This window comes from Fischerella sp. (assembly GCF_013388695.1).
Classification (GTDB): domain Bacteria; phylum Cyanobacteriota; class Cyanobacteriia; order Cyanobacteriales; family Nostocaceae; genus PCC9605.
In genome coordinates, this window is sequence record NZ_JACAEU010000113.1 from 1 (window position 1) to 45,663 (window position 45,663).

General features: G+C 42.2%; 35 protein-coding genes and 3 pseudogenes. 20 read left to right on the forward strand and 18 right to left on the reverse strand.

Annotated features, from left to right (window positions below):
- The first annotated feature begins 417 nt into the window (after nt 1–417).
- Complete coding sequence (locus tag HXY43_RS15130; protein ID WP_026736401.1) at nt 418–951, forward strand: DUF4330 domain-containing protein; 534 nt, start codon at nt 418–420, stop codon at nt 949–951.
- 242 nt (nt 952–1,193) lie between these two features.
- Here the strand turns inward: HXY43_RS15130 and HXY43_RS15135 are convergent, their stop codons facing one another.
- Nucleotides 1,194–2,114, reverse strand: a complete 921-nt coding sequence (locus HXY43_RS15135) for an alpha/beta hydrolase (protein WP_290884261.1) — start codon at nt 2,112–2,114, stop codon at nt 1,194–1,196.
- Nucleotides 2,115–2,668: 554 nt separating this feature from the next.
- Between HXY43_RS15135 and HXY43_RS15140 the strand changes: the two genes are divergently transcribed.
- Complete coding sequence (locus tag HXY43_RS15140; protein WP_290884263.1) at nt 2,669–3,256, forward strand: hypothetical protein; 588 nt, start codon at nt 2,669–2,671, stop codon at nt 3,254–3,256.
- 150 nt (nt 3,257–3,406) lie between these two features.
- Nucleotides 3,407–4,174, forward strand: a complete 768-nt coding sequence (locus tag HXY43_RS15145; protein ID WP_290884206.1) for an armadillo-type fold-containing protein — start codon at nt 3,407–3,409, stop codon at nt 4,172–4,174.
- A 61-nt stretch (nt 4,175–4,235) separates the two neighbouring features.
- On the opposite strand, the gene ftsE is transcribed toward HXY43_RS15145, so the two are convergent.
- The 3 genes from ftsE to HXY43_RS15160 all read right to left on the reverse strand — a co-directional run bounded on the left by ftsE (nt 4,236) and on the right by HXY43_RS15160 (nt 6,397).
- The gene (ftsE, locus tag HXY43_RS15150; RefSeq protein WP_290884208.1) at nt 4,236–4,997 is read right to left on the reverse strand and encodes a cell division ATP-binding protein FtsE; all 762 of its coding nucleotides are present in this window, start codon (nt 4,995–4,997) and stop codon (nt 4,236–4,238) included.
- Nucleotides 4,998–5,109: 112 nt separating this feature from the next.
- On the reverse strand, nt 5,110–5,877 hold the full coding sequence (locus tag HXY43_RS15155) for a WecB/TagA/CpsF family glycosyltransferase (protein ID WP_026736406.1): 768 nt from the start codon (nt 5,875–5,877) through the stop codon (nt 5,110–5,112).
- Between the two features lie 259 nt (nt 5,878–6,136).
- Nucleotides 6,137–6,397, reverse strand: a complete 261-nt coding sequence (locus tag HXY43_RS15160) for a hypothetical protein (protein WP_290884210.1) — start codon at nt 6,395–6,397, stop codon at nt 6,137–6,139.
- 111 nt (nt 6,398–6,508) lie between these two features.
- Here HXY43_RS15160 and HXY43_RS15165 point away from each other — a divergent pair, with 111 nt between their 5' ends.
- The 6 genes from HXY43_RS15165 (at nt 6,509) to HXY43_RS15190 (ending at nt 15,008) form a co-directional block, all read left to right on the forward strand.
- Nucleotides 6,509–7,237: a response regulator transcription factor gene (locus HXY43_RS15165; protein WP_290884212.1), complete on the forward strand. Its 729-nt coding sequence runs from the start codon at nt 6,509–6,511 to the stop codon at nt 7,235–7,237.
- Between the two features lie 183 nt (nt 7,238–7,420).
- Entirely contained in the window at nt 7,421–9,082 is a 1,662-nt protein-coding gene (locus HXY43_RS15170) for a SpoIIE family protein phosphatase (RefSeq protein WP_290884216.1), read from the forward strand.
- A gap of 3 nt (nt 9,083–9,085) precedes the next feature.
- On the forward strand, nt 9,086–9,508 hold the full coding sequence (locus HXY43_RS15175) for an anti-sigma regulatory factor (RefSeq protein WP_026736409.1): 423 nt from the start codon (nt 9,086–9,088) through the stop codon (nt 9,506–9,508).
- 399 nt (nt 9,509–9,907) lie between these two features.
- Nucleotides 9,908–11,815, forward strand: a complete 1,908-nt coding sequence (gene dxs, locus HXY43_RS15180) for a 1-deoxy-D-xylulose-5-phosphate synthase (RefSeq protein WP_026736419.1) — start codon at nt 9,908–9,910, stop codon at nt 11,813–11,815.
- A gap of 147 nt (nt 11,816–11,962) precedes the next feature.
- Nucleotides 11,963–13,024: an S-methyl-5-thioribose-1-phosphate isomerase gene (mtnA, locus tag HXY43_RS15185; RefSeq protein WP_290884219.1), complete on the forward strand. Its 1,062-nt coding sequence runs from the start codon at nt 11,963–11,965 to the stop codon at nt 13,022–13,024.
- 136 nt (nt 13,025–13,160) lie between these two features.
- Nucleotides 13,161–15,008, forward strand: a complete 1,848-nt coding sequence (locus tag HXY43_RS15190) for a serine/threonine protein kinase (RefSeq protein WP_290884265.1) — start codon at nt 13,161–13,163, stop codon at nt 15,006–15,008.
- Between the two features lie 261 nt (nt 15,009–15,269).
- Here HXY43_RS15190 and HXY43_RS15195 read toward each other — a convergent pair whose 3' ends face one another.
- From HXY43_RS15195 to HXY43_RS15210, 4 genes are all read right to left on the reverse strand, one after another.
- The gene (locus HXY43_RS15195) at nt 15,270–16,115 is read right to left on the reverse strand and encodes a DUF928 domain-containing protein (protein ID WP_290884221.1); all 846 of its coding nucleotides are present in this window, start codon (nt 16,113–16,115) and stop codon (nt 15,270–15,272) included.
- 76 nt (nt 16,116–16,191) lie between these two features.
- On the reverse strand, nt 16,192–18,576 hold the full coding sequence (locus tag HXY43_RS15200) for a CHASE2 domain-containing protein (RefSeq protein WP_290884223.1): 2,385 nt from the start codon (nt 18,574–18,576) through the stop codon (nt 16,192–16,194).
- A gap of 83 nt (nt 18,577–18,659) precedes the next feature.
- Entirely contained in the window at nt 18,660–19,880 is a 1,221-nt protein-coding gene (locus HXY43_RS15205) for a DUF1822 family protein (RefSeq protein WP_290884225.1), read from the reverse strand.
- The gene (locus HXY43_RS15210; RefSeq protein WP_290884227.1) at nt 19,870–21,060 is read right to left on the reverse strand and encodes a sigma-70 family RNA polymerase sigma factor; all 1,191 of its coding nucleotides are present in this window, start codon (nt 21,058–21,060) and stop codon (nt 19,870–19,872) included. The genes HXY43_RS15205 and HXY43_RS15210 overlap by 11 nt, the downstream gene beginning before the upstream one ends.
- 478 nt (nt 21,061–21,538) lie before the next feature.
- Here HXY43_RS15210 and HXY43_RS15215 point away from each other — a divergent pair, with 478 nt between their 5' ends.
- Complete coding sequence (locus tag HXY43_RS15215) at nt 21,539–25,528, forward strand: filamentous hemagglutinin N-terminal domain-containing protein (protein WP_290884229.1); 3,990 nt, start codon at nt 21,539–21,541, stop codon at nt 25,526–25,528.
- A gap of 133 nt (nt 25,529–25,661) precedes the next feature.
- Here the strand turns inward: HXY43_RS15215 and argS are convergent, their stop codons facing one another.
- Entirely contained in the window at nt 25,662–27,419 is a 1,758-nt protein-coding gene (argS, locus tag HXY43_RS15220) for an arginine--tRNA ligase (RefSeq protein WP_290884231.1), read from the reverse strand.
- A gap of 515 nt (nt 27,420–27,934) precedes the next feature.
- Nucleotides 27,935–29,374 carry a cysteine--tRNA ligase gene (gene cysS / locus HXY43_RS15225; RefSeq protein ID WP_290884233.1) on the reverse strand — a complete coding sequence of 480 codons (1,440 nt, stop codon included), beginning with the start codon at nt 29,372–29,374 and terminating at the stop codon, nt 27,935–27,937.
- Between the two features lie 132 nt (nt 29,375–29,506).
- On the opposite strand from cysS, the gene HXY43_RS15230 reads away from it, so the two are divergent.
- The 4 genes from HXY43_RS15230 (at nt 29,507) to HXY43_RS15245 (ending at nt 32,470) form a co-directional block, all read left to right on the forward strand.
- Complete coding sequence (locus HXY43_RS15230; protein WP_290884235.1) at nt 29,507–30,628, forward strand: GTP-binding protein; 1,122 nt, start codon at nt 29,507–29,509, stop codon at nt 30,626–30,628.
- Nucleotides 30,629–30,690: 62 nt separating this feature from the next.
- Nucleotides 30,691–31,143, forward strand: coding sequence for a D-aminoacyl-tRNA deacylase (gene dtd / locus HXY43_RS15235; protein WP_026736430.1), 453 nt, complete (start codon nt 30,691–30,693; stop codon nt 31,141–31,143).
- 104 nt (nt 31,144–31,247) lie between these two features.
- A complete protein-coding gene (gene psb28, locus HXY43_RS15240; RefSeq protein ID WP_026736431.1) occupies nt 31,248–31,583 on the forward strand; it encodes a photosystem II reaction center protein Psb28 in 336 nt (111 codons plus the stop codon).
- A 377-nt stretch (nt 31,584–31,960) separates the two neighbouring features.
- Nucleotides 31,961–32,470 (forward strand): molybdenum cofactor biosynthesis protein B, encoded by a 510-nt coding sequence (locus HXY43_RS15245; protein WP_290884239.1) that lies wholly within the window; start codon nt 31,961–31,963, stop codon nt 32,468–32,470.
- An 81-nt stretch (nt 32,471–32,551) separates the two neighbouring features.
- On the opposite strand, the gene ilvC is transcribed toward HXY43_RS15245, so the two are convergent.
- Together ilvC and HXY43_RS15255 are read right to left on the reverse strand one after the other, a co-directional pair.
- Nucleotides 32,552–33,547, reverse strand: a complete 996-nt coding sequence (gene ilvC / locus HXY43_RS15250; RefSeq protein WP_026736433.1) for a ketol-acid reductoisomerase — start codon at nt 33,545–33,547, stop codon at nt 32,552–32,554.
- A 123-nt stretch (nt 33,548–33,670) separates the two neighbouring features.
- Nucleotides 33,671–34,270: pseudogene (locus HXY43_RS15255) on the reverse strand (aldo/keto reductase); the annotation flags it as partial.
- A 715-nt stretch (nt 34,271–34,985) separates the two neighbouring features.
- On the opposite strand from HXY43_RS15255, the gene HXY43_RS15260 reads away from it, so the two are divergent.
- The 6 genes and pseudogenes from HXY43_RS15260 to HXY43_RS15285 all read left to right on the forward strand — a co-directional run bounded on the left by HXY43_RS15260 (nt 34,986) and on the right by HXY43_RS15285 (nt 40,890).
- A complete protein-coding gene (locus tag HXY43_RS15260; RefSeq protein WP_290884241.1) occupies nt 34,986–36,083 on the forward strand; it encodes an IS701 family transposase in 1,098 nt (365 codons plus the stop codon).
- A gap of 174 nt (nt 36,084–36,257) precedes the next feature.
- Complete coding sequence (locus HXY43_RS15265) at nt 36,258–36,662, forward strand: DUF4359 domain-containing protein (protein ID WP_290884243.1); 405 nt, start codon at nt 36,258–36,260, stop codon at nt 36,660–36,662.
- 564 nt (nt 36,663–37,226) lie between these two features.
- Nucleotides 37,227–38,759 (forward strand): SagB/ThcOx family dehydrogenase, encoded by a 1,533-nt coding sequence (locus HXY43_RS15270; RefSeq protein WP_290884245.1) that lies wholly within the window; start codon nt 37,227–37,229, stop codon nt 38,757–38,759.
- Nucleotides 38,760–38,854: 95 nt separating this feature from the next.
- Nucleotides 38,855–39,070, forward strand: a pseudogene (locus HXY43_RS15275) (hypothetical protein); the annotation flags it as partial.
- A 508-nt stretch (nt 39,071–39,578) separates the two neighbouring features.
- A complete protein-coding gene (locus tag HXY43_RS15280) occupies nt 39,579–39,926 on the forward strand; it encodes a hypothetical protein (RefSeq protein WP_290884247.1) in 348 nt (115 codons plus the stop codon).
- Between the two features lie 139 nt (nt 39,927–40,065).
- Nucleotides 40,066–40,890, forward strand: coding sequence for a hypothetical protein (locus HXY43_RS15285; protein WP_290884249.1), 825 nt, complete (start codon nt 40,066–40,068; stop codon nt 40,888–40,890).
- Between the two features lie 119 nt (nt 40,891–41,009).
- Here the strand turns inward: HXY43_RS15285 and HXY43_RS15290 are convergent, their stop codons facing one another.
- The 6 genes and pseudogenes from HXY43_RS15290 to HXY43_RS15315 all read right to left on the reverse strand — a co-directional run.
- The gene (locus tag HXY43_RS15290; protein ID WP_290884251.1) at nt 41,010–41,339 is read right to left on the reverse strand and encodes a hypothetical protein; all 330 of its coding nucleotides are present in this window, start codon (nt 41,337–41,339) and stop codon (nt 41,010–41,012) included.
- Between the two features lie 224 nt (nt 41,340–41,563).
- Nucleotides 41,564–42,964 carry a ferredoxin:protochlorophyllide reductase (ATP-dependent) subunit N gene (locus HXY43_RS15295; RefSeq protein WP_290884253.1) on the reverse strand — a complete coding sequence of 467 codons (1,401 nt, stop codon included), beginning with the start codon at nt 42,962–42,964 and terminating at the stop codon, nt 41,564–41,566.
- 105 nt (nt 42,965–43,069) lie between these two features.
- The gene (locus tag HXY43_RS15300) at nt 43,070–43,873 is read right to left on the reverse strand and encodes a DUF5331 domain-containing protein (protein WP_290884255.1); all 804 of its coding nucleotides are present in this window, start codon (nt 43,871–43,873) and stop codon (nt 43,070–43,072) included.
- A gap of 25 nt (nt 43,874–43,898) precedes the next feature.
- Nucleotides 43,899–44,765 carry a ferredoxin:protochlorophyllide reductase (ATP-dependent) iron-sulfur ATP-binding protein gene (gene bchL / locus HXY43_RS15305; protein ID WP_290884257.1) on the reverse strand — a complete coding sequence of 289 codons (867 nt, stop codon included), beginning with the start codon at nt 44,763–44,765 and terminating at the stop codon, nt 43,899–43,901.
- Between the two features lie 395 nt (nt 44,766–45,160).
- Nucleotides 45,161–45,334 carry a hypothetical protein gene (locus tag HXY43_RS15310; RefSeq protein WP_290884259.1) on the reverse strand — a complete coding sequence of 58 codons (174 nt, stop codon included), beginning with the start codon at nt 45,332–45,334 and terminating at the stop codon, nt 45,161–45,163.
- Nucleotides 45,335–45,578: 244 nt separating this feature from the next.
- Nucleotides 45,579–45,663: pseudogene (locus tag HXY43_RS15315) on the reverse strand (IS5/IS1182 family transposase); the annotation flags it as partial.

Here is a 45,663-nt window from a genome sequence, read left to right on the forward strand (position 1 = left end):
CGCACTGCTATGGATAACAATTATATGGTTCAGGTTCTCAATTGTTTTTTCATTAGCAACACTTTAGATTCTTCTGATTCCTTGTGTCAAGCCTGATTGAGATGCTCTTACCCTGAGTTGCATTAGAAATCGTTAACGCAAATTTTAGCGATTTTACATAACTATAAGGCTGTTTTAACCGATTTTTTTTTCGCAACGGCAACTAAAAACAGCGATCGTGATAAACTGTCGCATGATCAAACAAAGGAAAAAGGAGGAAGACAGGAGGCAGCTATGCTGTAGACGCCCGTAAGGGTGGCTTCTCACAGGATAGAAAAATATTGCTGTTTCGAGTTACGACAAAGTAAAAAAAACAATCTTTCACTAGACCGTGCTGTTAAAATTACTTACTCAGTTTTGATTTAGGAAAACTTAGTTATGGCTATTGTAGATTCCAAAGGTCGCTTATTCGGTAAATTCAACATTCTTGATATCGGTGCTTTACTGGTAATACTGCTAGTTATATTTGGCATCTTTTTCTTTCCTGGCACGACTGGTTCTGTAGCTCAAGTTGGAACTAAAACAGTACCTATTGAAGTAGATTTAGTCGTGCGGGGATTGAACGTACGTGACCCTGAAATTTTATATAGTCAAGGATTACAAAAAGGTGGTAAAACTAACGTGATTATCCGCAATCAACCCTACGGCCAAATTGCAATTAAATCCGTTAAAAAACTACCTAGAACTACACTTGTTCCTCAACCTGATGGTACGGTTAAAGAATTACCAGATCCAAAATCAAACAGTTTTAGTACTGATATGTTATTGACTTTAGAAGGCAAAGCACAGGTCACTAACAATGGGCCAGTTCTAGGTAACAGTAAAGTTAAAATTGGCATGCCATTTGAATTAGAAGGCTTTAATTATAACTTCAATGCCAGCGTAATTGATATACGGTTAAAAGACAAGTAATAGTGTTGTTTTTGGCGTTTTAAATAGTTTCCAGACAAGGGGGACAAAACAAGTCAAAAGTCAAAAGTAAAGATTATAATTTTGATTTTTGACTTGGTACTTTTGACATCCCAAAGGGTGTCTTCTCCCTCTCCCTTGTCTTACCTGAGCATCGTTACCAGGTTCAACCTGGTAACAAAAATTAGAGCCTTTGGCTCTTACTGAGAAAGGTGAAAGATATCAGTTAAAACTAACTTTTATTATTAGTAAGTAACTGCTGTTGGCGATTCACTTAGCAATGGTAAAAATTTTCGGATCAAACCAATTGTCACTGCTGGTAATTCCAACTGTGGTGTCAATCCCACATCTTCTAATTCTTGAAAAAATCTAATCGCTTGTGGATTCAACTGAGCAAGACGACGACCAATTTCTGGACTGGTAAATTGTGATTTTTGTCCCCAAATAATCGCAGTGGGAGTTGTTAGTTGTTGAATGTACAGTGACAAATCAAAACTTAAATCACCACGTACAAAAGATAGGGCTGCATATTCGGCATTGGGCTGCTTGGCAGATTCTAAGTAAGCTTGGACAATTTCCTCGTACACCCGATTAGGCTGGGCAAATTGTCGTTGATCTAAAAAGCTGCGAATACCCCCTTCGGTAGCAACTCCAGCACTGTAAAGTATCCGGTCGAGAACGGGAATACTGATCAGCTGAGCAATAAAAGTGCGGGAATAATCTTGTCCAAAGTCGGCAAGTCCGGCAGATGTCGTGAGAATCAAAGACTTGAATAATTCTGGATGAGCGATCGCCACTCGAATAGTAAACGCCGCTGTCAAAGAAGAGGCAATTACTCTCACCGGCCCATCACAAGTTTGTTGCAAAAACTCGCGGATCGTCGTCAAATAATCCTCTATTTTGTAATTTCGTGCCGGATGTTCCGATCTACCCCAACCAATCAAGTCCGGTGCCAAAATTCGATATTCGGCGGCAAATGCTGGGTAAACTTTCGACCACTCATATGCGGAAGATCCACCACCAAACCCGTGCAGGAACACTAAAGTTTCCAAGTCCCGGCTAGCAGTCATTTCTTCCTGCCAAGGTGAGCCAACAGCAGTATAATAAGCCATTCTACCTAGTGAGGTAGTCACAGAGCGTTGTTCAAATCCTAGTGGCTGAAACATAAGTTTTTTTGTCAAGAGTCAATGGTCAATAGTCATTGGTCATTGGTCATTAGTTAGTGGTTAGTGGTTAGTAGTTAGTGGTTATTCTCCCACTCTCCCCATCTCCCACTCTCCCACTCTCCCACTCTCCCCATCTCCCTACCTGCCTCCAAAGACAGATTCAAAACAATTTTGCGTAATCGGTGCTTCTGGTGAAGTAGATGTAAAAGTACTGCCTAGCTTGTAAAGATTCAGTGATTTTTTTTCTAGTTTTCCAGATATTGTTGCTTACAAATACTATGATTCCAATGTTTCTATTAGTAGCTACTATTACCGAGGGGTAAGACCCTCAATCTTTATTTATGTTACTCTATCAGAAATAATACTGATAGTATTGAGCATCAATAAAGCTCCTAAACCTAATCAAAAATAGTTATTAACATTAGTTCTGCTGAATGCTGCTCACCGATCGACTAGCTTTTAAACCTAGTATCTAATGCAGCTCTACGGAAGAAATCACTCTCCCTATAATTAGCGATCTGATTATTTCATAGAAAATGCTTAAGCGGGGTGTCATGGGAAAACAGGCTTGTCTTCAATCAAATCAAAGACCAAAGTTTGAAGACCGTCAATTTACGCTGGGTCACTTTGATATCCAAAATCAAACTATAGATTCCACCTTCCAGAGTCAAATGCAGGCAGCTGCTGGTAGCTCCGAAAAGGTTGCTATACCTAACTGTATTTATTTAAATTTGGAAAATTTAAAATGCTTTGAAGTAGTAAAGCGCCAGTATGAACAATGGGACGTAATTTTTGATAATTGTATTGCAATACAACCTTCAAACCCGGCATTTCCTACCCACTCTGGCCAGGTAGTGTTGATGGCAGCGCCAAAAAGCGGATATTTAGAAGTTACTTTCCTGCGTCCAGTTCAATTTGTGAGTGCTTTTATCACAAGTTCACAGCGGTTAGTGCTTTCTGCATATAACCGCGATCGCCAACTACTAGCGCAAACAGTGCTATCAGGAGCCAATCTTGCCAATTCTGATTCTGCCGTACCTCCCAATACCTTACTATCTGTAAAAGCGAGTGACATCCATAGGGTCACTTTCTGCGCTTTTGATGGTCAATTCACTATTGATGGCTTTAGTTTCTGTTTTTAGCTTAAAACTGTAAAAACTCGGTGATAAAATCGGTGTCACAACCTCTACTTCATTTATGGTGGTAGAGGTTATTACTTATTCATCACACCCTTAATCAGGGCGTAGCATTTATTACATTAAACTGTTTCACACATAAAGTAGGTAAATACCGTGGCACAGGCTTCGTCTTCTTGGCAGCAATTAGTTAACCAGATCCTCAACTGGCTGCCTCCAGAGTTCAAGTCAGGAGTCACAAAAAAGAGAGTTCTCGAACGTTTCCGAGAACCAGGAAGCGTTCTTGGATTCCTGACAATAGTGGTTGCCATGCTGTTGTGGAACTGGCAACTGCTATTAGCTAGCAGTGTAGGTGTTGGGGTCATGATATTAGTTTATTCAATGCAAGCATGGAACTGGCGTTTACGCTGGTCTGAAATCCGAAAATTTTTAAACAGTCCCAACCGGCGCTTAGCTTTAGCAGTCACTAGTGGCGGCATTGCTTGCGTTAGCACGTATATGACATTTGCTATCTGGTTAGATTCCAACAGTCATTGGCTTGCTGCTGGTTTGACTCTGCTAGGTTTAGGGACGTTATTGACATTTATTTTACTGGTATGGCAAATAGTCAACTTTTATGGAAGTCGAGAGGAAAACCAGTTAGATGAGTTGCTCGTTAATTTAACAGCAACAGATCCCCTCAAACGTTTAATTGCCGTTCGGCAAATTACCAAATTAATTATCCGTAATCGAGTAGATGCTTGTGAGCAGCAAAGTGTTAACGATTGCTTGCGCCTTCTTCTTCGCCAAGAAGAGGAAGGCGCAATAAGAGAGGCTGTTTTTCAAAGTTTGCAAGCTTTGGAACGAGCGCAAGTGCTTTTACCTAGTGCCACAGCAATTAGAATACCAGCCTCAGCGAAGGTAAAAAATCGGGTTAGTTGTTAGTTATTAGTTGGTGGTTGTTTGTTGGTTGTTGTTTCAACTAACAAACAACAAACAACAAGGATTAAGCACTAATTTCATACAATCTTCCATTGCGGACTTGCACTACACGATGGTTGCATCGTCGCACTAACTGCTCATCGTGAGTAGTAACAATTACTGTCGCACCAAAAGAATTTAACTTCTGAAGAATCTGCATTACTTGCCAGGAATTATCTGGATCGAGATTTCCGGTTGGTTCATCAGCTAAAAGCAGTGGTGGGGTTGCAACGATCGCCCGTGCAATACTCACCCGTTGTTGTTCTCCTCCAGAAAGTTGTTCGGGAAAGCAGTTAGCTTTGGCAAACAAACCTACTAACTTCAAAGTTGGTTCCAAACGTCGTTGAATTTCCTTGCGGGTATATCCTTGCGCTTGCAGCACAACTGTTACATTTTCTGCCACTGTTCGTTGGGGAATCAGTTTGTAGTCTTGAAATACAATACCAATGCGCCGTCGGAATAAAGACAAGCGATCGCCCCGTAAAGTTGCTACATTACATCCATCAACTATCACTTCTCCCTGGGTTGGTAACTCTTGGCCATACAACAGTTTCAAAAGCGTAGATTTACCAGAACCACTTGGCCCTGTGATAAACAGAAATTCTCCCTGTTTGATCTCAAGATTTACATCCAACAGGGCGTTATGTCCGTTGAGATATGTTTTTGCTGCTGAGTGCAATTGCACCATCAGTGTACTAACATTCTCCGGTTGAGTATCACTGTCTTGAAGATGAATAGATTTGTCAGTTTCGTCAGTCGCTGCTTTCGGTGATAATACTGCTGGCATTGCTGTTTCTTCACACCCACAATTAAACATGTATAAAATTAAGATTCCCAGGTAATACCCAGGAATCTCAGATCCACGCTTAAAAATTTTGTGATAACGAACCACCAACAAATCACGGTACTTGCTGAGTGATCGCTTCTTTAACGGTCATACCATAAACTAAGGATTTGAGAGCAAACTTGGGTAAAGCCAACATTCGCCGCCAACGCCAAGGTTCTTTGTATAGCCGATATAGCCATTCCAAATGGTTGTTTCCCAACCAAGCTGGAGCCCTACTTTTCGTCCCTGACCAGATATCAAAACTACCACCAACGCCGATCCAAATTGCTTGGGGACACAAATGGCGATTTTGAGCAATCCATAATTCTTGACGCGGTACACCCAAGCCAACAAAAATTACTTGTGGTTGCAGCTGGGCAAGAGTTTGTCGCAATTGTTCTTCTTCTGCTTGGGAATGGAAGCCAGAATGAGTACCTGCTATGAACAAATTTGGGCTTTGAGAAAGCCAAAATTCTCCCGCTTTGGCAGCCACTCCAGGCGCTCCACCATAGAAAAATACTTTTGCGCCCGTTTGTTTTTGTCCAAGTTCTCGTAGCAGTGTTTCTGCAAGTTCAATTCCCGGAGTGCGTTGCACTTTTTGCCGCCGCAGCCACCGCAAAAACAGAACTACTCCCGCTCCATCTGGAATCACTAACTCAGCATTTTTAATAGCCTGAGCTAGGGATTTATTCTGCTCTGCCTGCATGGTCATTTCTGCATTGAGCGTCACTACATGCCCTCCGATGCCCTCTCGCAAGCATTCTAGCAACCAGCCTGGATAATCAGTCATTACATGAACTGGCAGCCCCAGCACGGAAAATACTTTCGGCGGTTTAAGCATAACCTGTTTTTAAGTAGCCTCACACCAAAGTCTATCGTAACGATAGTTTAACAAATTTTTTTTCAAACAGGAATTTTTTATAATGTATTAAAAATTACATTTGATGTTTTTTTTATAAAAACAGACAATCTGTTTATATGAATAGATTTAAAACCTTATCACCACACGTGTACTTATCACAAGCATAGTTTAATTAGATACTTATAATTAAGCTAAAAACTGAGAATATACGTGAGAGTTCCAGTAGAAGTAAAAAGTGTCATGTATAAAAACTTATAGATAAAGCGACTTCTAAGTTTTTATCACGCATTGAATTATCAGCTCTGCTCACGACCAGGATAATTGCTATTACAGCTTTATGCAACTTTGAACTTTTGATTTCTGAAGCTGATACGCCTGGTGCATTTACACCTGTTTGTGGCTTTTCAGAGCTAAGATTAACTAGCCATGAGTCAGAATAGAAAGAGTTCCTAGTTCCTGCTTCTGAAATATTTTTTTTAGTTGCAACGCCAAATGCCAATTAGCTTAGTACAGATGAGTACAGACTATATATATCTTTAAACTACATCTCCCGAGACTTTTTAGTAAACTCAATTTTACAGTTATAGAGTGTAATGGGTAGAAATCGACCATGAGTAAAATTCGTGTGGCATTAATAGAAGATCACGATCTCACCCGTGTAGGTATCAAGACAGCACTTCAGCAAAAGGAAGAAATAGAAGTGGTGGGAGAAGCAGCTAATGCTGCTGACGGCATGAAATTGTTAAAAACAATACAAACGGATATTGCGATTATAGATATTGGCCTACCAGATAAAGATGGCATTGAACTAACACGAGAGGTAAAGTCTATTACTAGCGGAGATGAATCAGCAACCAAGGTATTAATATTGACCCTGCGAGATAACAAAGAAGCAGTGTTAGCAGCTTTTGCAGCCGGGGCAGACTCCTACTGCATGAAAGATATTAAGTTTGATAATTTGCTGGAAGCCGTACGCGTTACCTACAATGGCAATGCTTGGATAGATCCGGCGATCGCCCGCATTGTCTTACAACAAGCGCAACAAAATCCCCATAAGCCAGAAATAACACTGAAGGATACTAAACCCTCTGTGCCAATTTCAGAAAAGGCTGAAGTAGAGAATGAAGAAGAAATGATCGATCCTTACACCCTTACAGAAAGGGAATTAGAAGTATTGCAGTTAATTGTTGAAGGTTGTAGCAATGCTGTGATTGCAGACAGACTTTACATCACGGTCGGGACAGTCAAAACTCACGTTCGTAATATTTTGAACAAACTCTGTGCAGACGACCGTACCCAAGCAGCGGTTCGGGCTTTACGTTCTGGATTAGTCGGTTAGATTGGATTTGAGGGTTTTGAACTTCATCAAGCGATTATAAGTAAATTTACTAAGTTCTAAAAAATATGTGTTAAAAATGAGTGGACTCTCTTAAATCACGTTTTTTTATTGTTCAACTGACGATTAGGTGTAATAAAAGTTATACTATCTCGCCATTCAAGTATCTGGAAAGTGAAGTCAAATATGACTGAGACAGATGTAGAAAAACTTAAATTAATGGTGGTAGATGATGAGCCGGAGAATTTAGAATTACTCTACCGCACTTTTAGGCGAGATTTTCAAGTATATAAAGCAAATCACGCCTTAAGTGCACTTGACATTTTAGACAAAGAAGGTGAGATGGCTGTGATCATCTCTGATCAAAGAATGCCAGAGATGAATGGCACTGAATTTCTCAGTCTAACGGTGGAGCGCTTTCCCGATACGATTCGCATTTTGTTGACTGGTTTTACTGATGTTGAAGATTTGGTGGATGCAATTAACTCCGGTCAGGTCTTTAAATACATCACCAAACCCTGGAAACCCGATCGGTTAAAGGCGATCGTCGAGCAAGCAGCAGATACATATCAGGTCGTCAAAAAACGTACTCAGGAGTTGCGTCGCGCCCTGCGACGGGAATCTTTATTTAATGCGGTGACAACAGCAATTCGCGAGTCTCTTGACTACTCCAGTATGTTGCAAAAAATTGTTGCCACAATTGGCCAAACTTTTGAAACCAGTTATTGCTTGCTCAGACCAGTAGAAGGCAATCAGTTGACAGCAGATGAGTTCTCCTACTTAGATCCCAAAACTTCTTTCTCTAGTTGCTCGTTTAATCCCAGTCCTTTGATCGAAAAAGTTCTAGAAACTCATCATTATCAACATTATCAATACACGCATGAGGGTTCACCCTTTTACCAACTGGTTGTACCACTAATCTATCAGCAGCACCTACTCGCTGTTCTGGCACTCTACCAGTGGGGACGCGATCGCCCTTGGCGAGATGAAGATATCCAGCTAATAGCAGGTGTTGCTGAACAAGCAGCCTTGGCCCTCTCCCAAGCCAAACTCTACCAGCGCCTTCAAGAAAAGCAAGAACAAATCCGGACTGAATTGGAGGTTGCACGCCAAATTCAAAACAACCTACTGCGCCAAAGCTTGCCCAATATCAAGGATGCAAAGGTGCAAGCTTGTTGTTACCCTGCTCGCGAAGTAGGAGGGGATTTTTTTGAAGTGTTTGTTCATCCCAAAGGCGATTTGTGGTTAGCAGTGGGTGATGTTTCCGGTAAGGGTGTCCCAGCAGCTTTGTTCATGGCTAGTGCCATTTCGGTATTGCGCCGCGAATTGTCTCAAGAAACACCAGCCATGCCGAATACAGTCATTCAGAATCTCAACCACGCCCTAGGTGATGACTTAATTAGTAATAATTGCTTTATTACCCTGGTCTTAGCTCGGTATACCCCTACCACTAGAGAGCTAGTGTACGCAAATGCAGGTCACATATATCCCCTGCTTTGGTCTAGCAAGACTGCCCCTGATAATCCCATTTACCTCAAAGTACGTGGCATTCCCGTTGGCATTTTGCCTAAGTGGCAAGCAGCCTTCGGGCAATTGTCTCTCGCTCCTGGAGATACTTTACTGCTAACCAGTGATGGTATTACTGAAGCAATGGTTTGCAAAAATATCGATTCAACCGAGAATGGCATCAAGCCCAATCATTTTTCTATGCTGAATCTAGAGGGTCTTTGGCAACTCTTGCAAGCGGAAGATCAACCACTTTCTCTCAACCATTTGCTATCCCGAATCCAGGCAGATAACCCCATTCAAGAAGATGACCAAACTATACTTTCACTGGAGGTTTTGTAAATAATGAAAAGCGAGCTTCATGTACCAAGTGACTTGAAGTTTTTAAGCATCGTGGAAAACTGGTTGTTGGGATGCTTAGAAGTCCAGATGAAAGAATCAGTTGATTGGTCAAGGCAATCAAGTCGTTTGCGATTGGCTTTAGTAGAAGCCTATTCCAACGTTGTGCGTCATGCCCACAAAAATCAGCCCTATTTGCCAGTGTTAATTCGTTTGGAACTGAAAGACCGCGATGTTGCCCTGGAAGTTTGGGACTGTGGCGAAGGTTTTGAATTGTCTGACTATTTACCACCTAGCCCCACGGATAAACAAGAAGGTGGATATGGTTGGTTGATTATCAATCGCCTCATGGATAAAGTGGAATACCAGTTGCAAGTTAATGGTGGTAACTGTCTTAAATTAGAAGTCTCTCTGTCAGAATCTGCGTAGTCATAAAATCATAGTATGTACTCAGACAGAATTAATTACACACATTGTTTTCTTGTTCCCTGTTAAGCGTTTCCCTTTCCCTGCCTCCGTGAATGAATTTAATTTTACTTAACTACTTATGTATTCATCAAGATTCTCCGAGAAACCCCGCCCTCAGCGAAGTTATCTGTACATGACCGAAACAATTCAAAATTAAAAATTCAAAATGCAAAATTAAGAAGAAATAAAAATGTTTAATTCATTTCGGGTACAATCCCCCAATTTTAATTGTGGGGATTTCAATTTTGAATTTTGAATTTTGAATTTTTAATTGGAGCGAAGCGAGTGACTCTCAAAGTAGCTGTTCACCCAAGCGTGGGAGAATCAGTATATAAGATTTAGAGAGGAAAATGCTATAGTATGCATTTGAGTGAAATTACTCATCCCAACCAGTTGCATGGTTTATCAATTCGACAGCTGCAACAAATAGCTCGTCAGATCCGGGATAAGCATTTGCAAACCGTAGCTGCTACCGGAGGACATTTGGGACCTGGGTTAGGTGTTGTAGAGTTGACCTTAGGGCTGTACCAAACACTAGACTTAGACCGTGATAAAGTTATTTGGGATGTAGGACATCAAGCGTATCCTCATAAACTCATTACAGGACGCTATAGTCGCTTCGATACCCTACGGCAAAAAGACGGAATTGCTGGTTATCTCAAACGTTGTGAAAGCAAATTTGACCATTTCGGCGCAGGACACGCTTCTACTAGCATCTCCGCAGCTTTGGGTATGGCTTTAGCGCGAGACGCCAAAGGGGAAAAATTTAAAGTTGCAGCCATCATTGGTGATGGGGCGCTGACTGGTGGTATGGCATTAGAAGCCATCAATCACGCCGGACATCTACCCAAAACTAATTTACTAGTTGTCCTCAACGATAACGAAATGTCAATATCTCCTAACGTTGGGGCAATTCCCCGCTACCTCAACAAAATGCGCCTTAGCGGGCCGGTGCAGTTTCTCAAAGATAATTTTGAGGAACAAGTTAAGCAAATTCCTTTTGTTGGTGAATCTCTTTCTCCAGAACTAGGACGCATTAAAGAAGGGATGAAGCGCTTGGCTGTACCAAAAGTGGGTGCAGTTTTTGAAGAACTCGGCTTTACTTACATTGGTCCAGTAGACGGGCATAATTTAGAAGAATTGATTGCTACCTTCCAACAGGCACATCAAATCCCCGGGCCTGTGTTAGTGCATGTGGCAACAACGAAGGGCAAAGGCTACGAAATTGCCGAACAAGACCAAGTCGGCTACCATGCCCAAACTCCCTTCAACTTGACTACAGGTAAAGCAATTCCCTCTAACAAACCCAAACCCCCTGGCTACAGTAAAGTTTTTGCCCACACCTTAGTCAAACTCGCCGAACAAAACCCGAAAATCATCGGTATTACTGCCGCGATGGCAACCGGAACAGGCTTAGACAAACTCCAAGCCAAGTTACCCAATCAATATATCGATGTGGGTATTGCCGAACAACATGCCGTCACTCTCTCTGCTGGACTTGCATCTGAAGGTATGCGTCCTGTAGTCGCTATCTACTCTACCTTCCTGCAACGCGCCTACGACCAGATCATTCACGATGTCTGCATCCAAAACTTGCCTGTATTCTTCTGCATGGATCGGGCTGGAATTGTCGGTGCTGATGGCCCCACCCACCAAGGTATGTACGACATTGCCTATCTGCGCTGTATTCCCAATATGGTACTGATGGCACCCAAAGACGAAGCCGAATTACAGCGGATGATCGTGACTGGCGTAAACCACACCACCGGGCCAATCGCTATGCGTTTTCCCCGTGGTAACGGCTACGGCGTCCCCTTAATGGAAGAAGGTTGGGAACCTCTGGAAATTGGCAAAGCAGAAATTCTCCGCCACGGCGATGACGTGTTAATGTTAGGCTACGGCACTATGGTGCATTCAGCCCTGCAAGCGGCAGAAATTCTCAGCGAACACGGTATAGAAGCGACTGTGATTAATGCCCGTTTTGCCAAGCCTTTAGATACAGAATTGATCTTCCCATTAGCACAGACAATTGGGCGCGTTGTGACATTGGAAGAAGGCTGCGTCATGGGTGGCTTTGGTTCCGCAGTGGCAGAAGCTTTGCTAGATGCTGATATTGTGGTTCCAATCAAGCGAATTGGCGTGCCAGATGTGTTGGTGGAACATGCACAACCAAATGAATCCAAGGCAGAATTAGGCTTAACAAGTCCGCAGATTGCTGAAAAGATTTTGCAAGCTTTCTTTAGTCAGCAAAGATCGGCAGTAGTCTAATAAAATTAACCACAAAGACACAAATAAAGGGTAAAGGGGAAAGGTTAAAGGGTAAAGGGATTTTATTAATCCTTTCTCCTTTCACCTTTTCCCTTTCCCCCTTTCTCTGACTTTGTGTCTTGGTGGTTCCCATTACTCTAAAAAAACATGTTTTCCCAAACTAACCAAGTCTATCCTGTTATTTGGCACAACGATTCAGTTTCACTCATTGACCAAACCCGCCTGCCGAGTGAATACGCATTTGTCGAAATTAGTCGCAGTGAAGATATGGCAGTAGCAATCAAAACTATGATTGTTAGAGGTGCACCTGCTATTGGTGTTGCTGCTGCTTATGGAATGTATCTTGGGGCAAGGGAAATTCACACAAACAACCGCGATGAATTTTTGCATCACTTGGAAAATGTGGCGGATATGTTGCGTTGCACTCGTCCGACGGCAGTGAATTTATTTTGGGCGATATCTCGGATGATCAAGGTAGCATATGAAACGCTAGGCAGTGTAGGCGACATCAAAAAAGCTCTGTTTCAAACTGCCCAAACTATCAATGCGGAGGATTTACAAACCTGTCAGGCAATCGGCGATCATGGCTTAAAAGTTTTGCCTACTCGCCCAGAACAACTGACTTTACTGACTCATTGCAACGCTGGGGCATTAGCAACCGCAGGTTATGGTACAGCTTTGGGTGTGGTGCGTTCCGCTTGGCGAGAAGGACGGTTGACACGGGTATTTGCTGACGAAACCCGCCCAAGGTTGCAAGGTGCAAAACTCACTACCTGGGAATGTGTCCAAGAAGGCATTCCAGTTACGTTAATTACTGACAGTATGGCTGCCCATTGCATGAAGCAGGGTATGATTGATGCCGTTATTGTCGGTGCTGATCGAATCGCTGCTAATGGAGATACAGCTAACAAAATTGGCACGTATAGTTTAGCACTTGTATCTAAAGCACATCATATTCCTTTCTTTGTGGCTGCACCGCTTTCGACTGTTGATTTTTCCCTATCTGATGGCAGTCAAATTCCGATTGAGGAGCGTGACCCAACAGAAATATATCAAGTTGGTGAAACCATCCTAACACCAGCAGGCGTGGAATTTTATAATCCTGCTTTTGATGTCACCCCAGCAGAATTAATCACAGCCATCATTACAGAGAATGGTGCATTTGCTCCTGGTGAGTTAAAACAGTTACAGCTAAAGCAAATGGTTTAGCAATAATGCACAGCAAAAGCACAGCAAGGACTTGGCAAATTTTCTGCGGAAAAACCAAGTTGGTTGTTTTGTTGTGCTTATATTTTGGCAAATCTTGGTAATTATCCGACATTCCAACGCTCGCTTGCAATTGGGCATGACAATAACGCAGTTAAACAATCGTTATCAAGTTATTCAGGTACTTGGTGCTGGTGGGTTTGGCGAAACTTTTTTAGCAGAAGATACCCACATGCCCTCTCGTCGTCGCTGTGTGATTAAGCAACTCAAACCAGTGACAAATGACCCGCAAACCTACAGAATGATTCAACAGCGGTTTGAACGAGAAGCGGCAATCTTGGAATTGCTTGGCGAAAGTAGCGACCAAATACCCAAACTCTACGCCTATTTTTCTGAGCATGGGCAATTTTACCTTGTCCAAGAATGGATTCAAGGTCAAACTCTGACAAACATTGTTGAAGCTCAAGGGCCACTCGGTGAAAATACAGTCAAGGAAATTTTATTGAGTCTGTTGTCAGTCTTGGATTATGTTCACAGTAAAGGCATCATCCATCGAGATATTAAGCCTGATAACATCATCCTTCGTGCTGTCAATAATAAGCCTGTTTTAATTGATTTTGGTGCAGTTAAAGAAACAATACGTTCTATAGTCGCTTACCCAGGCTACCCCACTCAATCATTAGTGATTGGTACACCAGGATATATGCCTAGCGAACAAGCCGCAGGACGCCCAGTTTATGCTACTGATATCTACAGCTTGGGCTTGACAGCTATTTATCTGCTGACTGGCCAGCCGCCACACGAGTTACAAACTAACCCGCAAACTGGGGAAATACTTTGGCAGCATCTTGCTTCTGGGGTGTCGTCACAATTTGCAATGGTACTCAATCAAGCAATTAAACCCCAAGCTAGCGATCGCTATTCTACTGCTAGCAAAATGCTACATGCCTTGCAATCTGTTAGCACTATTCCCCCGACACCATCATATTCGACAAGTCAATCTACAGTTGCTCTGTCTCCTGGTGCTGCAAAAATTCAGCAAACTCAGCCTTTGTCTTCTTCGCAAAAGTCTGCTTTTATCCCTGCGTCTTCCACTTCTGGGAATTGGCAAAAACCCGCTTTGATTTTTGGTGGTTTGGTTGTGGGTGGTTTGATTGGTGGGATAGCGATCGCTAATATTATTCGTCAGCCACAACCAGAAGCAACTATTACTACATCGCCTGTACCAGAAATTACACAAGAACCTACCGCGGCAAATCCAACTCCTACATCACCATCTGTTACTCCTACTACCGAACCCACCGACACGCCTGTTGCTTCCCAGCCTCCCCCAGCCCCAATTGCACCACCTACACCACAACAGCAGCCAGAAACTTCTGTTTCTTCCCCACCACCAGTTGCATCTACACCAGAACCGCAACAGCCATCAACATTTGAACCAGTAGAACCACCGCCAGAAGACTCTCAACCCTCAGTAGTTCCCACACCAGAACAGACGCAACCTCCAGAAACTCCTGTTCCTCCTGTATCCTCTCCACCTCCACGGCAGGAAAATCAACCAAAAGTTGCAACTAATACCATTAGTCGCAGTGTTCCTGGATTCCCTACAGGTACTTCTGAAAATACCGTGAAAGCATCATTGGGCAAACCTACTAAGGTTTCTAGAGGTTTATGGAACACCCGCGCTTATCTTTACCGATTAGAGCCAAATCGTGTTGACCTTGGTTATTTATTTGACAGAAAATCAGGAGTGCTACGGCAAACAGAAGTATCTTTTGCTCAGTCTGTCTCGCCTGGGGTGATGCAATCAACATTGCAGGGAATGCTAGGGGGCAATGCTTCGGGTGAAATTAACCAAGGATTGCAAAGAGTATATCAGCGTCAAGCTAACGAATACTCATTTAGTGTTGGTGGAGTCAAAGGCGTGATTCAACGCAACAAAGAAGATCAGATTTATATTGGTGTTTGGGATGCAGATTTGCATTAAAATTAACTTCTAATCAATCTAAGTACAGCTTTGCGTAAAAGGGTAGCGATTTAAAACGCAGAGGCACGCAGAGGTTAGCGCAGAGGAACGCAGAGTCTTGGTCAAAAATTTCACTATGAATTTATGCAATGTTGTACTAAGTAGATCGGCACGAATAAAGCTAACTCGTAAGGGTCGTCATTTGTCATTGGTAAGGGTTTCAGTATTTTTATATTCCAAAACACATAGCTGCTTTTATTTCCAACTACCTACTTATCTTTTTCATTTAACCAGAGGAGTCGTAGCAACATCCTCTAATCTGACCGATCGCAGTAAAATTTGCCAATCAGATACAACAGATGCATCATCGGGATGAGCAAGGCGTTGTTGTGCCAGCATGGTTAAAGCATCAAACCAAATACCATTAGCGGCATAAATTGCGATCTTTTGGCGGGGATTTGTTGCTGCTGCTAACTGCTGTTCTATTCTGGGATGCAAACTGATTCTTTGAATATCTCCTTCTACATAGACAGGAACAGCTGCTGTCTGTTGGCGATCGCAATTTACTTTAAAGTACCAACGATAGGTTTTACCCTCTTGTAAGGCGACAGTAGATGGAAGAGAAACACCGATCACACCTGGTTTTGCTCCTAGGGCGATCGCATTTCTATATATATCGTTCTCTTGTTTATCTTGTAAGACAAATTCACCGCTAGCGTTAGTGTAGGGAATGTAAAACCAAAACGTCGGTCGTTCAGAGGTAGTTAATCCCCAGACATCCACAGGAATTGATGATGTATTTATATGTTTGCTTGCTACCTCTTGTTCTTGAACAGGAACTAAAGCAGTTAATGCAGTCCCAACCGCAGGACAATCATTGCGGCTACCCATTCCTGTTCTACGTCCAGATACAGTAGTTAGTCTTGGAGGTGTTTTTGGCCAAATAAAAACAGGCCGAGAGGTTTGTTGTTTGGGTGAAGCAGGTTTATTGGTTGGTTGTACGGGTTGCTGAATAGTTGCCGGTACTTTAGTTTGGGCTATTCCCTTGGCTGGATCTTGTAAGGCACTGCTTACAACTAGAGCAGCAGTCAGCATCCATTTCATTGGTTGAACAAGCAATTTGATCACCCTGCTTTAGATATAAATCTAGAATAGGATTTCAAGGTTAAGTAATTTAAAAAAAAGTCAAAGATTTAAGTATTATTTAAGAAAATTTACGGTTCTGTATATTTAAGTAGTTATCATTCATCTTTTTATCAGCAAGTAACATCACAGTACTGCTTGTAACCACAGCAAAGGCAGAGGGAATAAATGGAACCCATAATCCTGGTACAAAAATTTTTACTAAACACACACCGTATAGGATGAAAACCGTAGCAATTATTATACAGCTTTTACTTACGAATGAACGATTGCGACAAACTATCAGACTAGCTGCTAAGGACCACCCAAATATCCATAGAATATCACCCCAGTAAGGCAAAATCCAAAGAATGGGTCTTTTGTCTAAAGCAGCACTCAAGATTTGGCTGGTCATTTCGGCTTGTATCAAAACGCCTGGTATTCTCTGGTAATATTGCTGCCCTCCACTGTAGGGAGTTGACCAAGCATCACTGCTACTATTAGCAGTAACCCCTATGAGAATAATTTTATCTTTAACTAAATCGGGGCTAATCTGACCATTAAGCACATCTGCAAGAGAAATTCTTGGAGAATAAGCATTACGATAATTGATTAGTATTTGAAAGCCTCCTAAATCCGTTCCTTGTTGATAAACACCACTGCGACCAGATTTCAAGCGTTTGATGACCTTAGTGCCAAATTTTATATAATCTTCGGTTAATTCTGGTGTTATGTTTTCGTAAAATAAATAACGAGCAGCCAGTTGTAAACTCAGTGAGTGAGGTGTTTCACAAGGAGATGAAGGCTCCTGCGCCATCATTAGAATTTGGCGGCGAACGATACCATCTGGATCGTGGATTGCATCAGTAAAACCCTGACGTTCTACAGGTACTCCCTCTGGAGGTTTAACGCCTTGGGGGTCGTATGTGCTATCCTTGCCTTTGCAGACAACAACAACATTCTCGTTGCTAAGTTCACTGGCGAGATTTATCGAATTTGACTGATCTTGTGGATCGGCAGAGTCTCGATAGATATCCACTCCAATTACTCGCGGTTGATACTTTTGTAATTGCTTGAGTAACTGAGCTAGGGTATTATCCGAGATTGATTTTGAACCTAAAGTGATTTCCCGTCGAGATTGGATGTCTTTCTCAGTGATTTCCACAATCAGCAATCTGGGATCTGGTTCTTCCTGAGGTCGTAGTAGCATCATTTGGTCGAAGGTTTGTAATTCGGCTTTCTCAAACACTCCGAAGTATCTCAAACCGATAGCTGAAGTTGTGGCGATCGCAGTACTAAGCAGTATAGTCCGGAGGTTATGCTGAAAAGTCGAAATTTTGCTTTTCGTGGAATCAGACTTAGTGTCACTGGTTCTACCGCACAGTTCTTGCCAAGCAACTGGAATAGTCGTAGGATTTTGGCAGATAACTGGCAACCAACTGGCACAGGGAAAGTCATTTTCTAGTCCTTGGAGTCTTTCCCGCGCTTCTCGCACAGCTGGGTAAAATGGCTTACCACCAGCAAAAGCGGGGAGAAAGTTTTTCAAGAATTCCTGCGCTACTACATCTGGTACCCCTTCGCGCATCACAATCATTTGCGGAATATTCAAATCAGCCAGATCTCGCGCTAAGCCAATTCCATCACAGGAGTTAAAAATAGCCAGTTTTAAACCCCGTGTAATTGCCGCTTTCAGCGCATTCTTTAACTGCGAAACTGTTAAGCTTTCGTCTTGATTGATGTAAATTTGCCCAGTTTCTCCATCAGCAACACTAACGCTATGTCCTGCAAAAAACAGAATATCCCAATCGTGATTCCATAGTTGTTCATCAACTTCTCTACGTGTTGGTTCCACCAGAAATTCAGTTTCTGCACCAGCCAAATTCTGTAGCAAAGAGCGGTCTTTCTCAACGTCAATACCAAAGCTGTTACCCAGAATTGCTAAAATATTGACTTTGTTTGTGGGAGATTTTCGTATGATCTGAGGAGGCGTATATTCCTGATTGCTTAAAGCTAATTCTGCTTTCGGATAATCCTCAAAAAAGTTCCACAAATGGCAAGGTAGCCGATGCAGTAAAGCAACATTTGTTTCAAAAATCACTCGAATTTCGTCATTAGGACTGAGCAAAGTCCGCAACTGCCGTTCAATATTTTGGAATGACTCTGAATTCAACCACCCATTGATGCTTGCTTTTAGCTTTTGACATACATTATCAAAGTCATGCACAGAGATATTGGTAATATCTTGGGAATGCACTTTAATGCGATGATTGCTGCCCAAACGATAATGTACGGCTTCATACAGTAACCGCCACCTTTTGTAGAGTTCGCCTAGTTCAGGTACTGCTGGCAAACTACCTGTGAATTTCATTGGGAAAGATTGATTCACATCCCATAGTTGAGCAGTAACTACAGGGAATCCTCGATTTAAGTCTCCTCCTAACAAGCTGATAACGACTAATTTACTCATTTTGCTTTTGTTGTTCGTTGTTTGTTGTTTGTTGTTTGTTGTTTGTTCCAAACAACTACCAACCACCAACCAATAACTAATTACTAAACCACAAAACTTTCTGCGATCTGATAACCATCAAGGGCAATTTGGATATTAAAGTATTCTCCCACTTCTACATCAAAGCGCTTCAATTGCACATAGTTATCTTGTTCTCTAGCTTGTACTTCTTGAATCGTCTCTCCTGATTCTAAAAGCAAAGCCAGCTTGATATTTGCAGGTAAGTAGATTTCTCCAAGAGGTGGATGTAGTTGGACGCGAACACTAACTTGTCTATCGTTCTCAGGTATCAAGGCAATTAGTAGCACCACTTTCTGAGACTTGATTTGCATTCCCAAATCAATCAGCTTGGCTCGTCTGACACTGGCAGATCTTAAGCCAGCAACACTTCTAAAATTAAAGGCTAAACTTTTTGAGTTTGAACCTAAAATAGTTTCAATAGGTTGCCAAGGAGTCTCGTAAATACCTTTGAGCCAACGGCTGAGATTCACTGGCTCTTGCCCTTTGACAGATCGTGATTGCTGCCGTTGTTCGTATAAGCGCTGTCGCCAGTGTTCATTTGCAAGTAGCGATGCCCAAGTTGTAAATGGTATAGCCAGCCTAGGAAAAGTAACTGTTGAATTACTCAATCTTGATATGAGATTTTCGGCAACAGTTGTTGATAGTTCTGGTAGTGGAGTTATTGTAGCTTGAGTCTCTTCTTCTGTACAAAATTGAACACTTAAACAAAAAGCATTGAGGTCTTTTGTTAAATCATGTGCGTCTATGCAATAAGTCCTGTCTATTGGATCGTAGCTACCAACAGATTTGAGTTGTTTATGGGTTATGTAACCCCAAATTCGCACCGATTCACCATCTGGTTTGACTTGGACTGCTAAATAATAGTCTGGTGCCCAGTTAGGAATATCTACCCATTCCTGAGGTATTTCTAATTCGCTATCATCTATCGCTTCGCTGGGAATTAAAACTACTCGCTGATTTCTTAATAAAATTGCTGTACCATTTACAAATTCCCAAAAAGTTGTCATGGTATGGGCATTTGGCCAGACAGTAGCTTCGGGAAAATATTCAGTTTTGGTCCAATTCAAAAAGGTATCGAGACAAATTTGATTAATATAAGCGCACCAACGACTGGCAGGCGTAGCATAAATCAAGCTTTGCCGCCAAGACTGTGCTTGGAGTGTTGGTGAGGTTTCTAACAACCATTCTCTCGGATTACCAAACTGGTAAGTCATGTTGACAACCTGAATCAATTCATAACTCATAATTGACGATTAAATGATTTTTCAGCCATTCTTCTAAAGCGGTACTCAGATCTTTAATTTGGTTGGAAGTCACAGAAATATTCACTGTTTCTTGACTCCATTTGATTAATGCTGCCAGCAAGGATTCTCTGGCTTTAACCAGCCGTCGGGAAACTGTTGGTTGACTCAGCCGCAAATGTTGTACGATTTGTAGCTGAGTTTGTCCCTGTTGATAGTAAAGTTTTAGTAATTCTTGAGATTGTGCATCAAGAAGCTGTAAAGCATTTGATAATACGTTATTTATTTGATTTTGTTGGTTTGCTCGATTGCGGGCGTCCTCTTCGGCTATCAGTTCAGCTATTAATGAATCAGAAGATGGATCTGGCAAATCAAGCATTATATTGGTGTCATCTTTAGTAATATTCAGAGAAATAACAGGCGGATAGAGATAGGTACGCACACTCATTGCTGTCTGGGTTAACCATTGTTTAATGGTGTCTGCGTTGCATTGCTTGGTAGCTTGAGTTAGTTGGCTTTGTCGTTCGCTATTGTAGAGGTTGGCGATCGCTTCCCAAACTTGGTGACTGGGTTCTGCTAACTTACCCGTACCTCCAGGCTGATTATGGACATACAGTTGTTTGAAACAAGTCCAGGCTAGGCGATATTGAGCAATGGAAACTGGTGATAATCCAGCCTGATTAAGAGCTGCTAATAGTTGCTTTTTACTTACCTTGCGTAACAATGACCAGTCTGTGCAAAAATCAGCTTCCCGGCGTTGGCGTAAAATATCTCTCAGCCGACTGAGAATCGCCATGCTGGCATAGGCTTTTAAGTTATTGCTGATATTAGGATTGAATTCTTTAAGGATGCTTTCGACTTCAGCATTGGCAAGTTGAAAGCAATCAGCCAAGCTGTACTGACTGCTTGTCAACTTGGCAACTGTTGCTTGTGCAGCCCAATAAAACTGTTCTTGTAAATAAGCAGACAAATGCATTTTGGCGAGACTGGTAGATTGGTTTTGCCAGTGTTTGTGCCAGTAAAGAGTCAAAAAGTTTTCTGAATTATAAGTTTCTGGGAAGTGTTGCAAACAATTTTGAATACTTAGACGCAATCTGGTGTCAGTTAACCATTTACTAAATCTGTCTCCCTGCAACTGCACGAATGTGGAGAACATATCCGTTATTTGTTGGCGAGGACGCATAAGCAATTAAAAATATAAATTTTTTTAGCTTAGTCATGAATGACCTTTACTTTAGCGCTCAACTAAAGTAAAGATCGTGTAGAGATGCTTCAAACAGCGTGTCTCTAAAAATCTGTTCAAATTTGCATCTTGCATTGTTTGCAATAGTTGGAAGGCGGAACCTCCAAACCCTCACCTGCCAGGTTGAACCTAGCTCTTGTTGAGAATTGTGCAATATCTCAGCAGCTTTAGCTAACTTGAGCTTAAATCGCTAACATCCAAATACTCGCTCTGACAGCACAATTGGAAAAAAGACGCTACTATGCTGATGATTAATGTTAGTATCTCTTAGTTCCTAGTTGGTGCTTCAAGTTGTGCCTTCAGTAATTATACTGGTATAGAGCTATTCTTGTAACATTAACCACTGTTGTACCTTTAATTATTAGTAGTATTTATTACTTTAGTGCACCTAAATACTACCGGCAATAGAGCGATCGCCATGTTTAAATTCAGTAATTTTTGGGGCTGGTTTCAAAAGTTAGGGGTGGGGATAGTTGGTATCTATACTTTCTCTGCAAATTGTGCGATCGCCCAGGTTACTTCTGATGACACTATACCCAGTAATTCTATTGTCACACGAGAGGGTAACACCTGGAATATCAATGGTGGAACCCGAGCGGGTAACAACCTGTTCCACAGTTTCAACGAGTTTTCTTTACCGACTGGTAGCGCAGCTTTCTTTAACAATAGTGCGGATATTCAAAACATAATTAGTCGAGTCACGGGCGGATCAATCTCAAACATTGACGGGTTGATTCGTGCTAATGGTATAGCCAACTTATTTTTAATCAATCCCAACGGGATTCTTTTTGGTCAAAATGCGCGTTTGGATATAGGCGGTTCCTTTGTTGCTAGTACTGCTAGTAGCTTGAAATTTGCTGATGGCTTTGAGTTCAGCGCTACTACATCTCAATCTGCCCCCTTGCTGACAATCAGCGTTCCAGTCGGCTTGCAATTTGGACAGAATCCAGCGGCGATTCGCGTCCAAGGTACAGGACACGATTTCACAGTTGCCAGTCCCATCTTCTCGCCCGTAACTAGAAGTGCCAGTTCAACGGGTTTGCGGGTGCAGCCAGGTCAAACCCTAGCCTTGGTGGGGGGCAATATCAGCTTAGATGGAGGTACACTGACAGCAGAAAGAGGACGGGTTGAGTTAGGCAGCGTAGCTGGAGGTTTAGTTAGTCTCAATCCTACTTCCGGTGGCTGGACTTTCGGCTATGAAGAAGTGCTTGGTTTCGGTGATATCGAGCTATCTCAAAAAGCCTTAGCAGATGCCAGTGGTGTTAGTGGTGGCTTTATCCAAGTACAAGGACGAAATCTTTCGGTGCGCGATGGCTCACTTGTTTTGATTCAAAATCAAGGGTTGCGATCGGCAGGAGCAATAAAAGTCAACACCAGAGAGTCTGTAAAAGTAAGTGGAACCAATGCCGATGGCACAATCCGCAGCAGCCTGACAAATGAAACAGTAGGAGCAGGTAAGGGAGGAGATGTTGAGCTTTCCACCCAGCAATTAGTCGTGGAAGAAGGAGGAACCATCGTTGCCAAAACCCTCAGCCCAGCAACAGGCGGCAATGTAAATATCAATGCCTTCGATTCGATACAAGTCAATGGAGCAAGTGCAGTTAATCCCAGCGTTACTAGTTCTATCGTTGCTGCCACTTTTGGCCCTGGAGATTCAGGTAATAACACAGTATCCACTGGGCGTTTAACCACAACTGGAGGAGGAACCGTTGCTTCTGCCTCTTTTGGAACTGGGGAGGGAGGAAATCTCAGCGTCAATGCTACTGATTCTATAGAAATCCTTGGCGTCGAACCCAACTTGTTTCCACCTAGTGGTTTTCTTGCTTCCGCATTCAATGCTGGAGATGCTGGCAACTTGACAGTTAATACACCTAGATTAACACTTCAGGATGGGGGAAGAGTTGGTGCTTCTGCCTTTGCAAGTGGTGCAGCTGGCAATGTTACCATCAACGTCCCTGAGTTCGTGGAAATAAAAGGTACAGTACCAGGCTCTGTAAATCCTAGTCTAGTCTCCTCCTCTGCTAACCTGGTAGATCAAAGCTTACAACAGCTTTTTGGCTTGCCTCCTGTACCCAGCGGAGCCTCTGGAGACGTGACAATTAATACTGGTCAGTTAAAGGTAACAGATGGCGCTCTAGTGACGACAAGCAATAATGGGTCAGGAATTTCCGGAAATATTAGAATTAACGCTCGTTCTGTTTTTCTCGATGGTGGCGCTGCCATCACATCTGAATTGGGGGGAACCTTCGTAGGCGGAAAGATTTCTGTCTTTTCTCCCTTCACTGTGGGAGCTGTTAAGGGAGGGGACATTGCTATTTCAGCCCAACAGTTTATTGTTCAGAAAGGGGCAGGTATTTCCACTGCTACCTTTACGAATGCAGCAGGTGGTAATGTCAATGTGGATGTCTCGGATTTTGTGCAAGTAGACGGATTTGTGCCTTTTAATCCGAGAGCGCTTAGTTTTATTGGTAGTTCTACCTTTGGTTCTGGAAAGTCAGGAAATGTCAACATTTCCACTGGGCAGTTAAGGGTTCTCAATGGATCGAGGCTAGGCGCTGGTACATTTGGGAAAGGCTCTAGTGGAGATGTTGCCGTCAATGCAACCGAATCTGTAGAAGTCATCGGTGCAGAACTAAGCCAGTCGGTAGGAAGCCTGATCGGTGTTTCGACGCTCAATGATGGAAATGGTGGTAACTTGACTATCAATACACCAAAACTGATAGTTCAAGATGGAGGCAGAATTGATTCTTCCACCTTAGCGAGTGGCTTAGCAGGAAGTATTGCTATCAATGCTTCTGAATCTGTAGATGTGAGTGGTAAAATACTTGGAACTGATGAACCCAGTTTGATCAGTGCTGGTGCCACTATTGAGAATGAATTTGCCCGCCGGCTTTTTGGATTGCCCCCCGTGCCAAGTGGGTCTTCTGGAGATGTGACAATTAACACGGGTCAGTTAAAAATCACAGATGGTGCTTTAGTCTCTACAAGAAGTGATGGTTCAGGAACTTCAGGGAACGTGAGGATCAATGCTCGATCTATTTTCCTAGACAATAAAGGTGGTATCACATCGGAAATAGGCGGAACGATCGCAGCAGGACTAATTTCTGTATCTTCCCCAGTCACTATCGGAGGTGGCAAGGGAGGAGACATTGCAATTTCAACCCAACAGCTAGCTGTCCGAGGAGGGTCAAGCATATCCACTGCTACTTTTACGAATGCACCAGGTGGTAATGTAACTATAGATGCCTCTGATTCAGTAGAAGTTAGCGGAGCAGGGCCATTCCAATCCCCAGTGAGCTTTTTAGGTGTTTCGACTTTCAACACTGGAGATGTTGGCGACATAACTATCAACACAGGCAAATTGGCAATTCGGGATGGAGGCAGAATAGATTCTTTGACCACAACGAGTGGCTCAACTGGAAATATTGCTATCAACGCTTCTAAATCTGTAGAGGTAAGTGGCAAATTGCCTGGGACTTCTATTCCTAGTCTGATTAGTGCTGGTGCTAATATTGAAAATGAATTTGCTCTCCAGATTTTTGGACTGCCGCCATCGCCAACTGGAGCATCTGGAGACGTGACAATCGACACCGATCAATTAATCATCAAAGATGGCGCTCTTGTGACAGTGAGTAATCAAGGAGCAGGAGACGCAGGCAACCTAAAAGTTACATCTCGCTCCATTCGCTTGGATAACCAAGGAAAACTAACAGCTAACTCAGCAGCGGGTACCGAAGGAAATATTTTGCTGAAAGTGCGAGATTTACTGTTGTTACGCCGCAACAGTGAGATATCTGCTGTTTCAGGCACAGCCAAAACTGGTGGTAGTGGTGGTAATTTTATTGCTGATGTTGGTTTTATTGTCGCCGTACCCTCAGAAAATAGCGACATCCTTACCAATGCTTTCACAGGCAGAGGCGGAAATATAACTATCCGTTCTGACGGCATTTTTGGAACTCAATTTCGACAGCAGCAAACATCAGAAAGTGATATTGTTGCCTCAGGAAGAGTTATATTCAACACGCCAAACGTAGATCCGAGTAGTGGATTAATCGAACTGCCTACTAATATAGTTGACCCAACCCAACAAATTTCCACCGCTTGCATTCCCGGAAGTCCACAACGTCAGAGTTCATTTGTTGTTACGGGGCGCGGCGGTTTACCCTTGAGTGCCACAGAATTGCTACAAGATACCGCGACGCTGGCAGAGTGGGTAAGAAGCCGAGGCAAACCTACTCAAGCACAAATGCAACTACAACCAACAAAGGTAGCTACTGCTAGCGCTCCCATTGTCGAAGCCTCTGGTTGGATAGTTGATGCTAATGGCGATATCCAATTAGTCACACAAGCTCCTGTAGTGACTCCTCACAATCAGTGGTTGCCATCTGCATCTTGTCCTGTTCACTGATTTGTTGGTTGTTGGTGGTTAGTAGGGGCGCAAAGCTTTGCATATAGGCGTTGAGATAGCAACCGCACATAAAACAACGCTCGACGTATAACCACCAAGACACCAAGACACCAAGTAAACTTCTAGGTTTTATTTACATTCTTTCTAAAACCTGAATACCTAGCAAAGACAGCCCCAGCTTGAGGGTTCTAGCTGTTAAATAACACAGCGCCAGCCGCGATGTCCGCACTGGTTCCTCAGATTTGAGAACAGGGCAGTTTTCATAGAACTTATTAAACTTATCACTCAGTTGATATAAGTATTCGCATAACCGATTTGGCAGTAAATCTTGCTCAACATCACCGATGATTTCGTCCAACTGTAACAAATGCTTTGCCAAGGTTAATTCTGTGTCTTCACGTAGTAGAATTTTGGCATCTGCTCCCAACTGTCCAAAATCAATGTTACCTTCCCGACTAATTCCTTGTGTTCGGACGTAAGCGTACAGCATGTAGGGTGCGGTGTTGCCTTTGAGCGATAGCATTTTGTCGTAGCTGAAGATATAGTTGCTGGTGCGATTCTGACTGAGATCGGCGTACTTTACCGCACTAATGCCAACTACTTTCGCAACATGGGCTTTGAACTGTTCAGTTTCTTCCCGCCCTTCTTCTTGTAATCTGGTTTCTAAGTCTGCACGCGCACGGGCGATCGCTTCATCCAGCAAATCCCGCAACCGCACTGTATCCCCAGAACGGGTTTTGAATTTCTTGCCATCTTCACCCAGCACCAAACCAAAGGGAACGTGGACGAATTCCACATCATCGGGAACCCACCCCGCCTTGCGTGCTACCTGAAACACCTGGGCAAAGTGATTTGCTTGTCCAGCATCTGTAACATAAATTATTCTTTTGGCGTGGTCTTCTTGAATCCGGTAGCGTATGGCGGCTAAGTCTGTAGTGGCGTAGTTATAACCCCCATCAGATTTTTGCACAATCAGGGGCAGTGGTTCACCTTCTTTGTTAGTAAAGCCTTCCAAGAAAACGCATTTTGCTCCTTGGTTTTCTACTAGCAACCCAGTCTGTTCTAAATCTTCTACAACTTTTGGTAATAAGGGGTTGTAGAAAGATTCGCCACGCTCTTGCAGTTTAATATCTAGTAAGTCGTAAATTTCTTGAAATTCTGCCCTTGACTGTTCGCACAACAGTTTCCAAGCATGGAGTGTGTCTTCTGCACCTGCTTGTAATCTCACGACTTCTTTCCGTGCAGTCTCTTGAAAAGCTTCATCTTCATCAAACCGCTTTTTGGCTTGGCGATAAAAGCTGACTAAATCGCCTATATCTAAAGCATTTGCAGTCGTGAGGGCTTCTGGGTAAACTTCCCGCAGATAGGCAATTAACATTCCAAACTGCGTCCCCCAATCACCAACGTGATTCAAGCGCAGTAGATCATGACCCCGAAATTCTAAAATCCGGGCGATGCTATCGCCGATGATTGTGGAACGCAAGTGTCCGACGTGCATTTCTTTGGCGATGTTCGGACTGGAAAAATCTACAATCTCGCGCTTTGGGGTTTTTGCTTTAGCAACTCCCAATCTGGAATCTGCTTGCATGGCAGCGAGTTGTGTTTCCAAGTATTCTGTTGTCAATTTGAGATTGATAAAGCCAGGGCCAGCCACTTCCGGTGGTTTGCAGATTTCCGATACATCCAGTTTATCGACAATGGCTTGAGCGATCGCTCGTGGCTGTTGTCCTAAACGTTTAGCTAAAGATAAAGCCACATTCGCTTGATAATCACCAAATTTAGGATTGCTTGCAGTCACCAACATCGGATCTACATCGGCGCAGTCAGCGCCAAAGGCTGCAACCAAAGCCTGCTGTAATTTCTCTTTTAATAGTTCTTGTGTAGCGTTCATATATATATGATGTTATCTGTTATTCAGAGGCAATGTGGCTGTTGATGATTAGATGTCCTTAAAGACCTGATTATTCTAACCTTAAAATACGGTAACAGAGTCCAGGTGAAGAATGTCATAGTGCACTACAATCCCCTGCACTGTCTGTCACTCTCGACAGAACTTTCTTCTGTCTTACTCTTGTGTCTTACTTATAGTTGTGATTGGATGAAGGAACAACCGTTTAATCCCTCGAAAGCCAAGGCACGAATTTCTCTGGGGTCACTAGAACTGATTAAATTCTGAGGCTCAGTTCTAATTTTCATCAAGTCATATTCCATTGTTTTTTCGTATATGACCCTTCAAATCGGTCTTGAAATTGGCAAGCAGCAGAAAAATACAAAGTCTGTGTTTTGATCAGATGATAAAACTTGGAAATATTCATATATCGCCAGATAAGTTGGTTTTCATTATCTGGCGGGATGAAATCAGGATGAGCTTTATACATTGGTATTGCTCCTCAAAGATTTTTGCCCTCAATTCCGATGCCAGCGAGTACCTTCACGGCTATCTATTAAAGTAATGCCTTGGGTTTGCAATTCATTGCGGATGCGATCTGCTTCAGCAAAATTCCTAGTTATTCTCGCTTCTTGCCGTTTTTGAATTAACTCCTCAATTTCCGCATCAGTGATACCACCCTGGGACACTTCCTCTTCAACCGTGGCTTCCAAACCTAAAACTCTTGCCAACGTGACGAGAGTCTGCCATTGTTTGAATAACTCTTCTGGTGGCGTTTCGGTTTTGCCTTCATGCACTAGGAGATTTCCCTCGCGGCGCAGTTCTTTGGCTAATTCAAATAGCACTGCTAAGCTAACAGAAAAGTTAAAGTCATCGTCTCCCGATTCTTCAAATCGTTTGATGATTTCTTGATCTAGCTGATTTCCGTTATTGGTGAAACCAAGTTTTTCGCCGTGCTGATAGCCAAAGAGTAATCCTTCTTTAAGGGTTTTCCAGCTACCGGAAGCAGTGGCGATCGCTTCATCTGTAAAATCAAGTGGTTTGCGATAATGGGCTTGCAGTACAAAGTACCGCACTGCCATCGGATCGACTGGGCGAGCCAACAGTTCGCGAATGGTAGTAAAGTTACCCAAGGACTTGGACATTTTCTTACCATCTACCATTACCATGCCGTTATGCATCCAGTAGCGTGCCAACGGCTTTTTGATGGCGGCTTCCGATTGGGCAATTTCATTCTCGTGATGGGGAAATATCAAATCTCCGCCGCCACTATGAATATCAATTGTTTCACCAAGTTGCGATCGAATCATCGCCGAACATTCAATATGCCACCCCGGACGACCTTTACCCCAAGGTGAGTCCCAAGCAGGTTCTCCTGGTTTAGCAGCTTTCCATAGGGCAAAGTCAAAGGGGTGTTGTTTTCTACCTTCCGAATTTTCTAGGTCTACCCTACCGCTAGCACCTGCCTGCATTTGTTCCAGATCTCGTCCCGATAACTTGCCGTAAGTGGGGAAACGCTCCACTCTGTAATAGACATCACCACCAGCAGCGTAGGCGTAATCTTTTGCTTCTAAGGCTTTAATCATTGCCTGGATTTCTGGGATATGTTCCGTTGCCCGGGGATATTCATCAGCATCCATGACGTTTAAGCGCCGGATATCTTCAAAATAAGCATCGATGAAGCGATTTGCCACTGCTTCCATCGTTGTACCTAGTTCTCTCGCACGGTTGAGGATCTTGTCGTCAATATCAGTAAAATTCTGTATGTAGCGCACCTGATAACCGCGCCATTGCAGGTAACGACGTATGGAGTCCCAAACAATGTATGAACGGGCATGACCCAAATGGCAGTAGTCATATACCGTCACGCCGCAGCAATACATCTTAACTTTTCCTGGTTCGATTGTTTCCAACGGTTCTTGGCGACGAGTGAGGGTATTGTAAACGGTTAGGGTCATAACACAGTAATACTTAATCAGATACGCAATAATAGGTTAAAGCAGCTGGGACGTTTATCCAGCATCCCTATGCTAGTGTTTTATGGACTCTCTGCGCTACATTTCTAAATTGACTTTTTTGATAGCAGTGCTATGCAAGCAGTTACCTCTGAATCTCATTCAATGGATGCCGCAAAACAAGGACTCCCAGTAACAATTATTACTGGTTTTCTCGGTAGTGGAAAGACAACTTTACTCAATCATATCCTGACCAATCAGCAGGGTTTGAAAACCGCTGTTTTAGTAAATGAATTTGGTGAAATTGGCATCGATAACGAGTTAATTATCTCTGCTGACGATAATAATATGGTGGAGTTAAGTAACGGTTGTATCTGCTGCACCATTAATAATGATTTGGTTGATGCCGTTTACAAAGTTTTAGAACGCCAAGAAAATATCGATTATCTAGTTGTAGAAACAACTGGGCTTGCAGACCCGCTACCAGTTGCTCTCACATTTCTTGGCACGGAATTGCGAGATTTAACTCGTTTAGATTCAATTATTACTGTTGTAGATGCGGCAAATTACAGCCTGGATTTATTTAATTCTCAGGCTGCTTACAGTCAAATTGCCTATGGCGATGTAATTCTGCTGAATAAGACAGATTTAGTTTCTGAGGAAGAATTGCAAACTTTGGAAACCAAAATTAGGGAAGTTAAGGAAGGAGCGAGAATTATTCGCACCAAGCAGGCACAAGTGCCATTACCTTTAATTCTTAGCGTTGGTCTGTTTGAATCAGACAAATATTTTGATACTGTCGAAGCGCATGATCGTGAACATCACCATCATGACCATGACGACAATCATGACCACTCTGAATGCGGTCATGACCATCACGATCATGACCACGACCATGACCATGAACACCATCACCATCATCATTCCGATCACCTAGAAAATGATGGCTTTACCTCACTATCTTTTGAAAGTGATAAACCTTTTGCAATCAGGAAATTTCAGTATTTCTTAGATAACCAACTCCCTGATAACATTTTCCGTGCCAAGGGAATTATGTGGTTTGATGAAAGTCCCAAACGGCATATTTTCCACCTTTGCGGTAAGCGCTTTACTTTGGATGATGATGAGTGGAAAGGTGAGAAGAAAAATCAGTTGGTGCTGATTGGGCAAAATTTAGATCGCGAACAATTGCGAGAACAACTAGAAAACTGCCTGTGTATTCCTTCCACTTCTCGTGGCAAAGGATTTGGAAAATGATGAATGCTGAATTATGAATTATGAAAAGTTTATAATTCATAATTCATAATTCATAATTATTTATGCGTATTGTTGTCCAACGGGTTAAATCATCTCAAGTCACAGTGAACGGTGAAATTGTCGGCAAAATTGGACGAGGACTAAACTTACTCGTAGGTATTGCTGAGACAGATACTGATGCCGAACTTGACTGGATGGTACGTAAATGTTTGGAATTGCGGCTGTTTCCCGATCAAGAAGGTGGCGACAGGTGGCAAAAATCTGTACAAGAATTTGGCGGTGAGTTGCTGGTAGTAAGCCAGTTCACGCTTTACGGCAACTGTCGCAAAGGTCGCCGTCCTTCTTTTGACCGTTCAGCAGCCCCTCAAACAGCCGAAGATTTATATAACCGTTTTGTTGCTAAGTTACGTGAGAGTGGTTTAAAAGTGGAAACTGGTAAATTTGGAGCGCTGATGCAAGTTTCAATCGAAAATGATGGCCCCGTGACTTTACTACTAGAAAAAGAAGCAAGCTAAGTGTTTACACGTAGGTAAAAAATCTAGCCATAATCTAGACTTATTGGTGCTAAATGGTGAGAGAATATTAATTTAAGCATCACAAAACTTTAAATACACTCAAAATGGCAAAAATCCAGTTTTCAAGGGGTATCGACGAAGAAGTAATTCCAGAAGTGCGCTTGACGCGATCGCGCAGTGGTGAAAGTGGCACTGCAACGTTTATTTTTCAAAATCCAAAAGCATTGGATGTTGGCAATACCGAAGACATCACTGGCATGTACATGATTGATGAAGAAGGGGAAATAATCACCCGCGAAGTCAAAGGTAGATTTATCAACGGTAAACCAGAAGCGTTGGAAGCAGTTTACCTGATGAAATCCAAGGATGAATGGGATCGCTTTATGCGATTTATGCAGCGCTATGCAGAAGAAAATGGCTTGGGATTCAATAAATCTTAATGAGTCATTGGTCATTGGTTAATAGTTAGTGGTTAGTGGTTAGTGGTTAGTAGGGGCGGGTTTCTATAAAATATCCCGTCATTTAAGCCCACAAGTATCAAAGCTAGGACTTACGCATTGACAGAAAATACCAAATATGAAGTATGGTTTTCAGGCATTAAACCTTGATTTTTCGACACTGTTTAGGTGATCGCTATTTATCAAAGGATGATTGATAAAAGCCTGAAACGACGTATTTTCGTTAAGTCACAAGATAAGAAATTTGTACAGTGCGTAAGTCCTAAAAGCTAAACCCGCCCATACAGTAATTGATGGTTGATTGGAACAAACAACAACCAACAAACAACACATGCCAAATGACAAAGGACAAATGACTAATGACTGCGATTCACCAACCTCACCCCGATCAATCCGGGATAACGGTAACTTGTGCTGTTGTTACCGTTAGCGATACACGTTCCCAAGAAACAGATAAAAGTGGTCAATTAATTCAGCAATTACTCCGTGATGCCAATCATGCAGTTGGAGCCTATACGATTATTAAAGATGAACCAACCCAAATTCAAGGGCAGTTAGAACTACTGGGTAAAACTTCCAATTTGGATGCTGTGATTTTTAATGGCGGTACTGGCATCGCGCCGAGAGATACTACCTACGATGCGATAGAAAAATTGCTAGAAAAGACTTTGCCTGGGTTTGGTGAGTTGTTTCGATTTTTAAGCTATCAAGAAATTGGTTCGCGGGCGATCGCATCTCGCGCTGTTGCTGGTATTTATCAAAGTAAACTCATCTTTTCTCTACCTGGTTCCAGCAACGCCGTGCGCTTGGCAATGGAAAAACTAATCCTGCCAGAAATCACTCACTTAGTTGGTTTATTGCGTCAATAGGAACTAAATAATTATGAATTATGAATGATGAATTATGAAAAAACAGTTCATAATTTATCATTCATAATTCATAATTTTGATTTAATCCTTCTTCATCCAGCTAAACATAGCGCGTAAGTCTTTACCGATTTCCTCAATTGAGTGTTCGGCTTCTTTACGACGCATGGCGGTAAATCCAGGTTTGCCTGCTTGGTTTTCTAGAACAAACTCCCGCGCAAATTGTCCAGTTTGAATCTCGCTGAGAATCTTCCGCATTTCTGCTTTAGTTTGTTCGTTGACAATCCGAGGGCCACGAGTGTAGTCACCATATTCAGCAGTGTTAGAAATACTATCGCGCATTTTAGCGAGTCCACCTTCCACAATTAAGTCAACAATCAGTTTGACTTCGTGGAGACATTCAAAATAAGCTAATTCTGGCTGATAACCAGCTTCTACCAGAGTTTCAAATCCAGCTTTAATTAAGGCACTTAAACCACCACACAATACTGCCTGTTCGCCGAATAAGTCGGTTTCGGTTTCTTCGCGGAAAGTGGTTTCGAGAATGCCAGCACGGGTTCCACCGATACCTTTAGCATAAGCCATGGCGCGATCGCGTGCTTGTCCGGTAGCATCCTGAAAAACTGCAAATAAGCAAGGTACTCCTTGTCCTTCTTCGTAAGTCCGCCGTACTAAATGTCCGGGCCCTTTGGGTGCTACCATGATCGCGTCTACGTCAGGTGGTGGCACGATTTGACCAAAGTGAATATTGAACCCGTGGGCAAAAGCTAATACATTCCCTTCTTCTAGCTGGGGTTCAATTTCGTTTTTGTAAACTGTTTTTTGTACCTCATCAGGTAACAAAATCATCAGCAAATCGGCAGCTTTGGCTGCATCTGCCACACTCTTGACAGTTAACCCAGCGGCTTGGGCTTTAGCTGCTGACTTACTGCCCGGATATAATCCGACAATAACGTTCATGCCACTATCCTTAAGATTCAGGGCGTGGGCATGACCTTGGGAACCATAACCGATGATGGCGATCGTTTTTCCGGCTAAAAGGTCTAAATTTGCATCTGCGTCGTAATACATCCGAGCCATAAGCGCGTCTCCAGTCAGCAAGCATCCTGTTTGTTTGCAGACTTGTTATTTTACCTAATTATGGTATCGTTTCTCGATCAATTCTTTCGACTTCCTGATCAGATAATTTCACATCGAGGGCACCTCACAATATTCCAGTACGCCATCAAACTCGGGCTGGCGATACCAAGGATTGTATTGGTTTTGCACCGAGACGATATCAATTACATCCCGTGCCCTTTGAATTTGTTCCACAGAAAAGTTAGAAACTCCCACAAAACGAACGATCCCCGCTTGTTGTGCTTCTTTGGCTGGTGTTAGGGATTCCTCAATGGTATAGTCAGGATCTGGTGCGTGATATTGCCATACATCAATAGGTTTATTACCACCTAAAGCCTCAAAGCTGATGCGAATAGTCTCACGTAAGTGTTTTGGGTTGCCATTACGTGTCCAGTTACCATTGGGACGCATCAAGCCACCCTTGGTTGCGACAATCACTTTGCTTGTATCGCCATCGTAAGTTTGCAAGGCTTTATGAATCAATCGCTCGTTGTGGTGCTTATCTGATTCATCTTTGCAGTAAGAATCAGCGGTGTCTATGAAAGTGATTCCCAATTTCAAAGCGCGATGAATAACGTTAAGCGATCGCGACTCTGAGGGGCGGTTGCTTAACGACATCGGCATACCTCCTAAACCGATGGCACTAACATCTACACCTGTTTTTCCTAGTTGTTTTTTATCCATATTTATGCTTTAGTTTTCAGCACTATTATCTATTGTTATTTACTAATTGGTCAGACCCTTCTTGACAATTCATCTCTCAAAAGGTTTATTGTTTTTTAATAAGCAACCTCAACAATTAAATAGTAACTGGGTGTGGATAAACAAAACTATGAGCGTCCTAACGATCATTATGACGACTGCATTGTTGTCAAAAAATTTAGATAAGTATTTGCGAAAGTTAGTATGACCATATAGCTGCTACAGACCTTTTGCAAAAATAACTTTTGCCACCTGTAGGAAAGGGTTAAAAGTCAAGTAGGAACGAAAAAGATAACTACTTTTGCTACACCCCTAATCCATGCAGCGTCATACCTTTATTCATGTTCTTATCTTTTTGTAAAGAGTATAAATATAGACATTGACAAGTAGTATGTTTTTATAATTTGCAGAGATATAAATCAGTGAGCAGCAAATAAAGTGTAACTATATTGTTGAAATCAAGCAACTTGCATGATGCTTCAAATATGTTTATTTATATTGTAATATTACGTAAAAATACATAAAGTATTTTTATAAATAAAATCTTTCATATCAAAATTTATGAAAAGCAGAAAAAGCTGGAAACATTTACTTCAAGAAAGCTTCATAGAACAGTTAGTAATCTTTAGTTATATTATGTGACGCTGTTGAAAAAAGATGACTAATAATTATCAATCCCTTTTTCTGGAGTTAATGTATGGCACACCCCAGGGAAGCAGTTCCTACCGTCAGTTTTGTTGATAACTATTGTGCAACTTACCAGCACCTTTTCCCAGAAGTCAGAAGCTTTGAATTCTTCAAATGGCTGCATTTGGGTCTAATTTCTGATATTCCTCGTAAAACACTGCCTGCAATTGCCCAATATCTAGGTTTAAGCAGCCATCAATCTTTACTTCATTTTTTGACTGAATCACCTTGGCAAGTAGAAGAACTGAGAAATCAGAGATTATCTATTATTCGTCAGGTGTTAGAAGGAAGAAGTTTTACTTTGATCATTGATGATAGTGGAGATAAAAAGAAAGGTAAAACTACCGATTATGTAGACAGACAATATATTGGCAATTTAGGCACAGTCGAAAATGGAATTGTTTCAGTCAATGCCTATGCTTTTGTAGACGGTCTGATTTTTCCCTTAATTTTTAAAATTTTCAAACCTTTAAAAAGACTGAAACCGCAAGACATCTTTAAAACAAAACCTCAATTAGCTGCCGAGATAATTCAAGAACTACAAGAGAGAGGGTTCAAATTTGACTTGGTATTAGCAGATACTGTGTATGAAGAATGCGATTCTTTGATTAGTGTCCTCAATCAATTTCAACTCAATTTCATCGTTGCGATTAGAAGTAATTATGGTTTTTGGCTAGCTCCGAGTCAGAGACTTAGGTACACCAGATGGAAGAAATTCCACAGGCTGTTCTCTAAAGGCAAGACCGAAGAAAGCTACATTCGTGAAATTATCTTCGGAAAGCATCGACAAACCCGCTATTGGCAAGTTACCACTGACCGAGAAAATTTTTCTGACAACTTTACTTTGTTCCTAATGAGTAATTTACCAGCATCTATTCCTTCAGCAGTACGTAATCCTTATGGATTAATAACTTGGTTAGAGTACGGCTGTAAGCACAGTAAAAATTACATAGGTTGGTCTGATTTCCGCGTCACTAATTACGAACAAATAGAACGTTGGTGGGAGGTAGTATGTAGTACTTACTTAATGCTTAGTTTACAATTTCATGTCTTCCAGCAAAAATCAAATCAAGCCATTACAAGCCAAAACACCGAACTTATCGCTTAAATTATTTTTTGTTATTAGCCCTACTCCAGATTATTACAGTTTTAATACTCAATGACAAGCAAAATATAGCCATCCTGATTTCAGTAGCATAGCTGCCTTAAGTTTCAGAAATAGAGGTAACTGCTGTTGTATTTACACTTAACGAGTCAGCTGCATCATTTCTACAAGAAAACTATGAAGGCATCATTGCGAAGTCGTCAAGGTATAAGTAAAAGCCTATTCACACTGATAGCGATCGCTGGTGTTGCAAGTGTAATGTCCTTTACCAACCCTAATAACAATGCCTATGTTGACTATGCCGCAAACCGACTTACCAGCGAGATTCAAAATGCTGTTTGTAATGGGCCACAGTTGCCACAAGGACAGTTGTGGGAGGGTGTTAGCAAACTGACAGCCACTACCTGCAAATCTGGACTGGCAACAGGACTGGCTTTTCAAAGTAGTAATATCAAAGACGTTATTACTCAATCAACCGAGCGCCAGAACTTTTTCATTTTCAGTATCTATACTACAAAAGTCCCTGGATATAACTTTAGAACGATAGGCGCATTTGGTAATTTCCTGACGTTTCAAAAATAGCAGGGTTTTAGTGATAAGTAGATCGGCACAATTAAAGTTAACTCGTGAAGATCGTCATTTGTGAGCCAGCGCGGTCTTGGGGGTTCCCCCCATGAGCGACTGGCGAACCCGTAAGGGTCATTTGTCATTTGTCATTTGTCATTCGTCATTCGTCATTCGTCATACCCTGCACCGAAGCCGAGTAAAGCGCGTCTACGTCATTGGTAGGGATTTTAGGCGTGTTTACTTTTCGTAACTCGCATTATGTTTATTTCCACCCACCTACTTAGGGATTTCTAAGAAATAAATTATCCCGGATTGTGGAGTGGAGAGAAGTTGCCGGGGAGATGTTCTTTCCGGCAAACTTCGGAGCATCCTGCCCCCCTCTGGGATGGGACGGGTGGGGACATCCATCTCACAAGAAAATTTGGGATGTTTTTTATTTGGAAGTCCCTTATTGAGTAGACAGTTATAGATTGCACCTATGGGTGATAATACAAAAACCTCAAAGGTTTGTACTGATGATGACGAAACGATGGTGCTCAGGAATGCCAAGATAGGTAGCAGAAGCGTATTTAAACTCTTATGCCCGAACTACGCCACTCCATAGCCCAGCACTACCACGAACGCACTAAGTATGACCCTGAAACTATAGCCTCTAAACATAAGGGGTTAGACTGGGCAAAGCAACCTGTGCCGTTCAAAGAGTACAAAATTGGCTCAACTTTTGATCTCAAGCCCTACATTCAAGATCAGTCTGAGGCCTTTGTCAACAACTCAGACGCTCAATGGTGGCAAAGAGTATCGCGGCTTTTGTTTTGCAGCTATGGACTGACTGCCAGAATGCCTTCTATGGGAAGCGCGGTGTATCTCCGTGCTGCGCCTAGTGCTGGTGGTTTGTATCCAGCAGAGGTGTACGTAGTTTCTCGCGGTACGCCTTTATTGCCTCCAGGACTGTATAACTACCAGTGTCGGACTCATTCCTTGATGCATTTTTGGGAAAGTGATGTTTGGCAAGCTTTGCAAGCAGCTTGTTTTTGGCATCCTGCTTTGGAAAGTACGCAACTGGCAATTATTACCACTGCTGTTTTTTATCGTTCGGCATGGCGCTATGAAGATAGGGCTTACCGCCGGATTTTTCTGGATACAGGACACCTTTTGGGTAACATCGAGTTAGCAAGTGCTATTACTGACTATCGTCCTCATTTAATCGGTGGCTTTGTGGATGAAGCGGTCAATGAACTACTTTATATCGATCCTCAACAGGAAGGAGCGATCGCAATTCTTCCCCTAGCTGATTTACTAGATATTAAACAAAACTTGCCCACATGGCGAACTGCCCTACCCTCCGCCACCGAAACTAATTATCCTGAAATTCCCGATGGTGAGTTGTTGAACTACTTTCACAAGGCCACCCAAATCCAACCAGGCACAACTGGCAAGCTGAATTTGCCGGAAGTCAAACAAGAAAAGTCCTTGGAGGATAAGTACAATTTTCCTTTCTGTCAAAAAATTTCTACTGCCACTACGCCCGTGCAGTGGGGCGAAAAGCTTGAAGACTTGGAAGCTACTATTCTCAAGCGACGTTCTACCCGTGCTTACACAGGTGAAGATTTAACATTTGATGAATTAAAAGCCTTACTTGATTTCACTTATCAACCCCAAAATTACATCGACCAAGGTTTAGATATTTCTCCAGACTACTTTGACCTGAATTTAATAGAAACATTTATCGCCGTTTCCGGTGTCAAAGGACTTGAGTCAGGCTGTTACTATTACGCACCCAAAGCGCAAGAATTACGACAAATTCGCTTTAAAAATTTCCGTCGGGAGTTACACTTTCTCTGCTTGGGACAAGATTTAGGTCGAGATGCGGCAGTGGTGTTATTCCATACAGCAGATTTGAAGGCAGCAGTTGCTCAATATGGCGATCGCGTTTACCGTTATTTACATATGGATGCGGGTCATTTGGGGCAAAGGCTGAATTTAGCAGCAATTCATCTTGGCTTGGGCGTCAGCGGTATCGGTGGCTTCTTTGATGATCTAGTCAATGAAGTTTTAGGTATACCTGCTGATGAAGCTGTGTTATATATTACTACTTTGGGGCGTTCCAGGTAAGAAATTTTTTACAGTCAAACTTCCGGTTTCCTCACAATTTCCTCACACAGTTTTTTTTACTGTGAGAGTAAAGCTAAATTAGCTAGTTTTTTCACAAATTTAAAGATTGTCAGGGATTCTACCCGAACCTGGCAAAATTGATTGTCACCAATGGACCTTACAACAAGGTTGAGGATGTATTAGAGATTCCAAGTTTGAGCGATCGCCAGAAGCAGCTGCTCAAGTCTCAGTTGCCAAACTTTAAAGTATCGGAACCAATGGTTCCCCTAGAAATGAGGATGCCTCCCAGACCAGCTATGCCTGCACGATAAACAGGCACAGGCTGCCAGAAGCGATCGCTCTAATGTTGTTGGTATGGAATGAGAGCGATTGCATTGCATCTGCATATTTACAGTTCAGACAGATGGATCTGACTTTTCACAGCATGTGGAAAAGTGCGTAGGGGTGTAGTGGTCTATGTCATTAATTATGAGAGGTTTGTAGTGAGCGATTTATCGCTCAATTTCCATGGCTAAAGCCCTAACTACAATCTTTTACAACTCATCAAAATTAATGGGACAGACCACTAGTTTTGAGGGTTTGTAGTAAGCACAAGCGTGCTTAAAAATTCAGGACTAAAGTCCTGACTACGAACTTTGAGTCCATGAATTCAAATTTGACAAACTAGTAGGGGTGTTCTTAAAACCTCACAAATTCCTCAAACTATTTTTCTATGATGAAAATACAGCAAAGTGAGAGAAACTCGGCTAGTTTGACTCCTATTTGCAGAGCGAATTACACCCAAAAGTAGCAGTTTCCAGAAGCAAGGAGCAAGACGTTATGAAAACCGGAACACTACTTGACCCAACTACAAAAATTCCCAGTTATTTAAGCGAACAAATTAAAAAGCACTTTCCCGATAAAGATTTAAACGATTTGACTATCCGATATTATGAAAGCGTGGAAGATGTAGGCTACGAGTACTTCCAAGAAAAAGTCTTGCCAACTTGTAACTACGATCCAGCAGTTAAATATCTTGAACCCTTTATTTTCTACATCAAATTGGGAGAGGCCTTAACTCTGTCAAAAGAAGGAATAGTAGTCTACGAGATCGAGGAAAACAACAAATGCACCGAAACAGGGCCATTTTGGTTTGTGGCTGCTAAGTCGGCAGGTGGAAGTAAATAATCAAACTATTGCCAACGGGATCGCGAGGTTCCTTTCCCCTTTTACTTTTTTCCCTGTACCCTACATAGAAAAAGTGCGATCGCTCTGGTGTTATTGATATGTAAAGAGAGCGATCGCTTTCAGTATTTCATGAAATCCTATGTCCTCAAAGATCAATATGCACGGTTGTACTAAAATCGTCAGTTTTGGATTTGCTGGAATCACTACGGTGCTGGTACTTTCTCCTGCTTTAACCATTGCTACGCCAAACAATTCTATCACTCCGACACCAGTTGTTATTTCTAGCCCCAGTCAAAATAATTCATCCCAGTCAGTGGTTCTCGCTAAAGAAACATATAGTGTTGGTAGTTTCATAAAAGATGCTATACCAGCACTTTTAGGTTCCTTGCTTGGCAGTGGTGGGATGCTTTGGTTTTTTGGACAAATACAACTAGAAAAGCAGAGAAACCAACATCAAAAAGAACTGGAGTTATTAAAAGACGCACTTCAATTGGAAAGGTCAAAAAAGGAACGAATTTCGGCGAGTCGATTTGAACTCTACATGAGAGTTTGGAGCAGTCTACAGAAAGTAAAGACTGCTGGAGATTTATTATGGAAACAAGTCTCAGAGGAAAATATTTTTTTATTTGCAAAAACGCTAAAAGAGACTCGCTTAGATATTAACGAGGGACACTTATTACTCGATAAAAATAACTATGATGAACTGCAAAGAATTCTAAAATCCTTTGAAAGCTATGAGCTTGGAAAGAGTCAGCTAAGACTAATTGATGTTAGTTCGCGTGAACAACTGAAACAATGGGCAGATGAACAACAGAAAGAAGGAATATCCAAAGACGAACTTAGGCGATGGATTATCAATCACAATCAAGAAAATAAAGAAGCTTACGAAAACCTACTTGAAAAGATAATGCAACAGTTCCGCCAAGAGTTAGGGATAGAAGTAGATGAATCAACTAGGGAGTAACTATGAGGCTGCTTGGCTGGCTAGTAATCGAACTGATTGGAGTCGCTGCGAGAGCGATCGCCGATGGGTTACAAATTTTATCCTCTTGTCGGTTGGTTAACAGTGAGAGAATGGTATTTCTAATACCAAAGATATCTATGATAAGGGTTTCGTTCCCGAAGAATGTATTGGCAGCGCCGCGGGTGATTGTGGCGAACACATCTATTGTAACGTTGCCACCGTCTGCTTTCCCATATTTGTGCTAGAGTTCGGCGATTAACATAGTTACAATATCGACGATCGCGACGATCGTTCGACCTACCATCAATACGCACTACTGCGGAATCTGTCTCTACTCTAATCCTATTAAAGCTTTGCTCTGCCTGAACTCGGCTACTAGTAGCTAGAATGCTACTCAATGCTGCTATACCAGCAAGAGCAAAATTCAAAAACTTTTGATTTGTCAACATATTCTCACCTCCCTCGATGGGTAGGAGAGAGTTTATAAAGAGCTTATAAACACAATACCTCCACTTCTATAGAATACGAAATCAATATGAGGAAATTGTGAAGAAAGTAAACCCATTACAGTTCATAAAAAAGAGCGATCGCTGTTTAATGCGATTCGCCCCGTTCGTTTATCTACAGACAAAAAAGTACAAAGAGTGATATCCTCAGCCAAGGGTGGAAATCTTTAAATCTTGGCTTCTTCCTTCACTAACTTATCCCAACCCAAATCTTTTAGGCTGTTGTTCCGACGCAGCGGACGAGTTACTAACTCAAGAATGTCACGGGCGTTGGTAAAGCCATGAATTTGAGCAAAAGTAAACTCTACAGACCATTTAGTGTTGATACCGCGTGCTTCCAACGGGTTGGCATGAGCCATACCAGTAATTACCAAATCAGGCTGTAACTCATAAATCCGCTGGACTTGGTTGTAGTTGTCTGGCTTCTCAACAATCTTTGGCATGGGTACACCCATTTCCTTACAAGACTTCTCCAGCAAAGCTAACTCAGCAGCTTGGTAGCGCTTGTCCATGTAGGGAATACCAATTTCATGCACGGTCATACCGCAGCGCACCAAGAAACGTGCTAGGGAAACTTCCAGCAAGTTATCACCCATGAAGAATACAGACTTGCCACGAATCAGTTTGACGTATTCTTCCAAGCCTTCCCAAATTTGGGCTTCCCGTTCTTCCAAACCTTTCGGGGTAATGCCAAACACCGAGCAAATTTTCTCAATCCAAGCACGAGTACCATCAGGGCCGATGGGGAAAGGTGCGCCAATTAACTTGCACTTGCGACGCCGCATTAAGGTTGTAGCGGTGCGGCTGAGGAAGGGATTGACACCAGCAACATAATACCCTTCTTCAATTACAGGTAGTTCTGTAAAGCGCTTGGCGGGTAGCCAGCCAGAAACTTTGATACCTTGCTTCTTCAGTTCTAAGGTGAGTTGAGTAACTACGGGGTCGGGGAGAGAACCAAATAGTACCAAAGGTGGGTGATCTACGTACTCGGATTCTTCTTGGGCGACTTCTTCTTTCTTCTTACCAAAATTGAGCAGTTTTTGAATCGCGTTACGCTCGTTTTTATCTGCTTCTACCACAGGGGCCTTATCCGGACAACGTGCAGCCATCGCCGCTAACACCGTGTCTTCCCCTTGGGTGAAAGCATAGTCTAAACCATTGGCACGAGCCACGACAATGGGGATACCAATTTCAGATTCTAGCTTGGGAGCCAAGCCTTCCAAATCCATCTTGATAATTTCGGTGGTGCAAGTGCCAATCCACACAATTACACTAGGATTGCGATCGCGTTTAATCTGCAAGCACAGCCGCTTTAATTCTTCGTAATCATTCAGTTGTGCTGAAATATCCCCCTCTTCCAACTCTGCCATCGCGTAACGGGGTTCCGCAAAAATCATCACCCCCATCGCGTTTTGCAGGAAGTAGCCACAAGTCTTTGTACCAATTACCAAAAAGAAGCTATCTTCAATTTTTTGGTATAACCACGCCACACAACTAATTGGGCAAAAAGTGTGGTAGTTACCGGTTTCACACTCAAAATTTAAAGCTTCTGGTTGAGCAAGAGTCATTTTAGTATTTTCTCCCCATGATTTTTAAAGTTAGGAGTTAAGAGTCATTTGTCATTTGTCATTTGCTTCCGACAAAGGACAAAAGACAAACTCCTAACTCTGCATTTACGTGTTGGGGAAAAGACTGGCAATTTCCGAGTCGTCCAAACCGTTAGTTGACAGTTCTTCCCCTAAAAAAATATCTGTATTTGCTTCACCCTTAAAAGAAGCTGTCTCATTACCCCAAACATCTGATAACACGTCAGCAAATCCATTCTCGTTAGGTACAGCGGAAATTGTGTTATCTACTTCCTTGATCCCATCAAAGGAAATATCACCAAACTCGTCAGCTGCATCTGTTTCGTGCATTTGCTGGAACTCATTTTTTGAGTTGGGATTTTGAGGCGAAGAATTATCGTCCTCCATACTACTCAGGGTTTCCGTAGCCATTGCCCTCAGTTCATCCCGCAACATCGTATCAGGAACCATGAGGGTTTCTTCATGGTTGTAGGTTACTTCCAAATCGTGAGCAATGGCATCTTTCCCAAAACCATTTTTCTCGGATGTTGTTAATGTTTCATCATGGGATTTTTCTTCTATGATGGCTGCTGACTCATAGTCTTGTTGCGATCCTTCTGTTTTGGGAATGTGGTTCCCCAGAGCAATGTCTGGATCGAAATTTAAATCCAGCACCTCAACTAGGGTATCAGCATCAGGATTCAATTTGGAGAAAGGTAGCATCAACTGCGCTAGCTTCGGTTCCAGCGCGTTAGCCACTCCCAGGATGAGGTAAGAAGGCGGTCGCTTGCCACCATCAGGTGTGTAAACTGATTCCACCTGCATGTGCAGCTTAATCCAGTCGCGATTGTTCTGAAAGAATTGCAACCACTTTTGCTTAAGCGAATCTGTAAAACTGTAAAAGAAAGCCATACTCTCATCCTGAGAAAAAAATGATTTATACAATCATCAAGTCTAATTCTTCTTCCGGATTAGGAACCTGTGGTTTATTCGGATTTAGATAAAAATCGGATAACAGAGAGAATAATTCCCTGTCTTGGGCATCTTGCGGTACCACACCCTCGGGAAGTGCCAAAAGTTGGTCAGCGATATTTAAGTAATAATCGCAAACGTAATTCAAAGAGGGGTCAGTATCTGCCATTTCAAACAAAGTCTTACCCTTAACACGGGAAACGCGGATATCTTCAATTAAAGGTAAGACTTCCAAAACTGGCATCGGCACCGCTTCTACGTATTTTTCAATCAAGTCACGCTTAGAAGTACGATTACCAATTAACCCAGCCAGACGCAGTGGGTGAGTCCGTGCTTTCTCTCGTACGGAAGCAGCGATGCGGTTAGCAGCAAATAAGGCGTCAAAACCGTTGTCTGTAACAATGATGCAGTAGTCAGCATAGTTAAGAGGTGCTGCAAAACCACCGCAAACAACGTCACCAAGAACGTCAAATAAAATCACATCGTACTCATCAAAGGCGTTGAGTTCTTTCAGTAATTTTACCGTTTCGCCTACTACGTAACCACCACATCCAGCACCAGCGGGTGGCCCGCCAGCTTCTACGCAATCAACTCCACCATAGCCTTTGTAGATCACATCTTCAGGCCAAATATCTTCGTAGTGGTAGTCTTTTTCTTGCAAGGTGTCAATAATCGTTGGAATCAAGAAGCCGGTAAGGGTGAAGGTGCTGTCGTGTTTGGGGTCGCAGCCAATTTGCAATACTTTCTTGCCACGCTTGGCTAAAGCGACGGAAATATTACAGCTAGTTGTAGATTTACCGATACCGCCTTTTCCGTAAACTGCTAATTTCACTGTTTTTGCCTCTTATGGTTTTTTATTATTGGCTCAAACACTTGCAGCACCGTCTGTGACGGCGATGTGTGAGGTCTTCGAGTGTCATTATTGTTCAAATAAAACTGAAAATAAAGGGGTTTTTAAAATATTTTAGGGCGATATTCAGAGTAAATAAAGCTTTATTTGAATAATCACGAAAAATAATCTTTATAAAATCATTTAAAGCCTTAAAAATCATAAAATAACTATTTTATTTATAAATAAAATATAAAATAGTTACAAAAAGCAAAAAATTATCTAGCCTTGATTTATAGGGTTTTCATCAAAAAACTTATGGCGAAATAGCAGAATTTACGCTATGACCCTAAAATGGTCTTGCTTATGGAAGTGGTAGTTATGGGGTTTAGCAAGATTTATCTGTAAATTGAGCAGCGTAGCTTATCTTTAGTTGATACAGCGATCGCGATCGCTAAAAGCAAAGCATCTGGCAAAAGTAAGACCCAAAAAGCTAATGGATCTGGGTGAATTGCGTGTATCCTGGCAATGCCACTACCGAAACTGATTCCAAAAAAATTGGCAGTTGCCAATCAACTCCCAAGACAAGGTAATTACTAGTTTTGAGGCATCGCTCAGAAAATGTAAAAAATAATTACATTTAAAAAAATTGGCTAAATTTTTCTAAAACAGACATCTAACTAGCCTGACGGGGCGACAACAAGAGCTACGATGCAGACATAATAAGCCTCATAGCCCTCTGACCACGTTGATAATACTTCTGTTTACTGGGAATTAATCTCAGAGGATGTTTGAAAAGTTTTCAGAGGTCAAAGATTATGCCAATCGCCTCACCATAATGCGGATCATGGCAATATATAAAAAAGTCTCTGATGTTTCGGGTAATAATTCATAATCGCGA

Bases quoted from the DNA above. Each gene is read 5' to 3' on its own strand.
- HXY43_RS15155 (WP_026736406.1), bottom strand. From the start codon at position 5,877: ATGCTTAAACCGCCGAAAGTATTTTCCGTGCTGGGGCTGCCAGTTCAT.
- HXY43_RS15295 (WP_290884253.1), bottom strand. From the start codon at position 42,964: ATGACTCTTGCTCAACCAGAAGCTTTAAATTTTGAGTGTGAAACCGGT.
- HXY43_RS15300 (WP_290884255.1), bottom strand. From the start codon at position 43,873: ATGGCTTTCTTTTACAGTTTTACAGATTCGCTTAAGCAAAAGTGGTTG.
- HXY43_RS15190 (WP_290884265.1), top strand. From the start codon at position 13,161: ATGACAATAACGCAGTTAAACAATCGTTATCAAGTTATTCAGGTACTT.
- argS (WP_290884231.1), bottom strand. From the start codon at position 27,419: ATGAACGCTACACAAGAACTATTAAAAGAGAAATTACAGCAGGCTTTG.
- HXY43_RS15165 (WP_290884212.1), top strand. From the start codon at position 6,509: ATGAGTAAAATTCGTGTGGCATTAATAGAAGATCACGATCTCACCCGT.
- HXY43_RS15130 (WP_026736401.1), top strand. From the start codon at position 418: ATGGCTATTGTAGATTCCAAAGGTCGCTTATTCGGTAAATTCAACATT.
- dtd (WP_026736430.1), top strand. From the start codon at position 30,691: ATGCGTATTGTTGTCCAACGGGTTAAATCATCTCAAGTCACAGTGAAC.
- HXY43_RS15280 (WP_290884247.1), top strand. From the start codon at position 39,579: ATGAAAACCGGAACACTACTTGACCCAACTACAAAAATTCCCAGTTAT.
- HXY43_RS15270 (WP_290884245.1), top strand. From the start codon at position 37,227: ATGCCCGAACTACGCCACTCCATAGCCCAGCACTACCACGAACGCACT.
- HXY43_RS15285 (WP_290884249.1), top strand. From the start codon at position 40,066: ATGTCCTCAAAGATCAATATGCACGGTTGTACTAAAATCGTCAGTTTT.
- HXY43_RS15290 (WP_290884251.1), bottom strand. From the start codon at position 41,339: ATGTTGACAAATCAAAAGTTTTTGAATTTTGCTCTTGCTGGTATAGCA.
- cysS (WP_290884233.1), bottom strand. From the start codon at position 29,374: ATGACCCTAACCGTTTACAATACCCTCACTCGTCGCCAAGAACCGTTG.
- HXY43_RS15265 (WP_290884243.1), top strand. From the start codon at position 36,258: ATGAAGGCATCATTGCGAAGTCGTCAAGGTATAAGTAAAAGCCTATTC.
- HXY43_RS15175 (WP_026736409.1), top strand. From the start codon at position 9,086: ATGAAAAGCGAGCTTCATGTACCAAGTGACTTGAAGTTTTTAAGCATC.
- HXY43_RS15140 (WP_290884263.1), top strand. From the start codon at position 2,669: ATGGGAAAACAGGCTTGTCTTCAATCAAATCAAAGACCAAAGTTTGAA.
- HXY43_RS15205 (WP_290884225.1), bottom strand. From the start codon at position 19,880: ATGAGTTATGAATTGATTCAGGTTGTCAACATGACTTACCAGTTTGGT.
- HXY43_RS15210 (WP_290884227.1), bottom strand. From the start codon at position 21,060: ATGCGTCCTCGCCAACAAATAACGGATATGTTCTCCACATTCGTGCAG.
- HXY43_RS15215 (WP_290884229.1), top strand. From the start codon at position 21,539: ATGTTTAAATTCAGTAATTTTTGGGGCTGGTTTCAAAAGTTAGGGGTG.
- psb28 (WP_026736431.1), top strand. From the start codon at position 31,248: ATGGCAAAAATCCAGTTTTCAAGGGGTATCGACGAAGAAGTAATTCCA.
- HXY43_RS15230 (WP_290884235.1), top strand. From the start codon at position 29,507: ATGCAAGCAGTTACCTCTGAATCTCATTCAATGGATGCCGCAAAACAA.
- HXY43_RS15135 (WP_290884261.1), bottom strand. From the start codon at position 2,114: ATGTTTCAGCCACTAGGATTTGAACAACGCTCTGTGACTACCTCACTA.
- mtnA (WP_290884219.1), top strand. From the start codon at position 11,963: ATGTTTTCCCAAACTAACCAAGTCTATCCTGTTATTTGGCACAACGAT.
- HXY43_RS15260 (WP_290884241.1), top strand. From the start codon at position 34,986: ATGGCACACCCCAGGGAAGCAGTTCCTACCGTCAGTTTTGTTGATAAC.
- dxs (WP_026736419.1), top strand. From the start codon at position 9,908: ATGCATTTGAGTGAAATTACTCATCCCAACCAGTTGCATGGTTTATCA.
- HXY43_RS15245 (WP_290884239.1), top strand. From the start codon at position 31,961: ATGACTGCGATTCACCAACCTCACCCCGATCAATCCGGGATAACGGTA.
- ilvC (WP_026736433.1), bottom strand. From the start codon at position 33,547: ATGGCTCGGATGTATTACGACGCAGATGCAAATTTAGACCTTTTAGCC.
- ftsE (WP_290884208.1), bottom strand. From the start codon at position 4,997: ATGCCAGCAGTATTATCACCGAAAGCAGCGACTGACGAAACTGACAAA.
- HXY43_RS15170 (WP_290884216.1), top strand. From the start codon at position 7,421: ATGACTGAGACAGATGTAGAAAAACTTAAATTAATGGTGGTAGATGAT.
- HXY43_RS15200 (WP_290884223.1), bottom strand. From the start codon at position 18,576: ATGAGTAAATTAGTCGTTATCAGCTTGTTAGGAGGAGACTTAAATCGA.